Here is a 57,671-nt window from a genome sequence, read left to right on the forward strand (position 1 = left end):
TACTTGGAACTACACCCGCTATCAGAGTCTTTGGACGTGAGCCGAAAAGTGCTGCAAATAAAGAACCGACTAGTGGTGAAAACAGTGCAGTATATAAAAATAATTCCATTAGTTTATCCTTTCATTCTTGTCATAAAATCAAGGTCAATGTTGTTGTAGCGTTTATGCCAAACAATCAATAAACCAAGTCCAACAGCAACTTCACTAGCTGCAATAGCAATTACGAAAAATGCAAACATTTGACCCGTAAGGTCACCGTAATAATGTGATATTGCCGCAAAAGAGATATTTACAGAATTTAGTAAAATCTCAGTAGCGAAAAACAGCATTAAAAGATTCTTTCTCTTCATTACGCCAACAAGTCCTATAGCAAAAAGGATTGTCGATAATACAAGATAGTGATTTAATCCAATTTCTATCATTTAAGGTCCTTTGGTTTCATTTTCTCGGCACGCATATCTTTGATCTCTTCTTCAGTCATAAGAGTTAATGATTCGTCCATTTTCTTACCTGCTAATACAATACCTGCAATCATAGCTACTAAAAGCATTACGGCAGCTACTTCAAAAGGTACTAGATATTTTGTAAATAAAACCATACCGACTTCTTGTGTATTACCTTCTGTCCCTGCCGGATAAAGTGCCGTAATATTATCACTGATAATTGGAGCTGCAAATATTAAAACGGCTAAAACAGCACTGATAGTAGCTAAACCTACTACAAGATACTGATTACCCTTTTTCTCTTTAACTTCTCTTGTCGTATCAAAAAACATCATCCCAAAAGCATATAGAGCCATAACAGCACCAGAGTAAACTACTATCTGAACTGCACCTAAAAAGTCAGCACCTAATATAAAGAAAAATGCCGAAATAAAAATCATCCCTGCCGCTAACGCCGTTAGAGCGTATAACGCTTGTGATGTCGTTACAGTAATGTAGAACATCGCAATAGTTAAAAAAGCAAACAGATAAAAAGCAATAGCTTCAAACATACCCATACTCCTTAATATGCTAGAGGTGTTTTTTTAACACGCTCATCTTCATGTGGTGTAATAGCACCAAAACCTTCAAACTCTTCTTGAGTTCCAGCCTTCATCTTATCAAGCGGTGTTAACATATCTTCATATAAAACAAAATGTTCACGTTGTTCAGATGCATTTTCATATTCACCACCGTGTGTAATCGCAAGTTCCGGACAAACTTCGGCACAATATCCACAGAAAATACAACGACCAAGGTTAATGCTGTATTCAGTTACCTCTTTACGAGAGTTTTCATCAATTTTAGTTTCCATTCTAATACAATTAGAGATACAGATTTTTTCACAAAGACCACAACCTATACATCTCTCAGTATCACTCTCCCATAATCTTTTCATCTTATGAACGGCACGGTATCTAGGACCTATCGGCATCTTCTCTTCAGGATACTGTACGGTGTGAATGTTAAATCTTAACATCTCACGCATAACTACCCAGAGACCTACAAAAAGCTCACCTCTAAATGTTCTTTGCATAACACGCTTAAACTTACCCCAAGGTGTAGTAGGGTAATCAGCGATATCTACCATAAAGTAGCCGTTATCGCTTACGTTTCTATTATTAAATTGTTCTTCAATTTTCATCAATTACCCCTTTACATCATTACTAAACCGGTGATAACTATGTTTACCACCGCTATAGGCATTAAGACTTTCCAACACAACCACATAAGTTGGTCTGGTCTGATATCCGGCCAAGCTGCTCTTGTCCATAGGAAAAAGAAGAAGAAAAATGCCATTTTTCCAAGTAATGCCAGTGCACCCATAACGCTTCCGTCTCCAAAACCACCTAAGAAAATAAGCGGGATAACAAAAGAGATAAAGAACATATTTGCATACTCACCGATAAAGAACAGACCCCATCTCATACCTGAATACTCAGTACCAAAACCATCAATAATTTCGTGATCGTTTGCAATTAAGTGAAATGGTGTACGACCTGTTTCAGCAAATGCCGCTATCCAGAAAAGAATAAACGCAACAGGTTGTGACCAAATTATCCAACCGTGTTCAGCTTGATAGTTATTAAAGTCAATTAAAGATAAAGAACCAACCATCATAATAGGAGCTAAGATAGAAAGACCCGTAACAACCTCATATGAGATAAATACCGCAGCACCGCGGGCAGCCGAGATAAGTGAGAATTTATTTGCCGATGCCATACCACCAAGAAGCGGACCATATAAACCTACACCCATTACACCTAAGATATAAAGAATACCGATATTTATATCAGATACTATTGGATTTACTTTATATCCAAAAAGCTCAAATGAAGGTAAAAACGGAATCGCAGCCGAAGCCATAAAAGCAGTAGCAGCCGTAATAACAGGTGCTAATTTAAAAATACGTCCAACTACGTTTGTAGGGATAATATCTTCTTTTGTAAATAATTTCACACCATCCGCAGCAACCTGCAACAATCCAAACGGACCGACATACATTGGTCCTAAACGACGTTGCATAAATGCAAGTACTTTTCTTTCAAAGTATGTACCTAAACCTGCTAAAGCAGAAAATACAAGTAAAATCACAACTATTTTAATAATAGTTTCTATTAAATATGCTGTTTCCATATACTACACCTTTTCTATCGAAGCTAAACTAAAGCGGTAACCGCTAAATAAAGCCTCTGAATTTAGATTTGAATCAAAAGTCGGTAACAACACTATGTCACCACTTATTTTATTATCACTTACAACGTTTGCAATTAGCTCACCATTGTCAGTTTTAACTCTAACACTATCACCCTCATTAAAGTCAGACGAGTTTAGATAATCTTCACTCATGTATATTCCGCTTACTTCGTCAACGTTTGTACATTTATAAGTAAAGTCCGTAAATTGTCTAACAGGATTAGCTAGATAAATTAAACTACCTTCCAACTTATCATTAGAGAACTCTGAAACTTTTTGGTTTGTACTTTTCTTAACTTTTACATTTTCAAGCAGATATCCGCGATGCTCCGTTCCGTCATTATCATAATGATTTGGCAATTCATCAAAGTGTACAGCTTTAAATCCTGCTTCAACAGGAAGCATCTGTGTATAGTCGATTGTTAAATCCGCTTTTAAACCTAATTCGTTAGCTATATCGTTTAATACATATCCGTTATACGGTAGTGCGGCATTTGTCGGATTAACCCTTTTGTTAATTGAAGTTAAAGTACCCTCTTGCTGATTAATAGCCGGCATATCCAAGTCACCGTTACCAAGAGCAGATAAAGTAAAGTCTGCTTTTACGTTATATCCAACAGTGTAGCCCGTAGCTTCATCATCAAGCTCACAAATTAAACTTACACCTAAAGTATTTGTCAGACTAGGAATCATAGTAATTTTAAAATCTGTACATTTTTCTATTAATGCAAGTAAACGCGCACAATTTTTAGAATTTGGATGGTTGTATAAATCAGGTCCAGCAATTAAAGCAAAAGTATCTTTTTTATTAAGGTTTTTATTTAAGTCATCCATAAAGCCATCAGCTAGACCTAAAATATCTAAAAGAGCGTTATCATCGACAACCACCTCTTTCTCAATTTTTTTAGGTACCATTTTTGATTTTTCTACTTCAACTTCTTCCTCTTCGCCCGTCTCTTCATTAACTTTTGTTTCCGTAACCATCTCAACTATTTTTTCTTTAATAACTTCAGATACCGTTACCGTTTTTTCAGAGTGAAAAGAACTTAAATATTCAACGATATCAGATGGTAATTTTTCTTTATCTGCAAACAAGTCAAGTATTAAATATAGTGCAACCTCTTCTTGAAGCGGAGCATGTTCTACAGTCATTATAGATTTTCCAAGTCCTTCAATTACAGGGTCTTTTACAGGATGAAAATAAAGTCCTGCACCTTTATTTACAGTCATAGAGTTGTTAAGTGCATATCTGGCATTTGGGTTATCACTCTTAATTGCAGTACCTATTGATACTACAAAGTTAGAATTATGAGTAGCTTTTAAATCATTTGAATAAAGCCTAGTTCCACTTACTTCACTATAATTGTTCAAGAATGTTTGGAAAGACTTTGCTTCTTTATTAACAAGCTTAGCTCCCGTTTTTTCTTTGATTTTTTGTAATATCAATGCTTCTTCGTTTGTAATAGTCGAAGTAAACTCTATAGATTCAGCCTTGTTGAAAGCTTCAACAGCAGCTTTAAATGCAGCTTCATCTTTACCTTCAACTCTGTTTTCGTAGTCAAATGCATATCTACCTGCACCACAAAGTGATACATAGTTCCATTCATTCATAACACGATATATTTTTTTAGTATTATCAGCTATATTTGTGTGTTTAACATCGTAAGATATTTGACAACCGGCAGAACAGTGACCACAAGTTGCCGGGATTTGCTCTAATTCCCATGCGTTTGATTTGTATATAAAGTGGGTATCTACAAGTGCTCCAACAGGACATACAGCGGCACACTCACCACAGCTAGTACAATCAAGCATCTCTTCACCGCTTGTTAAACCGATAAGAGATTTATTAAGCTTGTTCCACATAGCATATGCATCTTTTGGCATACTCTCTTTGTACTCAGCTTCAAGAGCATCACCACCACGAGGTACAGTCTTAAGCGAGTTGTCACCAATCATATCTTTACATACGGTCGTACATCTCTCACATACTATACATAAACCCGGGTTATAGTGTATATGTCCCCAGTCAATATCGCTTCTATCTACATCTTTAACTGCATAGCTCTGAGAATCAACTCCCATCTCTAAAGTATAATTTTGAAGTTCACACTCACCGGATTGATCACACACACCACATTGAAGCGGATGATTTACATCATACACCTCCATAATAGCACGGCGTTCTTTTTCTATGTTTTCAGTTGATGTCGTGATATTCATACCGTCTTTACTTTTGGCATTACAAGCATACACTTGCTTACCGTCAGCCTCAACTAAACATATCCTACATGCAAGAGTCGGACTACATCTTGTTAAATAACAAATTGCAGGTATAAATATATCATTTGCGCGCGCTGCATTTAATATAAATTCACCCTCTGTAGTCTGTACCTCTTGGTTATTTATCGTTATTGTAATATTGCTACTCATTTATAACCTCTAATTTGACTTGTGTGTATCTGTAAGATGCTGATTTTGCATCGACATCAAAAGTTGGATTGTATGCTACTGTACCTTTCATACGTCTGTCCACCTTAAAATGACGAGTAAACTCAACGCCATCTACACTAAACCTTACATTATCTCCCGATTTGATTTTAGCCGCAATCGCAAACTGCTCCGAACCTATTAAATCCGGCTTGTCTTTTAACTGTTTACAGTCTTTTGTGAACACGTTAAAATGACTAAGCGGATTTCTAGAATAAACCACGCTTCCGTTATACTCCGCAAGGTCATCAACCTCTTGAAGTTTTGGTCTTTTTCTATTTTTAACAGGTTCAATTCTATAACCGCGGTGAGCATTACCGACATTGTCATAGTAGTTGTCTAAATCATCAAAGTCAATCTCTTTAAATCCAAGTTTAGATGTATATTCAATAACATTCTCAGCTTTTAGACCTAAAGCATTTGCTATGTCGTTTAACTCGTAACCTTCATAATCAGCTGCTGCATTTAGTACAACCAAGTCTTTGTCTATATTTACAAAAGTACCCTCTTGTTGATTAAGTGCAGGCATATCTAAATCGCCTTCACTCTTAGCACTTAGAGTATAATCGGCTTTTACGTTGTAACCGATGCTAAGCCCTTCTTGTGCTTTATCTAAATCACAAATCATACTTACGCCAAGAGTATTTGTAAGGGTCGGGATAATTAAAACTTTAAATATCTCATTTTTTTGTAAGTATCCTGCAATTGCCGCTATATTAGCCGAACGAGGATGATTTATAACATCTTCTCCTAATACAAGTACCGGTTTTTTTACTCTTGCATATTTTAGTTTTAGTACATCTAATTCTTCTTCAGATATGTTACTTTCACCGCTTAAATAACCTAAATCAAGTGAATCAAAAAATTCTTCTTGGCTAGACTTATCTTCTACTAACATATCTGCAAGCATAGCTAAAGCCGCTTCTTCACTACCGACTTCATTTTTAATGTACTGACTTATTACATTTGCAATCGGCGTCTCTTCAATCGGGTGAATCGTACTTACATATGCTTTATTGTATTTTACGGCTTGACTCATAGCAAACTTAACCATAGGGTTGTCGCTTTGAATAGAACAACCTACACTTACAATAAAGTCACTACCGCTTACATCTTTTAGAGTTGCATTATATTGGGATATATTTGCAGTCGATGAAAAACTTTCCATAAACTCCTGGAATTTTTTTGCTTCGTCGTTAACAAGATTAAATCCAAATTTTTTCTTTAACTCGTTTAACAAATATGCTTCTTCATTTGTAATATTAGAAGTAAATATTACGTTTTTGGCAATTTTAAAATTTTCAACTGCATCTGCAAAAGAATCTTCATCTTTATTTAAAACTCTATTTTCAAAATCAAATCCAAATCTACCGCCACCGCAAAGACTTGAAAATTCAAACTCGTTTGTAACTCTTCTAACCGTACCTTCTTTTACTTCATAGTTAAGTGAACATGCACTTGAACAATGTGAACATGAAGACGGAACTTGTTTTAACTCCCATGCATTTGATGAATACTTAAACTCCGTAGATGCCATCGCTCCAACAGGACATACGGATATACACTCACCACACTGAATACAGTTAGCAAGATTAATATCTATATGAGATTTGTAACCGCCCGGCTTAATAAACAATGCTTCATTTCCAACAGTTTCGTTACATACGACCGTACACTTTTCGCAAAGAATACAAAGAGCAGGGTCATAAGTATGAACACCCCACTTTTTCTTTTTACGAGATTGATCGCGAACGGCAAAGTTTTGTTCTGCTACACCAAACTCTAAAGTTTTATTTTGTAGTTCACATTCACCTGACTTGTCACAAACACCGCACTGAAGAGGATGATTTACATTATACATCTTCATAATGTTTTGACGCTCTTTATAGAGTGCATCCGAGTCGGTTCTTACTTCAATACCTTCTACGGGAGGAGTATTACAAGATAGTACAAAACCCTCTTGACCTTCCACTTCAACGCTACACATACGACAAGATGCACTAGGTGTAGCTTTTGGAAGATAACACATAGTCGGTATATATATACCGTTTGCACGTGCAACTTCTAAAATAGTCTCACCCTTGTTAGCGCTAAATTCAGTTCCATTAATTTTAAACTTAATCATAACGCCTCCTTACTTTGCCACCATAGCGATATAGTAACAACGCATACAACGCTCACTTTCGCTAATAGCCTGTTCTTGTGTAAAACCAAAATTAACTTCTTGGTTATTGTATTTACGGATATTTACATCTAGTACTTCAGATTTTTGACGAGGAACTCCTGCTAACCAGCCGGTAATTTTCTCTTTTTTATCATAAACCTTCATTTTTCTTAGATGATCTTCCATAATCTCTTCATCAGTTAATGTGACTTCACCACCGTTTTGAACGTAACGACTTATTACAGATGCTGCACGTTTTGCCTGACCTACCGCATTAACAATAGTCATAGGACCGTACTCACAGTCACCTGCCGCAAAAATACCTTTGCGAGAAGTCATATAATCTTTACCGTTTGTTTTTAGAGTAGCCCAAGATGTCATCTCTAAATCCCACTCTTCAGGTAAGTGAGAAAATTCTGCACTTTGTGATACCGCAGGAATTAGATAATCAACCTCTATAGTCTCCGTAGCACCCTCAATTTTAACAAGTTGAGGACGTCCACCGTCTGGATCTGGTACTAATTCAAACTTATCTACATCAAGTGATTTTAGAACATCGTTTTCATCATTCATTCTTGCAACTGCAGAGTGGAAGATAAACTCAACACCCTCTTCAACTGCTTCGTGGTACTCTTCGTAGGTAGTGTTACGGATAATTGTTTTTTCATCACGACGATAAAGCATGATAACACGCTTAGCACCCGCACGGATAGAACAACGAACAACGTCCATAGATGTAAATCCACCACCGACACAAGCGACCACTTTGCCGGTTAAATCAACATGATCGCTCGGAAGCATCTGCTGTTCTTGTATCTCTTTTGGAGTAGTGATATCAAATTTTTCATACAGATTTATCCAATCAAGAAAATCTATCGCACCCCAGTAACCTTTTATCTCCGTACGTTCATTATCACAACGAACTTTTTTAGAAAGTCTTGTTCCTGAAGCAATCATAGTAGCATCGTAATCGCTCTCAAACTGACGCATCTCATCAGCCGTAACTTTGTGGTTTAATATAAAATTAACACCTAAGTCTTTTACGGCTTCGATATCTTTTTCATATTTAGCCCACGGCATACGATATTCAGGTACACCTACGGTAACTTCACCGCCAAGAACAGGTAATGCTTCATAAACATCTACATCTATACCGTCAAGTGCAAGATAATATGCAGCTGCCAGACCTGCAGGACCTGCGCCGATAATTGCTACTTTTTTACCAACAGGTGCTTTTTTCTTACCCTTACCAGGATGATAAAAACCTAAACCGTGATCAGTCTCATAGTCGGCACCGAGACGTTTTAGCTCCATAATAGAGATAGGAGAATCCAAGTTGGTTCTTCTACACTCATCTTCACACGGGTGTGGACATACACGACCACAAGTATGTGCAAGAGGCATAGTTTGTCTTGTTGCACGTAGTGAATCGTCTAGTCTTAAATCTCTAACACCTTCTATATATGCAGGTATATCAACGTGTGCCGGACACGCGTCCATACAAGGTGCCGTAATTTTAGCTATATAATCCACATCCTCATTATAATGTTTTGATGGCTTTTGCTCATTTATGCACTCTAAGAAAGTATCTTCAAATTGTGTCATCAAATCAAGTAACGGATTTGGCACTGTTTTACCAATCTCACACTTAGATGTAAGTTGCATAGATTTACAAACCTCTTTTAGGTGATTCATATCATCTATGCTACCCTCACCGCGAGCAATTTTATCTAATAAGTCGTATAAAATACGTCCACCCCAACGTCCGGGTGCACATCTTCCACACGCTTCAGAATACTCTTGATATTGGTGAGCGTATTCAGTTGCAAGTTTTACAACATCTACATCTTTGTCAAATAGAGCTACACCATCCCAACCTATAAACGCTTTAGAAGAAGAATGCTCATCATATTGTGCCGGTAAGTCATAAGCTGATTCTTTCCAATCCGCTTCATCTTTACCGACATTGTTGATTTGCTCTTCGCGCCATGTTGAGAAATAAACTTTACTCAAAACTAACCCTTAACCTTTTTTAGCAACGATAGTCCAGTCAACTTCGTTGAATTTTAGTGAATTAAGAAGTTCATATCCACACTCTTTTACTAAGTCTGCTGAATTTTGGATAGGTGTAAAATCACCTATCTCAAATAAAAATATAGCGACTTCACCTTGCTTATGCTCATCAAGAATTTCTCTCATACGAGGTTCATAATTATCTTTTAAATGTCTAAGGTCATATCTTTTCATTATCTATCTACCTCACCAAATACGATATTTGTAGTACCGATAATCGATACAACATCCGGAATATAGTGACCAGGTAACAGGTCAGTTAAAATTCCTGTATGCCAGAATGACGGCGCACGAAGTTTAAGTCTGTACGGATATGCTCCACCTTGAGAGTTGATAAAGAAACCAAGCTCACCTTTAGGTGATTCAGTCGGAACATAAACTTCACCTACAGGCGGGCGCATACCTTGAGTAACAAGTACAAAGTGTTGCATTAACGAGTAGTTTTGAGTCATAATGTCTAACTTTGGAGCCGATACATACTGAGGTGCATGAGCCATTAACTCAGTTTGATTGTTTTTCACACACTCTTGATACATATCTATTGTTTGGTAAAGTATCTTCGCAGATTGTCTCATCTCTTCCATATAGATGCGGTAACGTGCGAAGTTATCACCTTTATCAGAATAAGGAACTTCAAACTCTACTTCATCATAAAGCTCATACGGCTCTTCTTTACGAATATCCCAAGCTACACCGCTAGCTCTTAGCATCGGACCTGTACAACCCCATGATAAAGCCATATCGGTAGGTATCGTTCCAACTTCTTCCATTCTCATCAACCAGATACGGTTAGTATCAAGTAAATCTTCATAATCTTTAATATTCTCAGGCAATTTATCTAAGAAAGTTTTTAGCTGAGCAATAAAAGTGTCTTGAATATCTAAAGGCACACCACCGATACGGATAGCTGCATGAGTTAAACGTGCACCACAGTAGCCTTCCATAATATCCATTAAGTATTCACGCTCACGGAAAGCAAATAAGAATACAGTCATAGCACCGATATCAAGCGCAGTCGTAGCTAACCAGAAAAGGTGGCTCATTAAACGGTTTATCTCTAAGATCATCATACGGATAACTTTAGCACGGCGAGGTACTTCAAGTCCTACTAATTTTTCAACCGCTAATGCAAAACCGTAGTTGTTTGATGAAGAAGCGATATAGTCCATACGGTCCGTTGTCGGCATAAATTCATTATAAATCATGTTTTCAGCCATCTTCTCCATACCACGGTGAAGATATCCGACATCAGGATGCGCTTTTACGATTTGCTCTTGTTGAAGATGAAGCATTAAACGTAACTGTCCGTGAGCAGAAGGGTGTTGAGGACCGAAGTTTAATATAAGTTCATTATCTTCTCTGTCAAAAGTAATATTTTCAAAAAACGGCGTTAATCTATTTGTTTGTTGTGCCATATTTTACCACCTATCTTTGCGGGTCATCAATAACTTTTGATGACTCTTTATCTAATTTTTTAATCATAAACACACCGCCTTCTTCTTGGTAGGATTGTGCTTTATCTTTATTTTCTTCTTTATCAGGGTCCATACCTTTTGGCACTTCATGACCAAGACGAGCAAAACGCTCTGAATCGTATCTGTCAACTTGAGCAGTATCACGAAGTTCAGGTCCGATAATGTCGCGTGCTTCTTTTCCGTAGATTTTATCAACTTCATACCAAGCTGCAAACTCATCACCTTGAAGCGGATAAGTTTTTAGAAGTGGATGTCCTTGCCAGTCGTACGGCATTAAGATACGTTTCATAAACTCATGTCCATTTGCTTCGATACCGAACATATCATACATTTCACGTTCACTCCAATCGGCACAGCGGAAAAGTTTTGATATTGAATCAACTGCCTGACCTTTTTTAATGGAGTATTTTATACGGATGCGTTTACGCTTAGACATACTTAGCATCTGATAAAAGATCTCAAATTCATTACGCTGTGCTAAAAAGTCTATAGCACTCATTTCTGAAAGCTGAGTATATTCCAATTCATCTCTCATAAATTCCAATAGGGCATAAATATCAGATGGATTAATCCACACAGTCATCTGCTCGACTTGAATAAACGCTTCTAAAACTTCAAATTTTGATTTGATTGCACTTAAATCTTTTGCAAAAACTGCATCGCTCTCTACATCAAACTTTGCTACTTGAGGAGCTTTCCAGTATCTGTCTGTGTAGTACGGTTTTTTCTGTACGTTATCTTTTGGTTTATATGCTCTCATTACATTAACCTTTTAGCTTTTTGTGCGCGACCCGCTTTATTTGCACGAATTTTCTTTTGAAGTAACATTACACCGTATTGAAGTGTCTCCGGACGTGGAGCACAACCAGGAAGGTATAAATCAACAGGGATAATTCTATCCGCACCCTGAACCGTTGCATATGTGTTGAACATACCGCCCGTATTTGCACATGAACCCATAGATATTACCCATCTTGGCTCAGTCATTTGGTCATAAAGTCTTTTAATAAATTCAGCGTGTTTTTTTGTAAGAGTTCCTGCGACTATCATAACATCAGCCTGACGTGGAGATGCTCTAAAAATAGTACCGAAACGGTCAAAGTCGTATCTTGAAGCACCGGATGCCATCATCTCGATACCACAACAAGCTAGACCATATGTAAGTGCCCACAATGAGTTTGAACGTCCCCAGTTTACGATCTTATCTATAGACGTAAGTGCTACGGGTAAACCGCCGTCTTGTGTATAATTTATTTTATGTTGTGCCATTCAAGCGCTCCTTTTTTCCATGCATAAACGAAACCGATTGCCAATAGTCCGATAAACATTAACATCTCGGCTAAACCAAACCAACCTAAAGCCTTATAGTCAACTGCCCACGGAAACATGAAGATAATCTCCACATCAAAAAGTAAAAACAGTAGTGCAAAAAGGTAAAACTGAGGTGATACTCTGTTTGGTTGCTTTGTTACTTCCGGTCCACATTCGTAAACTGAAAGTTTAATTTTTTCACTATCTTTTGCCGCCAACGCACGAGATGCGAGTCTTGCAATTATCGTAGTCCCTATAAATGCACCAAATGTGATTACAAATAGTACAAATACACCAAAATACGGATTTGCAGTAGTAATATGCTCCATCTAAGCTATCCTTATATTTGTCTTATGATTTTCTAATTTTTGCCCTTAAAATTCAAAAAGTACAACCATAGAAAAAACAGTTACTTGCACTATATCAAAAAGAGTATTAAATAAACTTGTGAAAATAAATAAGAATGAAGTTGTGTCACGATTTGCAACACTGAAAAAAATCGTTATTTACCAATATGTGTAGAAAAGTAATAGTTTCTTATCATAAATATAACAAATATGGAATTTTTGTAACTATTCTAAAAATCCCATTACTTTTTCCGAATCAAAATTTCCGGCTTTCTCTTTTTGAATTTCATCTATAAAATCTTGCATTTTAAATATAGGTTCTTCTTCAACCGCAACTTTATAAGCCGTATTTTTAACTATTAAGTTAATTTGACCGCCTGATAGTGGAAATTTTGCCAGTTTATCAATTGAAAAACCTTTCTCATATGGTGCTTTTTTAGGAAGCATCTTTTCCCAAAGTTCTTTTCTTTGGGCTTCATTTGGTTTTTTAAACTCTATCTTGTAGTTAAAACGTCTTGAAAATGCTTTGTCTATGTTTTCCAAAAGGTTAGTCGTAGCTATAAGCATCCCTCTAAAGTTTTCAATCTGTTCTAAAAATATATTTTGCATCTGATTATGCATCTGGTCTGAGCCTGTTATATTTCCGCTTGAGCGTGAACCTAAAAACTGGTCAGCCTCGTTTAAAAGCAGTATAGGTTCGGTTTTTGTTTTTTCTGTTAAATCGTAAAAGGTATCGAATATTTTACGTACATTTTTTTCACTCTCGCCGACATACATAGAAAGAATTTTTGAACAGTCAAACGCAAGTACCTGACGTTTTAGCGATTTTGCAAGTGAATATGCAGTCATAGTCTTACCTGTTCCCGCTGAACCGTAAAAAATAATACGCGCATCAATTCCGCGTTTTTTATCTTTTACACCCCATTCTATAAGACGAGAAACCACCTCTTTATCGACTTGGCGCATCAGATTATCAAGTGTAGATCTTGTATCTGTGCTAAGTACAACATCATCAAGTGTCGTTGTAGGCTCAACCAGTTCAAAAATATCCTGTTCATCTATAAGCGCATTTAGTTTTAAACGTGTAACTTTTTTGTTTTTATTTGGATGTATTATGCTTTGAAGCACCTCATCGGCTATATAAAAAGCACGGCTGATACCGCCAAAAGGGTTTAGCATCTCTTCATAGTCGATTATACCTTCACTTAAAAGGTGTGAACCTTCTTCTAAAAGTGAACGGTTTTTTATACGATCATACTCATCGATAGAGATTAAATCAATTAAAGTATTCATCTCTCTTAAAGATGCATCCGTAGCAGAGTACTCTTCACGTAAAAGGGCTATGAATATAACCTGTTCAAGCCCTTCCATCTTCTTTTGTTTAAAAAATTTATCTAGGACAAGTTTCTCTTCGGTTTGTTCAACCCTTTGCTCAATTCTTGCTTCTAAAAGTTTTAGTTTGTTTTGAACACGTTCTATTCCAAGTGAATGCTCATGCACGTTTTGGCGAATAGAACTTATTTTTTGGTACAACTCTATTCTAAAAAATTGGTCTTGAAGATATTCAAGATGGTCTATATACGGTTTGGCTTCAGGCAAATCCATCTCTGCCGTTACGTCTTGCATCAGTCTCAAAAACGAAGCAGCCAAGCCGACTGCCGTATTTAAAAGTTCAAGCGGAGTAACTTCGGCTATCTTTATGGGCGTAAAACTCTGCTGATTTAACCAACCGAGTTCAAGCAAATTTTTAATCTCTGCTAAATGAGCAAGATATTCATACTTCTCTGAACCAAAAAGTTCTTGTAAAATATCTAAAACTAAAATATCATCATTACCCTGCACATATTTTTTAGCCAAATATTGTAATATTTTTGCTTCATTCTCACTACATTTTAACTGTGCATATATTTGTGATTTTACTACATTTTTTTCATTTAAAAAATCAACTAACGTGTTCAAAAAAATCCTTAAAATTTATATCCTATACCCATAGAAACAAGAAGTACGTTGGAGTCTGCAAACTTACCGCTTAAAGTTGCATTGTTAACTGTTCTGTCTTCACGCATCGAGTATAATCCCGAAAGTCCTATATCAAGTTTATTATTCACTTCATATCTTCCACCTAAAGAGACTGATATACTATCAGAATCAGGTAACTCAAAACCAATAGTTGCATCAGGTACAGGCGTCTCATCGATAACAATACCTGCCATCAAAGTAGTTTTATCCATTTTATGTGTAACACCTAAGCGATATGCTATAGTATCTTTCCAGTTTTTACTTATTGGAGAACCAAAAATAGCACCTAAAGCGACACCTTCCGTGCCGTCATAATCAAAATCTAAACTTTTATATGCAGACCAATAGTTTTTCTCATAAACAAATTCGACCGTTGTATTTGGAGTGAAGTTATAAGCGGCCGCTAAAGATAAAGCAGCCGGTAAAGGAATAGATACACTAGCCTTTGAGTTATAAACCGAACCTCCAAGATAACTCGTTGTCAAGTTTGCATTTCCTTCAACACTCAAGTTTACTTTTGAACGGTATGTTAGACCAAGCTCCAAGTCTGTTCCCTGATAAGCCAATGCCAAGTTGTATCCTGTATCTACCGTATCACCGGTCATATCACGAGAAGCAGTACCAAGTCCACCTAAAGTAGGTATGTTCATCACACCATTACTCTTTACAACACCTTCGGCATCTACTATTCTAAAACCTGCTGCAAAACCTAAGTTTTCACTTAACTGAATTGCTATGGTTGGATTTATTTCTACAACTTCAAGGGTAAACTCTTCTGCGAAAGTTTTAGCAGGTGCTGTTTTCCATCTTTTAGAAAGTCCTCCCGGAACTGTAACACTGATACCTACTCTTGCATTATGTTCGCCGACTTTCGATGATACGTAATTAAGTGAAGGAACAAAAAAGTCTTCTTTTTCAGACTTTAAACTATAAGGTCCTGTTGAAGCTACCGTACCCGTATATTTGATTTTATCCAAGCCGATATACATTGCATCTACTTCAAGATAGTTTTGATCTTTCATAAATACCATTTTTGCAGGATTATAATATGCTGCATCTGCATTTTCATGATTATGTGCAATATTTGCAGCCCCTAGTGCCACGGCATTTGTAGATGTTTCAGGTATTTTGTAACCACCCGCCATTAACACTGAACTAGCTATTAAAGATACTAAAGCAATTTTTTTCATTTTTATTCTCCCTTTTAACTGCAAGCCCCCATAATACAAAATAATACCTTAACTTATTCCACGAAAGAATATAATAACTCAATCTCCTGTTTCCATATGTCACTATTTATTGTCTCAAGTACAAGAGGAATATCATCCATACGCTCATCATTCATTATAAACTTAAATGCATCTAGCCCTATTTCACCCTCACCTATAGAGTGGTGTCTGTCTTTTTTACTTCCAAGAGGCGGTTTAGAGTCGTTTATATGCATCCCCATTAACTTATCACTACCTACGATCCTATCAAAATCGCCCCATGTTTTATCGTATGCCGCGCGGGTTCTTATGTCGTAACCTGCAACGAACATATGACAGGTATCGATACATACACCCACACGGCTTTTATCTTCGACCTTATCTATAATGTAAGCCAGATGCTCAAATGTATAACCGAGGTTCGTACCCTGACCTGCCGTATTTTCAATAACTGCTTTTACATTTGAAGTTTTATCTAAAGCTATATTTATTGATTCTGCTATTACATCTAAACATCTGTTTTCCACATCAGCTAAAAACACCTCGTCTTTTTTCTCTTTAGCCGATAACTTTACAAGATGGCTTCCCGGATGAAAGTTAAGTCTATCAAGTCCTAAAACCTCACAACGCTGAAGCTCATCTATAAAAGCATCACGGCTTTTTTGAAGTTTTTCCTCTTCTGGATGTCCTAAGTTTATAAGATAACTGTCGTGCGGAAGTATATGCTTTGGCTGGATGCCGGATTTTTCAAGTGCTTCAAACCACATATCAAGAGTTTTTGCATCAAAAGGTTTAGCATCCCACCTTTTTTGATTTTTTGTAAAAAGTGCAAATGCCTTTGCCCCGATATCTACCGCATTATTAACCGCATTAAAAACTCCGCCGCTTGCACTTGTGTGTGCACCCACAAACTTATTATTACCCATTTAGTTCCTTTATTCTATCTCTTTAAGTTTTAGAATGATATTATTTTTTTTATCTTTAAAAAATATAGTTTTTGAACTAACTTTATATTTTATATCTACCTCTTCATTTTTTATTTTTTGAACAAATTCCGAATCTGTTTTTTCTAAGTTTTTTGAATTGTATATAGGTTTTGCCAAAAGTATATTTTGAAGCAGTTCAGAGGGGTATGACGGATGCAAATATGCTTGGTTAAATCCGCTTTTACTCATACAACCTTCATCTACGCATATAAGATGGTTAATAGCAATCTTCTTTATACTTTTGCCTGCCATAAAAAGTTCTAATTCTATTGCATTGTCCAAATTACGTACGTAACCGACATCGGCAAACTTTATCTTTGGTGATTTTATGATAATAATCTTACTTTGCGTATGTTTATACTCTTTTATACTGCAAGCCGAAAAAAATAAAATTAGTGCTAGTAAAAAATATTTCATAATTTAAATTTTTATTTTTGTAAAAACTTACCGCATTTTTTTGTCGGTGTTCCGCCAAATGTTTTTATTTCGCGAGCTGTTTTATCTTTATATATTTCATTTCTTTTACATTCGTCTTTTGCTATACATTCTTGATTGTCACAACCAATATCGTTAGGTACTTGTGCCATACTTATCTCCATATTTTTTGAAATTATAGTAAATTTTTGTCAATTTGACATATTTTTAAATCAAGAAAAAAAATTATACTACTATTATTATATGAAAATTCATATAGATATAGACTGCTTTTTTGTAAGTGCCATTCGTACTATAGATGTAAGCTTGGAACACAAAGCCGTAGCCATAGGCGGTAGAAGCGATACAAAGATCTTTGATACAGATGCCAAAAACCAGAGTGTAAATTTACAAAATTCCGGAAGTTTCGTACCGACCTTTTTTAAAGCATATGAGACAAAAGATGATGATTTGGATGCTTTTAGAGACAGTGACGGAAAAATACGCGGTATTTTAACTACATCAAGCTACGAGGCACGTGCATTTGGAGTGAAAACCGCTATGCGAATAGAAGATGCACTAAGACTTTGTCCGCATCTGATAATAAAAGCACCGAATATGTCTCTGTATCAAAAGCTCTCACACGAATTGCATGAGTTTTTGCAAGAGCGCATACCTTTAATAGAACAAGCAAGTATAGATGAGTTTTACGGAGATTTAAAAGGTTGGATAGAAGATGAAGATGTAGAAGCTTTTATAGACAACTTAAGGCATGAGATAAAAAAAGAGTTAAAGCTACCTGTTTCAATAGGAGCTGCAAAAACAAGATATATTGCAAAAATGGCAACCAGTTATGCAAAACCTTTTGGATGCAAACTTATAAACGAATATAATTTTGATGAGTTTATTAACCCAATAAAGGTGCAAGATTTTGCAGGAATAGGAAGGAGTATGTCAAAACGCCTTGCATCTGCACAAATTTTTACACTCGGCGAGCTTCGCAAACGCCGTGGAACTTTGGAGAGTTGGGGTCCATATGCCAAAGAGCTTTACAAACGCGTAGATGGCATAAGTGATGCACAGATACAAACAAAACATGAGAGAAAAAGTATAGGCATATCACGTACAATTGAGCCTATTTACGATAGAGCCGAACTCAGACGCCGCATCCATATTTTGGCAAGGCATCTTAATTTTGCAATTGGAAAACTTGGTGTAATTCCTACTGTTTATCATCTTGGCATCCGCTATGAGATGAATCAAAAATCGCATAAAAACATCTCTTTGTGTGAGCGTTTTACGGAAAAAAAGTTTGATTCACTTTGCATCTCTTTATTTAACGAGGCGGATATACATAAACGACTTTGTGTAATACGTCTGAGTATAAACTGTTCGGGTTTTACACATCATTCAAAAAGAGAACTATCTCTTATAAACTTTGCAGAAGATGAAAAAATGGAGAGTCTTACAAAACATAATCAAAAACTAAGAGAAAAATACGGTTTGGATATGTTAAAATGGGGTAGTGAATTATAAGGATAAATAACTATTAAATGCTTTTAGACCAATTTAGAGATTTTTACTTTAAAAACTATCCTGATGATATGGAAGAGCTTATAGAATACTTTGCAGTCTTTGGAGGTCTCGATATAGAGATTGACTCATCGATGCATATAACTGAACTTATACGTATTCATATATTTGACAACTTTGATGAGATTTCAAGAAGTATTGAAAGACATACACACAGTAACCCTATAAACATCAGACTTCTAAATGCTTTAGCAGTCGGTGACAGGCGTATATTTTCTGCTTTTAAAAGAGCCGGTTTAAACAACTCTAACGGCGGTGCTGCACTTAAATACCTGCAAGAAAGAGGTGTAGTAGAGGTGGAGTACTCCCGTGAGGTACATCCTAAAGAGTTGCAAGAAACAAAAGTGAAAAGAGAACTTGCACGGCATCGAATATCGGATAAGGTCTTATTTACATACCCGTATTTGCGTTTTTGGTTTTATTTTATAATCCCGCATATTAATGAAATAAAAGCCGGAGATTATGCAAACTTCTTTGAAAATTTTAATAAAAAACAAAATCAATATACATCTTTGGTTTTTGAAGAGTTATCTGAGCTTTTATTAAACTACAATCTAAGGGATTCTCAAATTCTCAGCAGCGGAAGTTACTGGGATATGAACTTGGAAATAGATATATTAACCCTCACGGATAACGGAAGCGTATATGTAGCCGAGTGCAAATGGACAAATCACAAAGTTAACAAAAAAGAGTTAAATAAACTCGAAGACAAATGTGAGAAACTGGGTATTGCCCCGACACAAATCTTACTCTTTAGTAAACGTGGTTTTTCAAAGGAGCTTGAATCTATGGCAGGAAAAGATATAGCACTCTATACCGCAAAAGATTTTAAAGCACTGCTAAAGAGCAGATAATTTTTTTACGAAACTATCCTTAAGGCTTCATATGCTTCTTGAAGAAGTTGAAATTTCTGAGTATAGTGTGTAATCATATGTGGCGATTCATGTATGATTTTATCCGGATGATAAACTTTAGCCAGTTTTTTATAACTTTTCTTTAGTGCATCCTGAGAAGCACCTATAGGACATTCGAGTACCATGTAGAATTTTTTGTTTTCTTCTTCTTCTACATCTTTACATAAATCACCAAAACTATAGTTTGCAAAATCACTGTAGAGTTTACTCATAAATTTATTGTCGTATATATACTGAATTTGATAGTGTAAAATATGTCTTTTGTTTAAAGTACGCTCTAGCCTCGCTTTTGCTTTGTAATCACTCACGTCAACTACCAAAGACATATCTGTTCCACGTTCTACATATACTTCTAGTTGTGAGCGCATATAACTCAACACCCATGAGTTTGGATAATCTAAAGATATTAAAACAGTATGTTTGTCATATGCATAAAGATTAACTTTTACGACTTCAGGATCTTCGAGTTTATCCAACTCGATCTTTATCGGTTGAGTACCGTATTTAAGCATCGAACGCAAAAAGAACTCATGTTCGTAGTCATGAACTTCTGCATGATGGCGTGAAAGTTTTTTTATAAACTCTTCTCTAATCTCACTTAACGTCTCATTTCTAAATACTAAAACCGCTTTTTCCAAAAAAAGCATACCTCTTGAATGGTGGTTCAAAAATTCTTTCATCCAATGCGTATTTAGAGTGTCAAATTCTGTTCTAATAAGTATAAGGTTGTTGCGTAAAACTATATCCATATTTCTACCTTTTACAAATTACTTTCTTAATTATTAAAGATTTTAAAGCATTTTTTATTCCATGTCAAAAATATCATATTAAAAAAATAATATTAAAATTTAAACTTCTCTTGGAGTAAATTTAGTATAATTCGATTAATTCTATTTGAGGACTTTATATTGCTTGAAAATGTAAACGAAAAGTGTGCTGTTGTAGGTGTTTTTGGACATAAGGAAGCTTCTAAACTTGCCTACTTCTCACTTCATTCACTTCAACATCGTGGTCAGGAAGCTGCCGGAATATCTTCAGCCGATGATAAAAAACTTCATACGATTAAAAAAAGGGGTTTGGTTACCCGTGTTTTTGATGAGCAAAAATTAAAGACACTAAGCGGGTCTTCTGCAATCGGTCATACGCGTTATTCAACTGCAGGTGACGATTCTATCTTGGATGCTCAACCCGTATTTGCAAGATACGACTTGGGAGAGATGGCTATTGTTCACAACGGTAATCTGACAAATGCAAAAGAGGTACGTGATGATTTAATCAAAAAAGGTGCTATTTTTCAATCTTATATGGATACTGAAAATCTTATCCACCTTATTGCAAAAAGTGAAAAAGAAAAACTTATTGACCGTATTATAGATGCCGTTCAAAGAATCGAAGGTGCTTTTTCGTTAGTCTTTTTAAGCCGTACTAAAATGTTTGCTATGCGTGACCGTTTTGGATTTCGTCCTCTAAGCCTTGGTCGTTTGCAAAACGGCGGTTATATAGTTGCAAGTGAAACTTGTGCTTTTGATTTGGTCGGAGCCGAATTTATCCGTGACGTAGAGCCCGGTGAGCTACTTGTGTTTTCTGAAGGCAGGGAACCAAAAAGTATCAAAATCTATGAACCGACTCCAAAGCACTGTATATTCGAGTATGTGTATTTTGCTCGTCCCGATTCGCACGTTTTTGGTCAGAGTGTTTATAAAGCCAGAAAAGAGATGGGTAAAGAGTTAGCCCGAGTTAAACCCGTAGAGGCTGATTTGGTTATACCGGTACCCGATGGTGGTGTCCCTGCTGCTATCGGATACTCTCAAGAGAGTGGAATTCCATATGAGATGGGTATTATGCGTAACCACTATATAGGTCGTACTTTTATCGAACCTACTCAAGAGATGCGTGATTTGAAAGTTAAAATGAAACTCTCACCTATGGTTGATTTAATCAAAGGAAAACGTGTAATCGTTATAGATGACTCGATTGTTCGCGGAACTACATCACTAAGAATTATTAAGATGCTAAAAGAAGCAGGTGCAAGCGAAGTTCATATGCGTATATCTTCACCACCGACTACGGATCCATGTTTTTACGGAGTTGACACACCTGATAAAGAAAACCTTATAGCTGCAAATATGAGCGAAGACGCGATTTGCGAATTTATTCAAGCAGACTCACTTGCATATATAGACGAAGCTGCACTTTTAAGAAGCGTAGGTGCAAAAGACGGTGATGAGAAATACTGTACAGCTTGTTTTACGGGTAAATATATAGTATAAATAAGTATGGAACAAATTTTTACCTACGGTAGATACCTAAAAGACAAGTTTGGTTGCAAAGTTTATAAGGTCGGCATCAATATATCAGGATTTACCTGCCCAAATATTGACGGCACCGTAGCAAAAGGCGGATGTACCTTTTGTGAAAACGATTCTTTTAGTGCTTCTACGGGTGAAACAAAAGAACTAAAGGGTTTTCACTTAAATTTAGACTCCAAAGAAAACCCGTTTTTAGATAAACAATTAGCACAACTCGAATCTCAGTTTAACGCAATAAGCAAACGTCAATATGAAGATTACGGTGCTAAAAAATTTATTGTATATTTTCAATCTTTTACAAATACTTACGCACCGTTTCCTACCCTAAAAGCACTTTACGACAAAGCTTTGACCTTTGAGAATGTCGTAGGTCTTAGCATCGGAACAAGAAGTGATTCTATAACAGATGAAACACTTGAATATTTAGCTAAGCTAAGTAAAGATAAAGAGATCTGGATTGAGTTTGGAATTCAATCAGTTTATGATGAAACTCTTAAACGAATAAATCGAGGACACGATAGTGCAAACGTAAAAGAGTGGATTCTAAAGTCTAAAAAAGCAGGATTAAACGTTTGCGGACATCTAATCTTCGGACTTCCCGGCGAAGATAAAAAGATGATGATTGAAACTGCTAAAGAGGCATATGAGTGGGGAATTGATTCTGTAAAATATCATCCTCTTTACGTAGTGAAAAAAACTGCCCTTGCAAACGAATATAACCGTGGGGAATTTACACCGATTGGGGAAATGGACTATCTTGATGTACTTATACAATCCCTTATATTAAAACCTCCTCACGTAAATGTTCAAAGAATAACCGCAGGACTTGACGATGTTTCACTTTTAGCACCGGAGTGGTGCAGAGACAGAAACCAACAAGTAAGAAATATAAATAAAGCACTAAAAATGGTAGGTTTAAAATATTAACTAAGGTTTAGATATGGCTAAAATTTTACTCTTAGAAGATGATAAAATTCTTGCAGATACTCTCAAAGAACTGCTTGAGGGTGAAGAGTATGAAGTTTTTTTAGCCCAAAACTCACAAACTGCTTTGGATTTAAGTTATAACAATAGTTTTGATATATTTTTGTTTGACGTAAATCTGGCTGACTTTAGCGGTTTTGAATTACTAAAGTTGCTAAGAGAAAACAGTTGTCACACCCCTGCTATCTTTTTAACCTCCTTAGATGACGTAGCATCACTCTCAAAAGGTTTTGAAGTCGGAGCGGACGACTATATAAAAAAACCATTTGATTTTGATGAACTGCTTATCCGCATCCAAGCTCAACTTAGAAAAGTTTTTAAAACATACGAAGATACCCTTAGCTACAAAAACTTGACATATAAAATATCTGCAAATGAACTTTACGATGAGAACAATAAACTTGTAAGCTTAACTCCGCAAGAGAAAAAGTTATGTACCATTCTGTTTCAAAATATAGACAAGACACTTCAAAAAGAAGATATTTTATATGAACTTGATATTGAAGGTGAATCAAGTGAAGGTGCACTTAGGGTATATATATCAAAGCTCAGAAAAGTCGGTCTTGAGATTCAAACTCTAAAAGGTATAGGGTACAGACTTGTTAAGGCATGATAAAAAAGCGTTTATAAAATTTTTCAGCATCTACTTCGGAAGTGTGGCATTACTTATTTTAATATCGGGACATTTTTACTATTTAGAGCAAAAAAAAGAGTTTTTAAAAGATGAAAACTTTGAGATGCTGGACTATGCAAGAATGTTTAAAACAAAAACACCAAAACAAAATACGGATATCACGCATAAAATAAAAAAGATGGATTTTTCTAATTTTAATATAGGTAATTTTGAAATAAAAAAAGATTATTTTGTAAAATATATTCCGCATAACTGGAAAGATGAATATATGATTATAAAAAAGCCTAAAAAGTTGTTTGATGAAAAAATATTTAACTTAAAGTCTAAGATAATCATATCCCAAATTCTTCTGCTTGGTATATTTGCATCTATAAGTTACTTTTTATCAAAAATGGCTTTAAGACCAATGCATGAAGCTGTTGTTAGGTTAGATAATTTTTCAAAAGATTTAATACACGATATAAACACGCCTATAACATCGATACTATTAAATATGAAACTTTTAAAAAAAGACAAAAATTTTGCTTCAAACAAGTACTTAGATAGAATCTCCCAAAACGTCAAAGACATACACTCGCTTAACTCAAACCTTACAATACTTCTAAAAGAAAACTCTCTAAATATGCAAAATGTAGATATATTCAAAGTTATAAACGACACTATAGAACTTTACAAAAAAGAGTATCCTAAAATTAGATTTGAGATATTAGAAGTTGAATATTTTGCCAACGTAAACGAGGATGCTTTTAGACAGATTATCTCTAATCTAATCTCAAATGCATCTAAATACTCTTCAAGGGATAAAGAAGCTTTTGTAAAAATATATATGAACAAAGATATTTTATATATAGAGGACAACGGCATCGGTATAAAAAATCCATCCTCCGTATTTTTGAGAGATTACAAAGAACATGAATCGGGTCACGGCATCGGTCTTGATATAACAAAAAGACTTTGCGATGCCATGAATATAAAAATAGACGTAGTTTCAAAAGAGAATGAAGGAAGTTGTTTTAAAATCACTTTCAACTAAATCGTAAATAGCTTTATGCCGATATCTAAGTATGATACTAAAGGATTAGATATGAAGGTTATAAACACGGATGTTGACCTTTATAGTTCACATTCCAAACATCATGAGTTTAGTCAAAAAGAGGAACTAAAGGTATGGAATAGAGCAGAAGATGCCCCTCAAAGACTACTACAGATGGACGAGATGGTACTATCAAAGGATTTTTTACAACTGCAACAAAACGAAACTAAGTTAAAAGAGTTAAACGATAAGCTTGATGAGATTATAACAGACCCGAAACTTCTGCAAATAATTCTTGCCATTGAAGCATTGACGGGTGAGAAAATAGACATATCGTTTTTAAAAAGATTTTCTTACAATAACACGGATAAAACCTCGATAAACACACATAAGCAAAAGGAAGAAAATAATCTTCTTGGTTGGGGAATTGATTATCGTTATGAGAGACATGAACTATTTAAAGAATCTACAAATTTTTCCGCACAAGGCAAAGTAGAGCTACAAAACGGAGAATCTTTAGAGTTTTCATTTGCCCTAAGTATTAATAAAGAGATACATATAGATGAAAATATCAGCTTTAAAGCCGGTGATGCTTTGATTGATCCTCTTGTAATCAACTTCGGAAAAAGCCCGCTAGAACTGAGTAATATTACGCATAGTTTTGATTTGGATTTAGATGATAAAAGCGATACTTTTTCGTTTGTAGCGAACGGTAGCGGTTTTTTGGCACTAGATAAAAATAACGACGGACAAATAAATGACGGCTCGGAACTTTTTGGACCAAAAAGCGGTAACGGTTTTAAAGAATTGTCTGCTTATGATACTGACAACAATCACTGGATAGATGAAAATGACGAGATTTACGATAAGCTTCTAATTTGGACAAAAGATGAAAACGGCAAGGAAAACTTGTACACGCTCAGAGATAAAAATATAGGAGCTATATATCTTAAAAGCGTTATGACACCTTTTGAGTATATGGACAACAACGCCAATACTCTTGCCAAAATGAAACAAAGTTCCATATATCTCAAAGAAAACGGCGAAGTTAATTCAGTCCATGAAATTGACTTAGCCATTTAATAATTTAGGTGTATAATTGTATGCTAATAGTTAAAGTTGATTTATAAAAATCTTTCCATTCTATATAGTAAAGGAACTATTATGAAAACTTTAATCAAAAAAGTCTTTTCTCTTGCACTTCTAAGTTCTATGTTAAGTATCCCTGTTTTAGCTGTTGAAGCTATGAACCCTTCGATGCGTGGACCTGTTCCTTTTTCATCGTATGATACAAACGGTGATGGACTTGTTACAAAAAAAGAGTTCAATGAACTACGTGAAAAACGTATGAAGATGCGTGAAGAATCGGGTCGCCCTATGCGTAATGCGGCAAATGCACCGGACTTTAGTTTTTTTGATGCAAACGGTGACGGAAAGCTTACGCAAAAAGAGCTTACAGATGGTCAAAATGCGAGGATGCAAGAGAGACGAAGCAATAAAATGGGCGGCGGAATGATGGGTAAAGGTCCGCGTTAAAAACTGTATTTTAACTCGGCAAATATCCTATCGTTGTCTTTATTTGAATCCATAAGCGGTTTATCTCCGCTTATGTAATCCACATAACCAAACTCTGCACCCACTGCATCCACGATATCATACTCAAACCAAACTCTTCCAAACCCACCGTTTTGAAACGATGAGCCAAATATGTTTAAAAGAAAAGATATATCTAGTGTATCGTTTAAATAACTCTTCGTATAACGAAACGCACTTTGTAACTCATTTTTTTCTACAAAGTCTGAAAGGTACTGCATCTGAGCTTCATAATCATATATATGCCTGTTTACAACTTCAAATGTAATCGTCGTATCTCTAAAGCCCATATAATCAAAACCGACCAATATATCTAAACGATTTTTTGCATCTGTAGTCGTATTGTATTTTACGCCCTTAAGATATGCAAGTTCTGTTTTTAAAAGCCAGCTCCCATATGCAACATTTAAAGCAGAGCCTGCCATTTTTACCTTTGAGACTATCCGTTTGTTATTTTTTATATGCCATTTTTGATCAAACACGTCAGCTGCATAAAACGATAAATCCCAGCCCGTAAAGATTCCGTTTGCGGCAAATGCATACTGCATATTATCCACCGAAGTGCTTGGCTCATCCAAATCCAAAAACGGTCTCGGTGCACTTGGAAAAACTGCATCCACATTAAAAAACTCACTTCTTGCAGGTGCTTCTATCATTACCCTGCTCTCGGCTATAGCCATAGCGGAGAGTTCCCAGTCACCCACGTAATAATCAAGCTTTAGCATAGTAGTCGGAAGTCTTAAATCCTCTATATCCGTAAGTCCGGGTTCACGATTATCAAGAGGGTTGATAACATCCGTTACACGCAATGAATCACTTTTTCCCCAGATAACAATTTGACGACCGAATTTTATATCCAGATTATCCAATAGTGAGCCTTGAATATATACATCATCAAACCTAATCTGGGTTTTGTATGCATCGAGTATATCGTCACTGTAGTTTGTATTTGGATGCAGGTCATATATGGCATCGTAGAAAGCATCCCCGCTAATGCGAAGTTTAAAATTATCGTTTAGCTTTGCATCAAGTTGAAGATATAAAGCAGTTTGTACCTTGTTAAAACCTCTATATTGCAGTGAATCTACTTTATGATTTTTAACACCGTAAGCAGTTTTAAACGCTATGTCTCCACTTAATTTTACTAAACTTTGTTTCCCCTGATTCTTTTTTTCTTTACTTGTTATCACATCATCGCTAAAAGCATCATCACTAAACCCGTCTAAGGCATCAAACTCCTCGCTTATCTCAGCAGATACATCCCCATCGCTAAATCCTGCCAAGTCATCTTCTATGTTTGTATCTGCATATATAAAAGATGCAGATAATAAAAAAACTATAAAAACATTTAGGAGTTTGTTTTGCATCTTTTAGAGACCTTTTTTAAGTGTGCGTGTTTCAAAAAACGATTCCTCTAAGTCTTGGTTGTACTTAATATCACGGAATTCAAAAAGTGTCTTATGCAAAGTTTTTCTCCCTTTTTTTGTTACCATCTGCATCTTTGTGACAGTCCAAACACCTTCAATTTTTTCAAGTTCCAATACCTTCATATACTTTAATTTTTTCCCGATTTTTACATAATGAAGTGCCTGAACAATCACAAAATTATCTTGACGCACAAAGATAATACTCTTAGTATAACCTGTCTCATCTATGGTCTTTTTAGTTTTTGGAACAACTAGCATCTGCCAAACTTTATGTCCATCGACTTGTGTTTCTTTCATAATCTTATATGTATAATCTTCGACGTTTCTGCTTGTCATATCCGAGTATGTAAAATCACTCCCCATAAAAGAGGAACTTTTATCGCTTGAAGCTATTCTTTTTACTTTTTTTAACTCAGGCAGATATAGCCACTGATCGTCATCTTTATCCGAATCATCATAATCATAAGTCAAAAACGCAGTATTTTCAACATCTGCCGGTGAGAGAAAAAACATTAGTTTTAATTCATCATCTCCTTTATCTTTGGTAAAAGTTTTTAACTCCCTTACTCTTTTTTGTCCGCTTTTATCAATAAGCGTCATAGTCATATTTGAAGTGGAGTTATCACCATCTTCACGGTCATGAACTTTTTGTGCCACTTCAAGACCCGTAATGGCAAAAGCCGAACTTAGCAGCAAACTTGTACTTAAAAGTATTTTTAATATCATTTTTTATCCTTTGTGAAATATTATATCATTGGCGTATTAGCGATTTGTTAAGAACATCTTAATAAGAGAACCGCTTAAAACCAAGTTGGTAAACATAGCTACTAAAACCGTAATACCGGTTATTAGACCAAAATTAAACAGGTTGTTCATACTTGCAAACATAAAAACCAAAAAGCCTGAACTTAGAACAACAGAAGTGATTAATATTGCCCTTCCCGTTGAATGAAGCGTAAGTCTAATAGCCTCGTCTATATTTTTGTGCACTATATAATAACGCTTAAAATTATGCATATAATGGATTGTATCATCAACAACCATACCTATGGCTATAGCTCCTATTAAAATCGTAAACATATCCAAAGGAAGATTATAAAAAACCATAAAAGCAAGTGCAAACATTATGGGAGTCAGATTTGGAATCATACTTAAAAAACCAAGTTTAAAACTACCGATTAATACTACTAAAAGCAAAGCTATTACGCCAAAAGCGATTATGTAACTCTCGATTGAACTCTCTATAGATTTTGTAATCGTGGTTGAGAGTATAGGCAGAGTTCCGGTAATCGATATTTCAGCCAAATCTTTAAACTCAGTATTTAAAAGAGTCTCCAACTTCTTTATTAGTTCCACATATTCCACGGAATCTACCCACGGTGCTTTGATGGAAATTCTTGTTTTTGAAAATCTGTTATCTACTATATCTTCTAAATCATCGCTTCCGCTATTTTCAAAAAGTAAAAACTCCTGTGCAATCAACTTTTGATTTTGTGGAATTTTGTAAAACTCTTGCTTGTTTTCATTAAGAGCCATATTTATCTCTTTTAAAACATCGTTAATTGTTACAATCTTACCTATAAAATAATTCTCTCCTTTATAGGTATATATCTCTTTTGTAACTTTTTGAATTTTATTTAAAAATTCAGGGTTGTAAACACCGTTTTCTTTTTTTGTATCGAGTACCACCTCTATACTTATAGAACCCCTGAGTTCTTTATCTATAGTTTGGGTATTTACCCTGACGTTATTATCTTTTTTAAACCAATGCAAAGGGTTGTGTGAAAAATGCATCTGAGAAGCCAAAACAAGGGAGACGACTATAACAATCAAAGATGATGCAACTATACTTTTATAATAGTTTATTGAAAAGTTTGCAACTTTTATCATAAAAGCGTCAAGAAAACTATCCTCGTCTTTTACTCTATGTTTAATAGGAAACAATGAAAGCATAATAGGTATAAATACTATGGTAAAAATCAGAGCTATCGTTACACCTATTGCAGAAAATATACCAAGAGCGGCAACGGGTGCAATATCCGATATGGCAAAAGATGCAAGTGACGCCGCAGTAGTGACAGAGGTCATAAATACCGCCAGTCCCGAATGGGATATAGCATAGCTAATAGCAAGATTTTTATCACCGCTTTCATCATATTTATGGTAAAAAATTGAGAGAATATGGATACTGTCGCCTATTGATACGGCTAAAAGAAGAGAGGGTAAAATTTGTGTCATTGAAGTTATTGGATAACCAAACAAAGCCATAAGCCCAATCGTACTTAGCAGAGTTAAAATAACGACAAACAGCGGTATAATAATTCCGCTTATTTTTTTAAAAGTTAAAAAAAGCAATATTGCTATAGTTAAAACAACATATAAAATAAAAGTGGACATATCCTTCATTAAACTGGTCTGCAAATTTTTTGTAACTATAGGTGAGCCTGCATCGTATATTTTAAAGTTATCGGCTTCATATTTTTTTAGCATATGTTCTAACTTGCTAATTAGCTCGTTTGTCTCCTCAACCGTAATAAAGTCTAACTTTTTATTTGAACTTTGCTCATCAAAACCTTCAAGTAAAGGATCAAAGTTATTTGAGCCCAAAGATGTATAAGTATTTGTACTAATCATTATTGTAGTAAAGGTGGCATCTTTATTTATATACAAATCTTGATAAATTTGATTGTTTTTTACAAACTTTTTAATTTTTTCCAACTCTTTTGCATCTTCGGGTATAGAGTTTTGAAATAAATCTTCAACTATAAGTTCATTTTTGTTTCCAATAGTTTTTCTGGCATTTTTTAGTGAAGTAACCTCTTTAATGTAGGGCAGATTTTCTTCTATATCTTTATGCAAAGTAAAAAGCTTTTTTAAAAACTCTTTGTTAAATACATCTTTAGTTTTTATGGCTATTACTATTTTTTCATCCCGTCCAAACTGGTTACGAAACGCATCATACATAACAATTTGCGGATCATCCTTGTACAAAAAACCTTCCGTGGACGTATCAAAAGTTATTTTTGGAAGATTGGATGCTATATATACAACTATCAGCAATAAAAAAACAAGTGTTTTAAGCCTGTGTTTAATCACAAGCTTAGAAAAATTTTCAAACTTTTCTTCTACCGATAATCGCCAATTTTTTTTCATAATATACTACTTCAAATTTTTATCTTTGGTTATCAAAGTAAGCAATGCAGGTCCAAGCAATATGTTTGAAAAAAGAGCTATCGTTATAGCTCCGCCTGCTAAGATACCGAAATTTATCAAATTATTAAGAGTTGCAAACATATATACGTAAAAACCGAGTGAAAGCACTATTGTAGTTGCTACAAGTGCACGTCCCGTTCCTACCATCGTATATTCTACGGATTCTTTGACGTTATGTCCCATATGATGATATCTTGCAAAGTTATGAAAGAAATGCACCGTATCATCTACACTAAGCCCTATCACAATCGCACCCACAAGCATAGTAAACATATCAAGAGGCATATTTACCATACTCATAAATCCTAATGACATAATCACAGGAAGTATATTTGGAATCATAGACGTTAGACCTATTTTTACGCTTCCTAAAAGTATAGTCATCATAATAGCAATTAATATAAAAGCTATTATGTAACTAACAGCCATTGAATCCATAGCTGCACTAAGTGTTCTTTGAAAGAGCGGAACCATACCGGTTACACTAACTTCGACACTACTCCCAAGCTCATCTTCAACCATGGAGGTTATTTCATCGCTAAGTTTTGTGTACTGACCCGCTTCCATCCAAGGTAATTTAAATGTGATTCTTGCTTTGGAAAACATACTATCAACTACATCTTCCAAATCATCACTTCCGCTGTTTTCAAAGAGTAAAAATTCTTGAGGAATCAAAGCATCGTTGTCTGTAATAGCATAATATTTGTCATCATTATTATGAAGTGCTTTATGTATCTCTTTTAAAACTTCGGCTACACTCCAAGCTTTTCCTACAAAGTATTCGTCGTTTTGTATCTCTTGTGCTTTTTGAGCTAGAGCATCTATCTTATGTAAAAGTTCCGAGTTGTAAAGACCGTTTTCTTTTTTTGTATCTATTATAACTTCCATGGTCACGGAACCTCTTAGCTCATGATCAACCATGTCAGTCGAGAGTTTTATAGGAGAATTGTCGGGTTGCCAAGAAAGTGGATCATGTTTAAATTCTACAAAAGTAGCTGCATATATAAAACCTATAAATATAAAAATACTCACAATAACTATTTTTTTTGCATGTGCAAATGAAAAAACGGCAATTGAATCTAAAAAAGCATCTATTTTTTTAGACTTTGCTTTTTCGGCTTTTTTTGGAGCTTTAATCGGAAGCAGTGCTAATATGGCAGGTAAAAATACTATGGTGTTTAAAAGGGCTATCATAACTCCAAGTGCAGCAAAAACTCCCAAGTCCGCAATAGGTGCTATCTCTGCACTTGAAAAAGACAAAAGTCCCGCCGCCGTTGTAAGAGAGGTCATAATAATAGCAAGCCCTGAGTGCCCAAGCGAATAAGATATAGCTTCTAGTCTGTTATCGTTTTCATTAAGATGTTTATAAAACATAGCAAGCAGATGCACGACTGCTCCGATGCCCACTGCAAGTAAAAAAGATGGAAGTATTTGAGTAGGAATCGTAATAGGCGTACCCACGTAAGCCATAACGCCTATTGTACTAAGTAGGGATATAGCTACAATAAAAATCGGTAAAAATATTGCCGATACTCTGCGAAAGACTATAAATAAAAATATCATCATCATAAGTAAAACAAGTTTTACAAACTTTTGCATATCTTTTTGAACTGACTTTTTATTGTAGTCATTTACTGCTAGTGAGCCCGCTATTACTACTTCAAAGTTTTCACTTGAGTATTTATCTTTGATTTTATTTACGGCATCTACCATCTCGCTTTTTGAAGTATCACTCAAAAACTCTAATTTTTCTTCATTCCCCTTATCCGTAAATCCTGCAAGTGCATCTATATTATTGTTTCCCTCATAAGCACTAGGTTCAAGTATAATCGTAGTTAGAGTATTCTCCGGATTTAAAAGAAGGTTTCTATACATAATATTGTTGTTTGCCAATGAACGGATTTTTTCTACATCATCTTTTGTATCGGGAATAACTTCTATTAAATCTTCTACTATAAGTGTTTCATTTTCCCCTCTTGTATTTCTGGCATTTAAAAGTGAAGTTATATCATTGAGATGCGGTACACTGTTTTCTAATTCATTATGTATCTTTCGTAGTTTTTTTAAAAAACTTATATCAAAAATATCTTTTGTTTTTATAACCACCATAATTTTTTCATCTTGACCAAATTGTTCTTTAAACTCTTCGTAAAGTATAAGTGCGGGGTCTTGTTTATGTAAAAAGCCTTCAGTTGAAGTATCAATAGTTATTTTTGGCAGATTTGAGATTAAAAGGATGCTAAAGCTTAGCATTATAAAGATGATTTTTTTAGGGTTTTGACCTATAAAATCACCCATTTTTTTAAGTTTGTTTTCACTTTTGGTTCGCCAGTTCATAAATTCTCCGATTAATTTATGAAACTTTACAAGAGCGGCATTAAAGCATCGTTAATGCCCGTAAACCTTTGCAAACTGAGATACATTTTTAAAATATGGAGGATAATCAAAATAAATTCTAAAGGACTTTGCCTCTCCCGGTTTAAGATTTTTTGCAACAACAAAAGTTTTAACGATATTTTGAGGCCTGTATAATATGTTAGCACCTCCGCTAAAAAAATCAGCAAAACCGCTAGGTGTAAAGAAACTTGCTCTTTTTCCCATCTCTCTGGCTTTATTTACTATTTTTATCTCAAGTGTTACTTCACCTATTTCATAATTGCCTTCATTTTTTACAATACCGGTATAGACAATTTTTTCTATACTAAGCAATCTTTTGTTATCAAATTTATAAAGTTCGACTTTTTTTGTATATTTATCTACCGTTACCAATGCAAAACCTGCAACAAGAAGCATGATTAAACTAAAAGAAATAATCATAGGTACTCTTAATTTTTTAACTGGTTGTTTTAAAGCACCGATTACACCGCCTGCATATAAAAGCGTTACGACTAAAATTACAATATAGTGCCACATATTAAACAAGGTAATCATTTACAACTCGCTTCTAAGCCGATATCATACTCTTTGTTATACACAAAAGGTTCTACAAACATTTTAAATTCTTTACTTTGATCTTTTTTAATATCTTCTTCAACTATCGACGATTTTTGTATAGGTTTTAATCTTAAAATATAATTTTTGTATTCGTTTGAAGTTTTTATGTAGGCTGTAGCCGTAATTTTACATGCACTAAAGTCTCTGTCTGAAAGGTTTTTCAAACTACCTTTAATCACTATTGCTTTTGTGAACTCAAGTTTTTTCTCACTGATAAGCTTTACTTCGTTTTTAAATAAAAACTTGTGCATCTGCATATAACCGAGTGTCGGACCGAGAAAAAATATAAGCAAAGCAGATGTGACAAGAAAAAAAGATATTTTTTTTCTTTTTCTAAATACTATGGCAAGTATCATAAAAAGTAAAAAGAGAACAAATACGGAGCCAAACAATATATAGTCTTGAACAATCAAGTTATCTATAACCGTATTTATTCTCCTTTGAATATTCACTTTTAATCTTTCCTGGAGTTTTTCTCTGCAATTCCGCTCATGTCAAACCTTCGGGAGAGTTCTTGTTTGATTCTATCGGGCGATATATTTTTAGCTGCGAGTGCCACTAACATATGATACGTCAAATCAGCCGCTTCGTAAATCATCTCATGCTCGTCGTTATCTTTGTAAGCAAAAGAGAACTCACCTGCTTCTTCAACTACTTTTTTAAGTATAGTGTTATCGCCCTTACTTAAAAGTTTAGCTGTCCAAGACTCGCTCGGATCTGCATTTTTACGTTCTTGTATCGTGTGATACAGAGTATCAATCACTCCGTAAAGTTCCTCACTTTGAACTTCAACTTCTGAGTTTATATTACCTGATTCAAGTTCTGTGAAAAAGCACGAAGGTCTGCCCGTATGACAAGCTACGCCTTTTTGCGTAATTTTTATAAGAAGGGTATCGTTATCGCAGTCTATATTAAATGAGTGTATTGTTTGAGTATGTCCGCTACTCTCGCCTTTTTTCCATATACGCTGTTTTGAGCGTGAAAAATAGTGTGCTGTTTTTGTTTTTAGGGATAGCTCCAGTGCCTCTTTATTCATATAGCCAAGCATCAAAACTTCATTTGAATCGACATCTTGAACAATAACGGGAAGAAGCTCCTGCTTCTCCCAATCTACTCTGTTTAATATCTCTTGCATTATTTTTGCCATTATTTAGCAGTTGTTCTTTGTTGCTTATCTTTCATATCAACCCAGATGTTTGGAGTTGAACCGCCAGGAGTTAAAAAGATTTTTGCGTCTTTGTTTGTTTGAAGCGCTTCGTTGAATTTACCTTGAACTTGAATCTGCTCTAATTGTAAAAGTTTAGGTGTTAAAGATTGTGCAATTATTTTATTTGCCTGAGCTTGTGCTTTAGCTTCAATAGTTACGGCATCCGCTTTACCTTGAGCTTCAATACGTTTTTTCTGAGCAATACCCTCAGCTTCAGCTGCACGTTTTAATGCCTCTTGTTTAGCACGTTGTACTTCTTGTTCGGCACGTTGAACCTCTTGTTTTGCAACTTGTACGCGTTCTATTTGTTCTTTTACTTTAGGTGGTAAGATAATTTCACGAAGTTGAATTGACTGTAAATCTGCAGGTGAATTTTTTAAACTCTCAATATTATCACGAATACCTTTATCAATCTCGGCAGCTATTTGATTACGAAGTTGTGGAAGAGATTCCGCGTCATATTTACCTACAACGGTTCTAACGATATCACGAACAACAGGGTTGATTATTTTATCTTCCCAGCTAAATCCCCAATTTGAAATAGTCTGAGCAGCAAACTGTGAATTAAGTCTGTACTGAACAGTAAGTTCAATTGATACGGGAAGACCACGTTTATCAAGTACAGTTACGGCAGGTTTAGAATTAATACCTGAATTACTACCGCCGCTAGCTTCAATACGTGATGCATAGTTAATAATACGCACACGTGTATCTACTATATATACTTTTTGAATCACGGGAATAACAAAATGTAGCCCCGGAAGTAGTGCATTGTCCGAATACTTACCGTTGGTGCTTAAAATTCCGCGTTCACCCTCTTCGATGATTGCAAAAGGTTTCGCTAAAACTAAAAGTAGAACTACGGCAATTAAAAAATAAATCATACCCGCTTTTCCGCCGCCGAAGTTAAAATCCAGTTTTGGCATCTCGGGACCTTTTCCGCCGCCGTTTCCGCCGCCTGAGTTTCCTCCACCGCCAAAGCCGCCGCCTTGCGATTTCTTTTTATTAAAATAGTCGTTCATATCCGAAGCCATTGTTATATTCTCTTTCATAATATTTTTTCCTTTAATTTATTTCATAAATTTAAGGGAACCTTCCCTATCTATGTTGAACGAAAATGGAAGTAATTCCATTTCCTACGTTAACACTAGGTTTTCTCACAGAGAGTCTTGCGACAGCTTCGGCAGAAAGCCCAATGCACTAGTGCAATTTATACTTAGTCGATATAAGTCAGATAGTGCTCATACTTTGAATTGCGACCAAATACTATATCAAAATAAGTACTTTGGATTTTTTCTGTTATCTCACCACGGCTTCCAATACCTACTTTTCTTGCATCTACGGATGCTACAGGTGTAATCTCCGCAGCAGTCCCGGTTAAAAATGCTTCATCAGCTACATATATCTCTTCGCGAGAGATTCTTCTACGAGTTACTTTATAACCCATATCTTGTGCAACTTCTATAACTGTTTTTTGAGTAATAGATGCTAGTGAGTTATCATTTGGAGGTGAAATAATTTCGCCGTCTTTAACCATAAAAAAACAAGCTCCGCTTGCTTCTGCAACATAACCTTGATCGTCTAATAAAAGTGCCTCGTCATATCCGCAGTCAATAGCTTCGTATTTTGCCATCTGAGAATTTAAATAGTTTGCCACAGCTTTTGCTTTACCCATGTTTGAAGTATTTGCAGGTCTGGTCATAGATGCGATTTTGAGTTTAATACCTTTTTGAAGACCCTCTTCACCAAGGTATGCTCCCCATTCCCAAGCGGCAATAGCGGTCTCAACAGGTGCATCTTTATGGTAAACACCCATAACGCCGTAACCCAAAAATGCAAAAGGACGGATATATACATTATCCCCTTCAAATTCATTTTTCTTAATCAAATCAATCTGTGCCTGATTCATCTCTTCTACAGAATAAGGTATATCCATCAAAGTCATTTTAGCAGATTCTTTAAGTCTTTTTGTGTGTTCATTCAAACGAAAAATTGCATAACCTTTTTTAGTTTTATATGCCTTTGTTCCTTCAATAACACCGTTGCCGTAATGTAAAGTATGCGAGAGAACGTGAGTTTTTGCATCATCCCATGCTATAAATTTACCGTTCATCCAAATATATTTGGCTGCGTCCATTTAGTCTCCATAATTGTTATTCCCAAACCTATCGGGAATATAAAAAAATAATAAACGATATTTTATCTAAATTACTATTTATTAAGTATTAGAGTGTTTTTATTTTGTATCCATATTGTTTCCAAAGTGAGATTTTGATGTAATAAAACAGTTTTAGAATTCGACAATTCAAATATGGAGAGTTCAAAATGAATATCAAAAAGAAAATTCTACTTAGTTCGGTTGCCGCTTTAGCTGCATTGTCTTTTACGGCTTGTGGAGGTAGCGATAGTTCCACACCTATAATAGCTACACCTTCTACACCTGTTGTAACATCTACATTATCAGGTGATATCACTAGCGATATGACACTTACAAGTGATAAAGTATGGGTATTGGACGGGCTTGTTGTAGTTAAAAACGGCGCTACTTTAACAGTTGAACCGGGAACAACCGTAGCAGGACTTGACGGTACCGGTAGTGCAACTTCTTATTTAGTAATCGATAAAGGTTCTAAAATTATGGCTGAGGGTACTCAGGCTGAACCTATTATTTTCACTTCTACTAAAGTAGCAGTTGATGGTGAAGCCGCTGCAGTAGGTCAATGGGGTGGTGTTACAATTATCGGTAATGCAGGTAATGCTCAAGTTGAACCTTATGAAGTTGACCCTACTTTTGTTGCAGGCGATACTGACTTAGCCGATAACTCAGGTGTTTTAAAATATGTTGAGATTCTTAATTCGGGTATTACAATGGCTCAGGATAAAGAGATTAACGGTCTTTCATTAGTAGGTGTCGGTAGCGGTACTACAATTGAAAATATCACGGTTGATAATTCAGATGATGACGGTATAGAGTTATGGGGTGGTACTGTTAATTTGACAAATATCACTATTACAAGATGTACAGACGATCACTTCGATATCGATGACGGTTATGCAGGTACTGTAACTAACTTAAATATTACACAAACATCTGGTAATGCAGCTATCGAGATGTCTGGTACTACTCATGCAACATTTGACGGATTTACTATTGTTCAAAATACATCTGCTAAAGAGGGTGGAATCTACTTCAAAAAAGACGGTATCGGAGGACACTTTAAAAACGGTGTTATTATAGATAACGTGGCTGATAGTTTTGGTGCTATCCATTCATTAAGTGCAGATGAAGCTTCAGATACTGCCGATATCGCAAATACTTCATTTGAGAACGTAACAGTCGGCGGTACTTCAACCGGTGCTAGATTTACAGGTACTTCAGATGCAGCGTTGGAGACAAAGTTTAAAGCAGGAAATACAAATACTATTGCTCAAGCTCCAACGGTAAGTTCTACTTTATCAGGGGATATAACAAGTAACAAGACTTTAACTGCAGATACTTTATGGATAATCGACGGTTTAGTAACTGTTAACAATAATGCTACTTTAACTATTGAGCCGGGAACTACAATAGCAGGACTTGACGGTAACGGTGCAGCTACATCTTATCTTGTTATAGATAAAGGTTCTAAAATTGAAGCTCCGGGTACTGCGGCAAACCCAATTACTTTTACGTCAACTAAAGTAGCTGTTGAAGGTGAAGCACCTGCAGTCGGTCAATGGGGTGGTGTTACAATTATCGGTAATGCAGGTAATGCTCAAGTTGAACCTTATGAGGTAAATCCTATTTTTGTTGCAGGCGATACTGACTTAACTGATAACTCAGGTACATTAACATACATAAGAATCCTAAACTCGGGTATTACAATGGAGCAAGATAAAGAGATTAACGGTCTTTCTTTTGTTGGTGTCGGTTCAGGAACTACGGTTGACAACATCACTATCGATAATTCCGATGATGACGGTATTGAACTATGGGGTGGTACTGTTGATTTATCAAATATCTACATCACAAGATGTACAGACGATCACTTCGATATCGATGACGGTTATGCAGGTACTGTAACTAACTTAAATATTACACAAACATCAGGTAATGCAGCTATCGAGATGTCAGGTACGACTCACGCAACATTTGATGGATTTACTATTGTTCAAAATGCATCTGCTAAAGAGGGTGGAATCTACTTCAAAAAAGACAATATCGGTGGATTCTTCTCTAACGGTACAATTACCGATAACGTTGACGATGCTTACGGTGCTATCCACTCATTAAGTGCTGATGAAGCTTCAGATACTGTTGATGGCGGAAACATAACATTTACGAATGTAACAATTAACGGTACATCTACGGATGACGGTATCACAGGTACTTCCGATGCAACTCTTTCAGGTATATTTGACGGTGGTGCAGGTAACGCTAGATAGTTATAAAAACTAACTACCTCTTCCATATCTGTTCTCTAGCTTTTGGCTAGGGAATAACTTCTCTCTATTATTAAGTGACATTGTAATCAAAATGTCACTTATTAGTATCATAACTGTAATCCAACAAATATAAAATTCGCTAAATTATAACTATGGAGCGAATATGTTTACAAAACATACAAAGGGTTTAATCTCTTTAACACTAGCTACCTTTTTATCTACATCTTTATATGCTACTAATGATGAAGATATGGTAAAGTCAATCATGAAACTTCGCGGTGATGTTGAATCATTATATACTCAAATAGATGAGAATAAAGAGTCTTACAAAGCTCAAATGAAATCATTGGCACTTCAAAATGCAGATACGGATGCACAGATAAATCGTAAATCTACATCTATAAAGCTTGCTGAATTGGAATTACAAAAAGTAAAACTAAAAATTGCCAATACCTCAACCCAAAGTTTTGAATTAAAACCACTTATAAACGAAGTTTACAACAAACTTGAACATTCTATTAAAACGGGTATCCCTTTTAAGATAGAACAACGCCTAAGTGCTATTAAAAAAATTCAAAACGATTTAGATGAAAACACTATCACTCAGGAGCGTGCACTTGCACTTTTATGGGCAAGTTACGATGATAATATTCGCTTAACCAAAGAGATCGGTCTTTTTAAACAACATATAAAAATAAACGACAAAAAAATACTTGCAAAAATAGCAAAACTAGGTTCTATGATGCTTTATTTTCAAGCACCTGAGAAGAGTGTAGGTTATGCAATAAAAGACGGTGATTCTTACTCTTATAAAGTCGTAACAAACGAAGATGACGTAAAACAGATAAATAACCTTTTCGATGCTCTTAATAAACAGATTCGTACAGGTTATTTTTCAGTACCAAATGCACTAGTTCTTAAAGGAGATAAATAATGAAGTTATTACTATTAACGCTATTTACACTAACATCATTAGTAGCAAATGAACTCTCAGATGCATATAAAAAAGAATATACATTCTTAAAAGCTCAAAAAACAGAACTTGAAAAACGTTTAAAATCAGAACGTAAATCACAAGCAGATGAATTATACAAAGCAAAACAAGAGGTTAAAAACAAGCAAAACGACTATGTTAAGCTCTCAAAAACCCTAAAAAATAAAGAGCGTGAAATTGAAAAGGCAAATGAGCGTCTTCGCGATAAAACAAGCAATAAAGAGATAATTAACAGTGTACTTATACAAGCTAAAGTATCGCTTGGAGATTATGGTGTAAAGGTCGATGAAAATGCTCTCTCAAAAGTTGATGAACTTAAAAAAGCTTTTAAAGGTTCTGCAAATCTTTACAACACATTATCGAGTGTACGTACGGAGTACGGAAAGTTTTATCTGCTTGACGGTACTACTGCTCAAGGTGAAATCGTAAAAATCGGAAATATTGCAGCTTACGGTATTTCAACAAAAGCAAACGGTGCTTTAGCACCTGCAGGTAACGGTGAGTACAAGCTATGGAATAAACCTGCCGAACTTAGTGCAAAAGCACTTTATAGCAAACAAACTCCTTCAAATATTGATATATTTGTTTATGAAAACTTAGATAAAGACGTAGAGTACAGACAAGAAAAAACTCTCAAAGACACTATAAAAGGCGGTGGAGTTATTGGGTATATAATCCTAACACTTGGTGCTTTTGGCGTGCTTCTTCTTCTTTTGAGAGTTTTATTTTTAAGCAGTGCCGGAACAAACGTTAAAAAAGTTACGGACATAGTTTCAAACAAGCTTGAAACTTCAAATGCCGAAGATGCATATGAAGCTATCAAAAATTTTAAAGGCTCTACTGCAAGGGTAATCCGTGCAACACTTAGAAACATTAAACGTGATCGCGAGCATATCGAAGATATCATAATGGAAAATATCCTAAATGAAAGTTCTGCACTTGACAGATTCGGTAACTTTATCTTAGTTTTAGCAGCCGTAGCACCGCTTCTTGGTCTTCTTGGAACAGTAACGGGAATGATATCTACATTTGACATCATTACGGTTCACGGAACGGGTGATCCAAAACTCTTAAGCGGCGGAATAAGTGAAGCACTTGTTACAACTATGCTTGGTCTTGTAGTAGCTATTCCATTATTACTACTTGGTAATTTATTAAGCGGTTGGGCAAACAGCATTAAAGACTCTATGGAGCAAAGTGCTCTTCGTGTAGTTAACTTATATGAGAAACTGGGCGTGTAATGTTTGATATAGCCCAAAATATAGAACTATTTGCCCTTTTTATGAATAAAGGCGGCTTGGTTATGTGGGTTTTATTTGTACTAAACCTCTTACTATGGTATGGGCTTGGATACAGATACTTAACCCTTCAACGCGGGACTATGGGAAATGTTAGAAGACTGGTTGAAAAGCATGAACAACGTGGAGCGAGCAAAGAGTTTAAAGGACTTTTAGATTATGCCGTTTCAGATGCACTTCAAGCCGCAAACGAGGCAAAAGCAATAAATAAAGTTTGCAGAAACTATATAACAGATGCACTCTTTAAATACAACATAGTTATAAAACGCTATTCGACTTTAGTAAAAACGATAGTTGTTTTAGCTCCGCTTATCGGGCTTTTAGGAACTGTAATGGGGATGATTGAGACTTTTGATGCACTCCAAAGCAGTTCTATGTTCTCTCAAGGTGCGAGTATATCAGGCGGTATATCAAAAGCGCTTTTTACGACTGAGCTTGGTCTTGTCGTAGCAGTACCGGGGCTTATTATAGGTCGTATATTAGACAAAAAACAAAACAGATTTGCTCTTGAATTTGAGCAAATCACGGACATAATATGTACAAAGGATAATAAATGAGATTTAGACCAAAAGAGCAGAATGTAGATAATGTAGATGTATCTCCACTTATAGATATGGTTTTTATTCTTCTAATATTTTTTATGGTTACTACAACATTTGTTAAAGATATGAAACTCGATATCAACCGTCCTTCGGCTGCATCTGCATCACTCTCAAACGAGAAAGTTATTCGCGTATATATTGACAATAACCGTGAGATATATATAGATAACCAGTCGGTAAAAATCTGGGCACTTCAAAGCAAACTTAGAGATATGCTTAGAAGCTCTATAGACAAAGCGGTACTTGTTATAACAGATACTGAAATTCCTGTTGATTCTCTTATTGACGTAATTGATGAGTGTAAACAAAGCGGTGCAATAGATGTAGCCGTCTCAACTACAAAAGAGATAGGATAAAACAATAATGTCAAAAAAGATATACAACACCAAGCTAAGACCTTTTTATGCATTTGTAAGCATGATACTCGGTGGTTTGCTTATGGTAATACTTGTTATCTCATTTAATAAAAACGTAGATGAAAAAGAGGATAAAGAAAAAGCAAAAAGCAGAATTGTCCAAGTAAAAAAACAAAAAAAACAAGTTACTCAAAAACCAAAACCTGAGCCTAAACCTAAACCTAAAAAACAAACACCAAAAGCACCGCCCCCAAATCTCTCAAATATACTCGGCGGAGTTAGTATGAATATACCGGAGTTTGCAAGCCAAGGGATTACCGGAGATTCAACGGATTTGCTTGAATCAATCGTTGAAGATACCGTTATGAGTGAAAGTAGTGTTGATTCTAAACCTAAAGTAACGTCACGCTCAGCCATGGAGTATCCTGAATCTGCAGCGAAAGACGGGATAAAAGGTTTTGTAATCGTTAACCTGCTAATTTCTAAAGACGGCTCGGTTGAACTTGCAAAAATCATAGAGTCACAACCAGAGGGCGTGTTTGACAATACTGTTTTAAATGGCGTTAGAGGCTGGAGATTTACACCTGCACGTTACAAAGGCAAAAGTGTAAAAGTATGGGCGAAACAAAAAGTATCATTTAACTAAGGAAAAAAGAGATGAAAAAGTTTTTACAAATATTATTATTAATTTCACTAAGTGCATCTCTTGTAGCAAAAGAGAAAGATACTTTAGTAGATCACTTGGCAATAGCTTCACTTTTAATATATGACGGAAAATACGATAAAGCTAAAGATGAACTCTTGCTTGTAGATAAAAAAGCAGATAACTTCGATGCAGCAAAGTACTATACTATTTTGGGTGTGCTTGCATCTAAGACGGATGATTATAAAAATGCCGTAAGTAACTACACTAAAGCTATAGATGCAACAAAAACAAAAGTTTTTAAAGCTCCAAAAATCGTACATAAAGAGAAGTATCTTTTCTCTATCGGTTCAAGCGAGAAAAAAGATACCGCACCTGAATTTGATGCCGCAAAAGTTAAAAAAGAGAAACTTGAAAAACTTTATATGTATCTATCACAAAGCTATTTTAAAATAAAAGAGTACGAAAAAACTGCAAAGTCTCTTGATTTAGCAGGAGACAAAGGGCGTGAACGTGCATCTCTTTTTGCACTTCGTGCAGAGTGTTACTGGAAAATAAAGCAATATTCAAATGCTATAGATGCACTCAATATTGGCTCGAATCTTTTTCCTAAAAATACAAACTTGTTAAAACAAAAGTTTTATTATTTTGCAGATTTGGGTCTTTATCAGGCTGCAATTAAAAATGCAAAACTTTATATGGACAAGACTAATGCAGATGCAAACGAATATATAATCCTGGCTCAACTTTTATTTGAAGCAAAACAGGTAGATGAAGCTATAAAAATTTTAGAGATTGCAAAAGCTAAATTCCCTAGTAGCGCAAAAAGCAAAATACTTTTAGGTCACGTATATCTTAAAAAAGATATGCCTCGCACCACTGCATATATGTTTAAGCACGCTGCATATAATGATACAAGTTACCTAAAAGATGCAGTCGAGATGCACAGACGGATTAAAGACTATCCACACGCTATATTTTTAAACTCACAAATACCGGACAAAGTTGAAAAACTAAAACAAAAATTGGCACTTCATATAGACAGAGGTGAGTTTGCAAAAGTTATAGGTTTAAAAGATGCACTTAACAGATACAACCTATTAAAAGATGACAATATAAGATATGCACTTGCATATTCATACTATATGTCAAAAGACTACAACAGTGCAGAAAAAAATCTTAAAAAGATACAAGATACAGATCTTTTTAAAAAATCAACAATTATAAGAGCTAATATTGAAAAATGCCGCAATAATAGTATGGAGTGTATATAGATGCAAAAAATAACTAAAATATTTTTAATCAGTTTTATATTTTTAACGACTGTTTTAAATGCAAGTGAAAATGCAGGTAGCTTAAGCATATCTATCTTTAAAGACGGGAAACCTCTTCAAAACACTCAGGTAATACTGGATGCTAAAGATAATTACGTTACCGATGCAGACGGTTCTTTACATATATTTTTAAGTGTAGGTAAACATAAAGTAGAAATATTCGGTAAAGAAGGGGATAAAAATCTCGGTTATTTTAAAAGAAGTGTTGAGATAAAAAGAGATAAAGATACACAAATCACGGCAGAATTTACTGAAGATGAAAATGATGAGATAGATATCGATACACCTTTTGATACCGATATCTCAATTAACAAATCAACAGGTTTAGCTATTTTTAGCGGAGTGCTAATATCTTCCGATACAAAAAAAGCTATATCAAACGCAAGAATATTCGTAATGGGAACAGATGTAGATGCAAGAAGTGATGCAGAGGGTAAATTTGAATTTGAAGTACCTTCGGGAATCAAACTAAATATATCATTCATACACTCTGAACATACATCCAAAACATTAAAAGATATAGTTTTAGACAAAGATGCAAAGCTAAACAAAACCGTATCTCTCTCTCCTGCTTCTATGGAACTTGAAGAGTTTGTGATACTCGCTCCAAAAGTTACAGGTAGCATAGCTATGGTTATGGCTGAGGAGAAACAAGTAAATGCCATAGTGAATATCTTAGGCTCTGAGCAGATAAGTAAAAAGGGTGATTCATCTGCTGCATCTGCACTAAAGCGTGTAACGGGAGTAACATTGATAGGCGGTAAAAACATATATGTTCGCGGTCTTGGTGACAGATACTCAAACATAGAGATGAACTCTATGCCTCTTCCATCACCTGACCCTACAAAAAGAGTAGTACCTCTTGATATATTCCCCGCAGGTGTAATAAGTTCTATGAAAGTTCAAAAAAGTTCTACACCCGATATTCCTGCGAGTTTTGGCGGTGGATATGTAGATATACGTACAAAAGATAAGTCAAAAGATGATTATATGAAAATATCTTTTGGTATAAAGGCAAACTCAAATACAGGAAAAGATGCACCGACATATGAGGGTAGCGATACCGATATATATGGTTTTGACGACGGATATAGAGAGATAGGCGGCGGTATTTTAGAAAACTCTACTATAGTCGTTGGAGAGAGACAAAAATCTTTTACGACAGCTTATTTTACAAAAGAAGAAATATCCGCTTTTACCCAAAGTTACGTAAACGGAAGAAATTTTAACGTAACAAATGAAGCTTTGCCTTTTGGAGGAAGTATTTCAGTTGAGGGTGCCGTAAATTATGATATTAACGATAAAAATAAAATAACTATCTTCGGTAACTACGGATATGTTCAAGAAAATCAATACAGACTAGAAAATTGGTATAAATATGAGATGGATAAAACTACGAATTCACTCTATAAAATGCCAAACCAATACGGTACGACCAAGAAATCATACTCTGATTATTCACATGCGGGTATATTTAATATCGGGTATAACTTTATGGATGTATTTAGAATTAAATATACTAAACTATATACGCATACAGGTACTAAAAGTACAAGAATTACCGATGGAAAACTCGGTTCAAACCAAAATGATTATTATACGAAATATTATTTAGACTGGGAGGAGCGTACTTTAAATACCGACCAAATTAGCGGAAACTTTGATTATGCAATATTTGATATAGAAAACAACTTTAGATTTGGCTTTGAAAATGCCATAGCAGAGTTGTATCAGCCAAATAATTTTGTATATTCGTATTTGGATGACGGAAGTACTGAGAATCCGTTCTTAACAAAACAAATTTCTAATCACGTAGGGACTAATCTGGAGTCTGATGATGAACTTAGTGCATTTTATTTAAAAAATAAATTCAACATTGAATTTTTTAGCGAAGATGATTATATAGACATAGGTTTCTCAAGTAGCTTTAAAGAAAGAACTTCAAAACAAAACAAATACTTCCTAGCCTATAGGTCCGGTGCAGGATTAACGCCCGATACAGATATGACAGCAGATATTGAAACCGTATATAATGAAGAAGTTCGTACAGATATAGACTATGATGATAGAGCTTTAATTATAGGAACTTTATCTCAACCAAAAGATTACTTTGATGCAGAGGTAGATGAGACCAACTTTTATCTATCGACACTATTAAAACCGACAAAGTCTATAGAGTTTTTATTTGGCGGCAGACAGGTAGATTTAACTCAAACAATATACCAATATGTAGAGGACAGAGATAATCCGGACTTTTCTCTTAGACGTCTTGTGCAAAAAGTTCCGACCGTATTAAGCATTAACGACTTTTATCCGAGTGCATCGCTTAAGTACAAGTTTAATAAAAACAATCATCTTGACTTTGCATATACCAAGACATATATTATGCCGGACTTACGCGAGGCATCCGATGGGATATATACGCACCCGTATGACGTAGCAGATATTATGGGTAATCCTAATCTTGTTAATACCGATATTGAAAATTTTGACTTAAAATACTCTCACTATTTTTCCGATACGGAAAATATAAAAACAGGATTATTTTATAAAGACCTCGACAAACCTATAGAAGATGTTATGAAACCGTCTTCTTCACTGCCTATTTACTCTTTTGACAATGCAGACAATGCTGTTTTATACGGTATAGAGTTTGACGGAAGAAAAAAACTTAGCTTTATATATCATAAACTGATAAACTATTTTATTTCAGGAAATCTCTCATATACAAAATCAGACGTTACGCTTAGAAAAGAGCAAGAATCTACTTATACAAACAACCATAGGGAGCTTCAAGGTTTATCAAAAATCGTAATCAACATCTCTTTATCGTATGAGCGTAAAGATCGCTCCGCTACGCTTTCTTACAATAAAATGGGTGAGAGAATAAGAAAAGTAGGTATGATTGATTATGACGGAGGTGAGGGAGAATTACCGAGTATGTATCCAGACTATATGGAAGACCCGGCAGCCGTAGTTGATTTTGTATGGATTGAAAAGCTAGATTTCGGTATGGGTCTAAAAGTAAAATTCGGAAATATTTTGGACAAAGAGACAGTGTGGTTTCAAGGCTCAAAAGATAATGTAACCAACAGATTTAAAAAAGGCAGAACATTCAGTGTATCCGCTTCATATAGATACTAGGTCTGTAACCTTACTGAAATAATGAAGCTATAAAATATGATAATTAATAAGGAATACTAGGTGCAGGAACATATTTTAATTGTTGATGACGACAACGATATTTTAGAGCTTTTAGAATATAATCTTAGTAATGCAGGTTATGACGTACTTGGTTTTTTAAATACCAAACATGTAAGACGTGTATTGCAAGAAGAAGAGATTGATTTGATTATTATGGATAGAAACCTACCCGATATAGAAGGTTCAACCTATGTAGAGATGCTAAGGAGTAAAAATATAAACACACCCGTTATATTTTTAAGTGCCAAAGATACACAAGAGGATATAAATGACGGTTTGTTAAAGGGCGGTGACGACTATATTACAAAACCTTTTGATATTGAGGAGCTTCAACTTCGCATAAAAGCCGTTTTAAATCGCTACAACATAAACTCCAAAGAGACTCAAAAAGATTTAGAATACAAAGATATAAAACTTGATTTGAATTTGCACAAAGCCTTTATTGACAATTATGAAGTTGATTTGACAAAGTTGGAGACTTCTCTTCTTCATATACTAATTGTAAACAAGGGTAAGGTACTAGATAGAGAGTTTTTACTCAAACAAATTTGGAAAGATTCCGATAATATACATCAAAAAACCGTAAACGTAGCGATAAAACGTTTAAAAGAAAAAATAGACCCTTTTAAAAATAAAGACTATATAAAAACTATACGTGGAGTCGGATATCTTTTAAACTGATGCAACTCCGCATATTGCGGAGAAAGCAAACAAGTGATAATTAAACCAAACCTTGTTCTATCATAGCATCTGCAACTTTTTTAAAGCCTGCAATATTTGCACCTAGAACAAGATTTGTAGGTTCACCGAACTCTGCAGCAGTTTGGCTTGCAGTATCAAAAATATCTTTCATAATTTGTGCAAGTTTTGCATCAACTTCTTCAAATGTCCAGTTTACCATAGAAGCATTTTGAGCCATTTCTAACTGGCTTGTAGCAACACCTCCTGCATTTGCGGCTTTACCAGGTCCGTAACATATCTTCTTCTCTACAAAAAGATCGACTGCTTCAGGAGTTGAAGGCATATTCGCCCCCTCGCTTACACAAACACAACCGTTGTTTAAAAGGTTTTGTGCATCTTTTAGATTTAATTCATTTTGAGTAGCACTTGGGAAAGCTGCATAACATTCTACGGCATATACGCCGTTAGTTCCGCTTTCATAATCTTCTACAGGAATATATTTAGCGTTTGGTCTATGTTTTACATACTCTGTCAGTCTTTCTCTTTTAACCTCTTTTAACTCTTTTAATAACTCTAAATCTATTCCCTCATCATCAATAATCATACCTCTTGAATCACTACAAGTAACAGGGAGAGCTCCTAAATGATAAAGCTTTTCAATAGTGTATATAGCAACATTTCCGCTTCCTGAAACTACACATTTTTTACCTTCAAGTGTTTCACCTCTATCTTCTAACATATACTTAGCAAAATATACGGCACCATAACCTGTAGCTTCTGTTCTAACTAAAGAACCGCCCCATTTAAGCGATTTACCCGTAAGAACACCTTCATATCTGTTAGCAAGTTTTTTATACATACCAAACATATATCCAATTTCTCTTCCGCCTACTCCTATATCTCCCGCAGGTACATCCGTGTTTGGACCTATATGCCTGTAAAGTTCACTCATAAATGCTTGACAAAATCTCATAATTTCATTATCTGATTTTCCTTTAGGATCAAAGTCGCTACCACCTTTACCGCCGCCGATTTGAAGACCAGTCAAAGCATTTTTAAATATCTGCTCAAATCCTAGAAACTTAATAACGCCTGCATTTACACTTGGATGAAACCTAAGACCACCTTTATAAGGTCCCAATGCAGAATTAAACTCTATTCTAAATCCTTTATTTACTTGAATTTCGCCTTTATCATCTACCCAGTTGATTCTAAATAAAATTTGTCTCTCCGGTTCAACTACTCTCTCTATTATTTTATGTTCTCTGTATTTTGGATATTTTGTCATTAGAGGTCTAAGTGATTCTAAAACCTCTTCTGCTGCTTGATAAAATTCCGTTTGAGACGGACTAGATCTTCTTAAATATTCAAATACATCCTTTACATATGGCATATACATTCCTTAATTTTAAATTTTTATAAGCAAGGATACTACTATAAATAAAATTAAATTATCTATAATATCTACTAAAAAAGTGAAAACTGATTAATATTTAATCATTTTTTTATTGACAAAGCCATTTTTTTTTGATAGAGCCTAAGATATTGTTAATTCCTTTTCGTAACCTTTTTGCAACATTTACGTAATAAATAAATCATACTATCTCAGCATGAAAAATGAACTGCCAAAAAGATGGGTTGAAAACTTAGAAGTTTTAGATATAGCATTTCAACCGATATTAAATATACATACAGGTGATATTTTCGGTGTAGAAGCCTTACTTAGAAACTATCAAGATATAGGATATAAAACTATATTTGACCTTTTTGACGATATATATTTAGAAAATATACTTTACAGTTTTGACATAGCCCTTAGGGAAAAAGCTATAAAAAAATTTACGAAAATAAAAAACTACAATGCAATAAAACTCTTTTATAACCTTGATAACCGTCTTTTTGAGATGCCAAATTTTGAATCTGGAAATACCGCCCAAATCATTAAGAATTACAATATTTTAAAAGAAAACATATGTTTTGAAATATCTGAAAGGCATGAACTAAAGGGTGAGAGCACAATCGACAAAACACTTCATCACTATAAAGATGAAAGTTTTTCAATCGCTATAGATGACTTCGGTATAGGCTATTCCGGATATAAACTACTCTACGATGTAGAACCGGATGTTATTAAAATAGACAGATTTTTTCTCACAAATATCGAAAAAGATGCCAAGAAAAAACTGATGGTAAGAAATATAATCCACCTTGCCGTTCAGCTTGGAATAAAACTTATCGCAGAAGGCGTTGAAACAAAAGAAGAGCTTTTAACCTGTAGGGACATCGGATGCCATCTTGTTCAAGGATATTTTGTACAACACCCCACAAAAGAAACTTCCGAAATTTTAGAGACTTATCCACATATTGCAAAACTTGTAAAAAGAAACTCCCGTTCAAACAATGTAAAAGAAAATATAAAATCAAATCTCGACAAGATAGATTCACTCAAAATAAATACAAATATGAGCGATGTATTTGATTATTTTAAAAAACATCAAAAAGTAACTATAGTCCCTGTAATCAACTCAAATAAAGAACCCGTAGGGATACTTCTCGAAGAGGAAGTAAAAGATTTGTTATATTCACCCTATGGACGTTCACTTTTACTTAATAACGGCTCAAAAAAATCAAAACTAAAAAATTTAATCAAACCATGCGGAAGTACCGATATAAACTCCGACACCTCAACTATAATAGAGCTATTTTCAAACGATACGGAATCAAAAGGGATAATTATTACCAAAAATTCCAAGTATTACGGTTTTTTATCTGCAAGATCTATCATCAATATTATGAACGCACAAAATATACTGCATGCAAGGGAGCAAAACCCTTTGACTAAACTTCCGGGTAATTCTTTAATAGAGAAGTATATCGATGAAGCTATTCACTCTAAAGAGACATATATAATGTGCTATTTTGATTTGGATAACTTTAAAGCATTTAACGATGTTTACGGGTTTAGAAACGGGGACAGGGTTATTCAACTGTTTTCCGATATTTTACGTAAAAACCTTAACAGCAGTTTTTTTAAAGCTCATATTGGCGGTGATGATTTTTTTGTAGGAGTTAAATGTTCAAACGAAACTACTTATTCTTACTCTTTTGAATCAAACTGTAGTTTAGATATAGAAAATTGTTCCGAGGAAAGTAGTTGCGCTAAGATATTGTCCATTGAGCATATTATTCATAAATTTATAAACGATGTAAAAGAATTTTATACGCCCGATGATAAACTAAACGGTTACATCGTCTCAAAAGACAGAGACGGTGAAGCAAAAAAATTTGATCTTTTAAGTGTAAGTGCCGCTATAGTAGAGGTTCATAAAAAATCAAAACAAAGAGATAAAAACCTTCTTGACAATGTATTTAGTGCACAAAAAAAAGTAGCAAAACATTCACCGAAACATTTTTCGATATCTACACTTTTATAGTTCCGTTTTGTAACCGTTTGGAAACACTTTCGTAATATTTCTCCTATAAGATTTTAAAATATTAAACTAGCAGGAGATTTTAATATGATAGATATTCAAAAAGAGATACACTCCAAATATCCGAATCTTAAAAATAACAAACTTATAAATGCATCTCTATCAAAGTTTGCAAAAACCGTTATTCATGAAAAAACAATAAACGATTTTTTAGAAGAACATGAGCATTTAAAAGGGTTTGAGTTCATAGATGCGGTATTGGAATATTTTAATTTTGATTTTTTAATATCTGATAATGAACTAGAGAACATCCCTACAAGCGGTAGAGTAGTTATTATAGCAAACCATCCGCTAGGCTCACTCGATGCATTTGTACTTTTAAAACTCATAGGTAGAGTTAGACCTGATGTAAAAATAGTAGCTAATGATTTTTTGGCTGAATTTAAATCGATAGAGTCTCTTTTGATTACTATAAATAACTTCAAAAATACTCAAACAAAAGAGTCTATTCACAAAATGTATTCTCATTTAGAAGATGAGGGTGCACTTATTATATTTCCTGCGGGAGAGGTCAGCCGCATGACGCCTGTAGGTGTACGCGACGGTAGATGGCAAAAAGGTTTTTTAAAAATAGCTACGCGTACAAACAGCCCTATTTTACCTATATATGTGGGTGCTAAAAACTCTAAAACATTTTACTCGGTAAGCACGTTAAATAAAAAAATATCCACACTTCTGCTTTCACACGAGATGTTTAAACAACGTAACAAAAGTATAAAAATAAATATAGGCGAGCTTATTCCAAGTACAAATATTCATCCGCCTTCGCTGCAAACTGCGGGTGTGATTGAACTTTACAGACAACATATATATCAACTAAAAAAAGGTCGTTCACTCTTTAAAACGCAAAAAGCCATAGCGCATCCCGAAGATACGAAACAGATAAAAAAAGAGTTAAAAAATGCCGAACTTTTGGGTAGTACAAAAGACGGTAAAAGTATATATCTTTACTCAAATACGGAAGAGTCTATCATTTTAAAAGAGATAGGCAGACTTCGTGAGGTGGCTTTTAGAAAAGTGGGTGAAGGGGCAAACGAGAGACGTGATTTAGACAAGTATGATAAGTACTACAAACACATAGTTTTATGGGATGACAACGACTTGGAGATTGTAGGGTCATACCGCATCGGAGAGTGTAAAGAGATTATTCAAAGTTTTGGTATCGACGGACTTTACAATTCTACTTTATTTGAATTCTCAGGGGAGTTTTTAGAGATGCTTCCTGATGCTATAGAGTTAGGGAGAAGTTTTGTACAACCAAAATATTGGGGCACGCGTGCACTTGATTATCTATGGTACGGGATAGGTGCCTATCTGCATAAAAACCCTCAAATAAAATATATGTTCGGACCCGTGAGTTTGAGTGCATCTTACTCGCCAATGAGTAAAGATATTATTTTTAACTTTTTTGATAATTACTTTGGAGATGATACGAATCTTGTTAAAGCAAAATCTCCGTATAACTTTAAAACCGATAAAACTTTATTAAGAGTTTTAAACAACGAACTTGTCAAAAACGACTATAAACAAGATTTTAAAGCCATCAAAAAGTTTCTTAAAAACTTTGACAGTTCAATACCTGTTTTATACAAACAATATGCCGAACTTTGTGAAGATGGCGGTATAAAATTTTGTGCTTATAATATTGATGAAGATTTTGCGTCTTGTGTTGATAGTTTTATTATTGTAGATATTTCAAAAATAAAAGATTCCCAAAGACAAAGATATATAAAGTGATGTAATATTGTCACTTTAATGTCATTTAATAATAATCTGATAATATTCGAGCAATTTTTTACCAAGGATTGCTTATGAAAAGAAGAGATTTTTTTAAATCATCTCTTGTAGCATCGGCTGCACTTATGGGAAGCTCTTTAAGTGCAGGTGTTACACATCAACCTATAGATTCCAGAAAAGTTTCAAAAATGGCTTTTCCTGAGAAGAAACCTCTTATAACTTATTCTGACAGACCACCTCTTTTAGAATCGCCAAGAAGTACTTTTACTCAGGCTTTAACTCCAAATGACGAGTTTTTTGTAAGATGGCATCTTCCGGAGATTCCGACATATATCGATCCTGATAAATATACTATCCATATCAACGGTTTAGTAGATAAAGAGTTACATATATCTCTAAACGATTTAAAAACTAATTTTGAACAAGTTGAAGTAGATGCAGTACTACAATGCGGCGGGAACTCAAGAAGTGCTTTTAATCCGATCGCCGGCGGTATTCAATGGGGAAGCGGTGCTATGGGCTGTGCTAGATGGAAAGGTGTTAGACTCTCAGACATCCTAGCTCGTGCAGGACTTAAAAAAGAAGCAAAATTTATTGGTTTTAACGGTGAAGATAAAGCAGCTTACTATGAAACACCGAACTTTGTACGTGAAATGGAACTTCACGAATTGGACGATCACGTTATTTTAGCATATGAGATGAACGGTGAAGACCTGCCTTACCTAAACGGATATCCTTTACGTTTAGTAATTCCGGGTTATTACTCAGACAGCTGGGTAAAAATGATTAGTAATATCACAGTTACAGATAAGTATAGATCTCTGTTTTTTATGGATGTAGCTTACCGTGTACCTGATAATGAAACTGAGAGTGAAACTCCTGAGAACAGATTTAAGCCAACTAAACCTATTACGACTATGAACGTAAAATCGGTTATAGGTTACCCTGAGAACGGTGACAAAGTTTATCATAACTCACACCTAGTTATACGCGGTGTTGCATGGGATGACGGTCACGGTATTAAAGCTGTTAAAATCTCAACCGATGAGGGTAAAACTTGGGAAGATGCGCTAATCAAAAAAGCAGGACGTTACGCATTTCAAGCGTTTAGATTTGCTTACAAGCCGACTAAATACGGCAAAGTAAAAATAATGGCTAAAACAATCGATAACTTAGGCAACGAGCAGCCATTGGCTAAAAACGTACTTTGGAACCACGGCGGATACAAATACAACGGTATCGACGAAGTTACGATAGAAGTGATATAGGGAGCAAAGATGAAAAATATTTTAACAAAAACTTTAATAACAGCAACACTTAGTGCAGCTCCACTTCTAGCTCAGGTAAAAGGCGACGTTGCAGTACCTTATATCCCGTATGAAATTAAAATGGGTAAGGGTTTTGATGCCGTTCAGGCAAACTGTCTAATGTGTCACTCTTTTGGTTACATCATAAACCAAGGTCCACAGTCTTATGAATTCTGGGTTAAAAAAACACAGAAGATGATTGTACACTTTAAAGCTCCAATTTCAAAAGAGGATGCTAAAGCTGTAAATGATTATCTATTTGAACACTACGGAAACGGTAAACTAAAATAATAAAACGTCCCCTTAAAAGGGGATATTTTTAATCTATAGGTATAGCAGGGCTTAAACCTGCCGTATTATGTAAAAAGTGACGGTGTTTTTCAAACTGGTCTATAATATCCGTAGCAATCACCTCTTCATCATATCCGTATATATCATAAGCTTTATTTCCGTCTTGTAAGTAAACTTCCGCTCTGGCATATTCATGTTGTTCTTGTGTCGGGTTTATAGATTCGGGAAAAGCATATTCGGGTGTATCGTATTTTTTGGCACGGACTTCATATATAAAGTCCATATCTCCCGAATGTTCCGCTTTGAAAAAAGATACTGAATTTTTGTTATCGTGAATAATTTCAACATCCCAGTAATGTGTATTTAGTTCATCTTTTACAAGCTTCATAGCATTCATTACATCTTCGGAAATAAATCTTTTTGTCTCTTGCATCGAGGGATAACTGACTATCCTGCTTAAACGTGACTTCCATGTCCCGCTAATCTTTCCGTGCCTACCTGCGTTCATATGGTGTTGCAAACTCTCATAACGTGTGCTCTCCAGATGCAGAGCTCGGTAAAGTCCCCATGAAGCTATAAGCATTATCACTGCAAAGGGTAAAGCTATGGTAATAGAAGCAGATTGTAAAGCTCCAAGACCGCCTGCCAGAAGTAAAGTTGCAGCTACTACACCCTCTAGCACAGCCCAAAATATACGTTGCCAGACAGGTGCTTCAAGTTTTGTTTTTGAAGCAATAGTATCAACTACCAATGAACCCGAATCTGAAGATGTAACAAAAAAAGTTATAACTAATATCATTGCAACAACGGAGACAAAACTTGACATTGGAAAATGTTCCAAGAATTTAAAAAGTGCAGTTGAAACATCGGCAGATACTGCTTCGCTAAGCGCTACAAAACCATTGTTCATAATAGCATCCAAAGCAGTATTCCCAAAAACAGTCATCCAAATAAATGTAAATCCTACAGGAACAAACATAACACCAAAGACAAATTCACGAATAGTCCTACCGCGAGATACTCTAGCTATAAACATTCCGACAAAAGGAGCCCATGCTATCCACCAAGCCCAGTAAAATAAAGTCCATGAACTCATCCATTTTGTATCATTATACGCATACTGATTAAAAGTCATATATACAATATCAGATAGATAATTACCAATATTTTGCAGCCATGCATCTAGTAAAAAGAATGTAGGTCCGGCTAAAAGTACAAAAAGCAACAAACTAGCTGCCAAATATAGATTCAAGTTTGAGAGTTTTTTTATACCGCCTTCCAAACCAAGCACTACAGATACAGTAGCCATAGCAGTGATTATAGCTATTAATACTACTTGTACGCTCGTACTGATAGTTATATCAAAAAGATAATTTAGTCCTGCATTTACCTGCATTACTCCAAGACCAAGAGATGTAGCTACCCCTAAGATGGTCCCAAGTACTGCTACCGTATCTACAGTGTGCCCTATAGAGCCGTAAATTTTTTTACCGACTAAAGGATAAAGTGCTGAACGCACAGAAAGCGGCAATCCATGACGAAAAGAAAAATAAGCTAAAACCAATCCCACAACTGCATAAATAGCCCAAGCATGAAATCCCCAATGAAAAAAAGTAATCTTCATAGCATCTTTAGCCGCTTGCATAGTTCCACCATCACCAATAGGCGGTGATGTATAATGCATAACAGGTTCGGCTACACTCCAAAACATCAAACCTATCCCCATCCCTGCACTAAAAAGCATTGCAAACCATGACGAATAAGAAAAATTTGGTTTTGACTGATCCGGTCCTAATTTAAAACGACCATATGGAGAGAGAGCTAAAAATAACACGAAAAAGGTAAAAACACCAACACTTAACATATATAACCAGCCGAACTTCTGGGCTATAAATTGTTTTATACTACTAAATATTTCACCTACATCCTGAGGGTCTATAACAGCAAAAACAACCATTATAAAAATAACTGCAACAGATGGATAAAATACCGGTTTTAATATAGTCGATTCTCTCGACTTACTGGCCTCTGATTCTTCCATTTTGTATCCCTTTTATCGTGAACTACCTATCAGAGTATCAGATTCGAGCTTAAATACAAATTGAAAGTTAACTTCAGTTTAAGTCAATATTAACTACGATAGGAGGAAAAGGATTCCAAATGAAACGCCCCAATAAATTCTTAAGTTTAAGCCTCAGTTTTCTTGCAACAAGTTGTTTTTTAGAAGCTTCTTCTAGTTATA

At 35.1% G+C, this 57,671-nt stretch carries 52 protein-coding genes (2 of these 52 running past the window's edge); 22 read left to right on the forward strand and 30 right to left on the reverse strand.

Annotated features, from left to right (window positions below; genetic code table 11):
* The 18 genes from nuoL to FJR48_RS12205 all read right to left on the reverse strand — a co-directional run.
* On the reverse strand, nt 1-109 hold the 5' end (the start) of the coding sequence (gene nuoL, locus FJR48_RS10380) for an NADH-quinone oxidoreductase subunit L (RefSeq protein ID WP_152308058.1). 1,817 nt of this gene lie to the left of the window's left edge; the window shows 109 of its 1,926 coding nt (coding positions 1-109); its start codon is at nt 107-109; its stop codon lies off the left edge, out of view.
* Between the two features lie 4 nt (nt 110-113).
* Nucleotides 114-422, reverse strand: coding sequence for an NADH-quinone oxidoreductase subunit NuoK (gene nuoK, locus FJR48_RS10385; protein ID WP_152308059.1), 309 nt, complete (start codon nt 420-422; stop codon nt 114-116).
* Complete coding sequence (locus FJR48_RS10390) at nt 419-994, reverse strand: NADH-quinone oxidoreductase subunit J (RefSeq protein WP_152308060.1); 576 nt, start codon at nt 992-994, stop codon at nt 419-421. The genes nuoK and FJR48_RS10390 overlap by 4 nt, the downstream gene beginning before the upstream one ends.
* Nucleotides 995-1,005: 11 nt before the next feature.
* Nucleotides 1,006-1,626 (reverse strand): NADH-quinone oxidoreductase subunit NuoI, encoded by a 621-nt coding sequence (gene nuoI / locus FJR48_RS10395; protein ID WP_152308061.1) that lies wholly within the window; start codon nt 1,624-1,626, stop codon nt 1,006-1,008.
* Between the two features lie 11 nt (nt 1,627-1,637).
* Nucleotides 1,638-2,618, reverse strand: coding sequence for an NADH-quinone oxidoreductase subunit NuoH (gene nuoH / locus FJR48_RS10400; RefSeq protein ID WP_152308062.1), 981 nt, complete (start codon nt 2,616-2,618; stop codon nt 1,638-1,640).
* 3 nt (nt 2,619-2,621) lie between these two features.
* Complete coding sequence (locus FJR48_RS10405; RefSeq protein ID WP_152308063.1) at nt 2,622-5,111, reverse strand: NADH-quinone oxidoreductase subunit G; 2,490 nt, start codon at nt 5,109-5,111, stop codon at nt 2,622-2,624.
* Nucleotides 5,104-7,293, reverse strand: a complete 2,190-nt coding sequence (locus FJR48_RS10410; protein WP_152308064.1) for a 2Fe-2S iron-sulfur cluster-binding protein — start codon at nt 7,291-7,293, stop codon at nt 5,104-5,106. The genes FJR48_RS10405 and FJR48_RS10410 overlap by 8 nt, the downstream gene beginning before the upstream one ends.
* A 9-nt stretch (nt 7,294-7,302) precedes the next feature.
* Nucleotides 7,303-9,345: an FAD-dependent oxidoreductase gene (locus FJR48_RS10415; RefSeq protein ID WP_152308065.1), complete on the reverse strand. Its 2,043-nt coding sequence runs from the start codon at nt 9,343-9,345 to the stop codon at nt 7,303-7,305.
* 9 nt (nt 9,346-9,354) lie between these two features.
* The gene (locus tag FJR48_RS10420) at nt 9,355-9,579 is read right to left on the reverse strand and encodes an NADH-ubiquinone oxidoreductase subunit E family protein (protein ID WP_152308066.1); all 225 of its coding nucleotides are present in this window, start codon (nt 9,577-9,579) and stop codon (nt 9,355-9,357) included.
* The gene (nuoD, locus tag FJR48_RS10425) at nt 9,579-10,820 is read right to left on the reverse strand and encodes an NADH dehydrogenase (quinone) subunit D (protein ID WP_152308067.1); all 1,242 of its coding nucleotides are present in this window, start codon (nt 10,818-10,820) and stop codon (nt 9,579-9,581) included. Before nuoD ends, FJR48_RS10420 begins: the two co-directional genes overlap by 1 nt.
* A gap of 10 nt (nt 10,821-10,830) precedes the next feature.
* Nucleotides 10,831-11,640, reverse strand: coding sequence for an NADH-quinone oxidoreductase subunit C (locus tag FJR48_RS10430; protein WP_152308068.1), 810 nt, complete (start codon nt 11,638-11,640; stop codon nt 10,831-10,833).
* Nucleotides 11,640-12,149 carry a NuoB/complex I 20 kDa subunit family protein gene (locus FJR48_RS10435; RefSeq protein WP_152308069.1) on the reverse strand — a complete coding sequence of 170 codons (510 nt, stop codon included), beginning with the start codon at nt 12,147-12,149 and terminating at the stop codon, nt 11,640-11,642. The genes FJR48_RS10430 and FJR48_RS10435 overlap by 1 nt, the downstream gene beginning before the upstream one ends.
* Nucleotides 12,131-12,520: an NAD(P)H-quinone oxidoreductase subunit 3 gene (locus tag FJR48_RS10440; RefSeq protein WP_152308070.1), complete on the reverse strand. Its 390-nt coding sequence runs from the start codon at nt 12,518-12,520 to the stop codon at nt 12,131-12,133. The genes FJR48_RS10435 and FJR48_RS10440 overlap by 19 nt, the downstream gene beginning before the upstream one ends.
* Before the next feature lie 243 nt (nt 12,521-12,763).
* Nucleotides 12,764-14,497, reverse strand: a complete 1,734-nt coding sequence (locus FJR48_RS10445) for an ATP-binding protein (protein ID WP_152308071.1) — start codon at nt 14,495-14,497, stop codon at nt 12,764-12,766.
* A gap of 8 nt (nt 14,498-14,505) precedes the next feature.
* Entirely contained in the window at nt 14,506-15,747 is a 1,242-nt protein-coding gene (locus tag FJR48_RS10450; RefSeq protein WP_152308072.1) for an OmpP1/FadL family transporter, read from the reverse strand.
* Nucleotides 15,748-15,800: 53 nt separating this feature from the next.
* The gene (gene nfo / locus FJR48_RS10455; RefSeq protein WP_152308073.1) at nt 15,801-16,691 is read right to left on the reverse strand and encodes a deoxyribonuclease IV; all 891 of its coding nucleotides are present in this window, start codon (nt 16,689-16,691) and stop codon (nt 15,801-15,803) included.
* Nucleotides 16,692-16,700: 9 nt separating this feature from the next.
* Nucleotides 16,701-17,168, reverse strand: a complete 468-nt coding sequence (locus FJR48_RS10460) for a hypothetical protein (RefSeq protein ID WP_152308074.1) — start codon at nt 17,166-17,168, stop codon at nt 16,701-16,703.
* An 11-nt stretch (nt 17,169-17,179) separates the two neighbouring features.
* Nucleotides 17,180-17,338: a hypothetical protein gene (locus FJR48_RS12205; RefSeq protein ID WP_188108579.1), complete on the reverse strand. Its 159-nt coding sequence runs from the start codon at nt 17,336-17,338 to the stop codon at nt 17,180-17,182.
* A gap of 91 nt (nt 17,339-17,429) precedes the next feature.
* Here FJR48_RS12205 and FJR48_RS10465 point away from each other — a divergent pair, with 91 nt between their 5' ends.
* On the forward strand, nt 17,430-18,701 hold the full coding sequence (locus FJR48_RS10465) for a Y-family DNA polymerase (protein WP_152308075.1): 1,272 nt from the start codon (nt 17,430-17,432) through the stop codon (nt 18,699-18,701).
* A 17-nt stretch (nt 18,702-18,718) separates the two neighbouring features.
* Complete coding sequence (locus tag FJR48_RS10470; RefSeq protein WP_152308076.1) at nt 18,719-19,612, forward strand: DUF234 domain-containing protein; 894 nt, start codon at nt 18,719-18,721, stop codon at nt 19,610-19,612.
* A gap of 5 nt (nt 19,613-19,617) precedes the next feature.
* On the opposite strand, the gene FJR48_RS10475 is transcribed toward FJR48_RS10470, so the two are convergent.
* Complete coding sequence (locus tag FJR48_RS10475; protein WP_152308077.1) at nt 19,618-20,421, reverse strand: J domain-containing protein; 804 nt, start codon at nt 20,419-20,421, stop codon at nt 19,618-19,620.
* 159 nt (nt 20,422-20,580) lie between these two features.
* Here FJR48_RS10475 and purF point away from each other — a divergent pair, with 159 nt between their 5' ends.
* The 6 genes from purF to FJR48_RS10505 all read left to right on the forward strand — a co-directional run bounded on the left by purF (nt 20,581) and on the right by FJR48_RS10505 (nt 26,168).
* Nucleotides 20,581-21,942, forward strand: coding sequence for an amidophosphoribosyltransferase (purF, locus tag FJR48_RS10480; RefSeq protein WP_152308078.1), 1,362 nt, complete (start codon nt 20,581-20,583; stop codon nt 21,940-21,942).
* Nucleotides 21,943-21,948: 6 nt separating this feature from the next.
* Nucleotides 21,949-22,908 carry a tRNA modification radical SAM protein MnmL/YtqA gene (mnmL, locus tag FJR48_RS10485; protein WP_152308079.1) on the forward strand — a complete coding sequence of 320 codons (960 nt, stop codon included), beginning with the start codon at nt 21,949-21,951 and terminating at the stop codon, nt 22,906-22,908.
* Between the two features lie 13 nt (nt 22,909-22,921).
* Entirely contained in the window at nt 22,922-23,578 is a 657-nt protein-coding gene (locus tag FJR48_RS10490) for a response regulator transcription factor (protein WP_152308080.1), read from the forward strand.
* Complete coding sequence (locus FJR48_RS10495; protein WP_152308081.1) at nt 23,565-24,632, forward strand: sensor histidine kinase; 1,068 nt, start codon at nt 23,565-23,567, stop codon at nt 24,630-24,632. The genes FJR48_RS10490 and FJR48_RS10495 overlap by 14 nt, the downstream gene beginning before the upstream one ends.
* 51 nt (nt 24,633-24,683) lie before the next feature.
* Nucleotides 24,684-25,715, forward strand: a complete 1,032-nt coding sequence (locus FJR48_RS10500; RefSeq protein WP_152308082.1) for a hypothetical protein — start codon at nt 24,684-24,686, stop codon at nt 25,713-25,715.
* An 81-nt stretch (nt 25,716-25,796) separates the two neighbouring features.
* The gene (locus tag FJR48_RS10505) at nt 25,797-26,168 is read left to right on the forward strand and encodes an EF-hand domain-containing protein (protein WP_241856062.1); all 372 of its coding nucleotides are present in this window, start codon (nt 25,797-25,799) and stop codon (nt 26,166-26,168) included.
* On the opposite strand, the gene FJR48_RS10510 is transcribed toward FJR48_RS10505, so the two are convergent.
* The 9 genes from FJR48_RS10510 to FJR48_RS10550 all read right to left on the reverse strand — a co-directional run bounded on the left by FJR48_RS10510 (nt 26,165) and on the right by FJR48_RS10550 (nt 37,203).
* Nucleotides 26,165-27,592 (reverse strand): DUF1302 family protein, encoded by a 1,428-nt coding sequence (locus tag FJR48_RS10510; protein ID WP_152308083.1) that lies wholly within the window; start codon nt 27,590-27,592, stop codon nt 26,165-26,167. The genes FJR48_RS10505 and FJR48_RS10510 overlap by 4 nt on opposite strands.
* A 3-nt stretch (nt 27,593-27,595) precedes the next feature.
* Entirely contained in the window at nt 27,596-28,378 is a 783-nt protein-coding gene (locus FJR48_RS10515; RefSeq protein ID WP_152308084.1) for an outer membrane lipoprotein-sorting protein, read from the reverse strand.
* A 36-nt stretch (nt 28,379-28,414) separates the two neighbouring features.
* Nucleotides 28,415-30,805 carry an efflux RND transporter permease subunit gene (locus FJR48_RS10520; RefSeq protein ID WP_152308085.1) on the reverse strand — a complete coding sequence of 797 codons (2,391 nt, stop codon included), beginning with the start codon at nt 30,803-30,805 and terminating at the stop codon, nt 28,415-28,417.
* Between the two features lie 6 nt (nt 30,806-30,811).
* Nucleotides 30,812-33,202: an efflux RND transporter permease subunit gene (locus FJR48_RS10525; RefSeq protein ID WP_152308086.1), complete on the reverse strand. Its 2,391-nt coding sequence runs from the start codon at nt 33,200-33,202 to the stop codon at nt 30,812-30,814.
* A gap of 51 nt (nt 33,203-33,253) precedes the next feature.
* Nucleotides 33,254-33,796: a DUF2393 family protein gene (locus FJR48_RS10530; protein ID WP_152308087.1), complete on the reverse strand. Its 543-nt coding sequence runs from the start codon at nt 33,794-33,796 to the stop codon at nt 33,254-33,256.
* Nucleotides 33,793-34,311, reverse strand: coding sequence for a DUF2393 family protein (locus FJR48_RS10535; protein WP_241856063.1), 519 nt, complete (start codon nt 34,309-34,311; stop codon nt 33,793-33,795). The genes FJR48_RS10530 and FJR48_RS10535 overlap by 4 nt, the downstream gene beginning before the upstream one ends.
* 2 nt (nt 34,312-34,313) lie before the next feature.
* The gene (gene hisIE, locus FJR48_RS10540; protein WP_152308088.1) at nt 34,314-34,994 is read right to left on the reverse strand and encodes a bifunctional phosphoribosyl-AMP cyclohydrolase/phosphoribosyl-ATP diphosphatase HisIE; all 681 of its coding nucleotides are present in this window, start codon (nt 34,992-34,994) and stop codon (nt 34,314-34,316) included.
* Between the two features lie 11 nt (nt 34,995-35,005).
* Nucleotides 35,006-36,100 (reverse strand): SPFH domain-containing protein, encoded by a 1,095-nt coding sequence (locus FJR48_RS10545; RefSeq protein WP_152308439.1) that lies wholly within the window; start codon nt 36,098-36,100, stop codon nt 35,006-35,008.
* 182 nt (nt 36,101-36,282) lie between these two features.
* On the reverse strand, nt 36,283-37,203 hold the full coding sequence (locus FJR48_RS10550) for a branched-chain amino acid transaminase (RefSeq protein WP_152308089.1): 921 nt from the start codon (nt 37,201-37,203) through the stop codon (nt 36,283-36,285).
* Between the two features lie 188 nt (nt 37,204-37,391).
* Between FJR48_RS10550 and FJR48_RS10555 the strand changes: the two genes are divergently transcribed.
* From FJR48_RS10555 to FJR48_RS10595, 9 genes are all read left to right on the forward strand, one after another.
* Nucleotides 37,392-39,491, forward strand: coding sequence for a hypothetical protein (locus FJR48_RS10555; RefSeq protein ID WP_152308090.1), 2,100 nt, complete (start codon nt 37,392-37,394; stop codon nt 39,489-39,491).
* Nucleotides 39,492-39,654: 163 nt separating this feature from the next.
* Nucleotides 39,655-40,425 (forward strand): DUF3450 family protein, encoded by a 771-nt coding sequence (locus FJR48_RS10560; RefSeq protein WP_152308091.1) that lies wholly within the window; start codon nt 39,655-39,657, stop codon nt 40,423-40,425.
* A complete protein-coding gene (locus FJR48_RS10565) occupies nt 40,425-41,726 on the forward strand; it encodes a MotA/TolQ/ExbB proton channel family protein (RefSeq protein ID WP_152308092.1) in 1,302 nt (433 codons plus the stop codon). The genes FJR48_RS10560 and FJR48_RS10565 overlap by 1 nt, the downstream gene beginning before the upstream one ends.
* Nucleotides 41,726-42,340 (forward strand): MotA/TolQ/ExbB proton channel family protein, encoded by a 615-nt coding sequence (locus FJR48_RS10570; RefSeq protein ID WP_152308093.1) that lies wholly within the window; start codon nt 41,726-41,728, stop codon nt 42,338-42,340. Before FJR48_RS10565 ends, FJR48_RS10570 begins: the two co-directional genes overlap by 1 nt.
* Nucleotides 42,337-42,741 carry an ExbD/TolR family protein gene (locus FJR48_RS10575; protein WP_152308094.1) on the forward strand — a complete coding sequence of 135 codons (405 nt, stop codon included), beginning with the start codon at nt 42,337-42,339 and terminating at the stop codon, nt 42,739-42,741. Before FJR48_RS10570 ends, FJR48_RS10575 begins: the two co-directional genes overlap by 4 nt.
* Nucleotides 42,742-42,748: 7 nt before the next feature.
* Complete coding sequence (locus FJR48_RS10580; protein WP_152308095.1) at nt 42,749-43,387, forward strand: energy transducer TonB; 639 nt, start codon at nt 42,749-42,751, stop codon at nt 43,385-43,387.
* An 11-nt stretch (nt 43,388-43,398) separates the two neighbouring features.
* The gene (locus tag FJR48_RS10585) at nt 43,399-44,658 is read left to right on the forward strand and encodes a tetratricopeptide repeat protein (protein ID WP_152308096.1); all 1,260 of its coding nucleotides are present in this window, start codon (nt 43,399-43,401) and stop codon (nt 44,656-44,658) included.
* Nucleotides 44,659-47,862 (forward strand): TonB-dependent receptor domain-containing protein, encoded by a 3,204-nt coding sequence (locus FJR48_RS10590; RefSeq protein WP_152308097.1) that lies wholly within the window; start codon nt 44,659-44,661, stop codon nt 47,860-47,862.
* 60 nt (nt 47,863-47,922) lie between these two features.
* Nucleotides 47,923-48,603 (forward strand): response regulator transcription factor, encoded by a 681-nt coding sequence (locus FJR48_RS10595; RefSeq protein ID WP_152308098.1) that lies wholly within the window; start codon nt 47,923-47,925, stop codon nt 48,601-48,603.
* A gap of 40 nt (nt 48,604-48,643) precedes the next feature.
* Here the strand turns inward: FJR48_RS10595 and gdhA are convergent, their stop codons facing one another.
* Nucleotides 48,644-49,996: an NADP-specific glutamate dehydrogenase gene (gene gdhA / locus FJR48_RS10600; protein ID WP_152308099.1), complete on the reverse strand. Its 1,353-nt coding sequence runs from the start codon at nt 49,994-49,996 to the stop codon at nt 48,644-48,646.
* 217 nt (nt 49,997-50,213) lie between these two features.
* Between gdhA and FJR48_RS10605 the strand changes: the two genes are divergently transcribed.
* From FJR48_RS10605 to FJR48_RS10620, 4 genes are all read left to right on the forward strand, one after another.
* Nucleotides 50,214-52,037, forward strand: coding sequence for a GGDEF domain-containing protein (locus FJR48_RS10605; protein WP_152308100.1), 1,824 nt, complete (start codon nt 50,214-50,216; stop codon nt 52,035-52,037).
* Between the two features lie 84 nt (nt 52,038-52,121).
* Complete coding sequence (gene olsF / locus FJR48_RS10610) at nt 52,122-53,831, forward strand: bifunctional ornithine lipid synthase OlsF (protein ID WP_152308101.1); 1,710 nt, start codon at nt 52,122-52,124, stop codon at nt 53,829-53,831.
* Between the two features lie 74 nt (nt 53,832-53,905).
* Nucleotides 53,906-55,099, forward strand: a complete 1,194-nt coding sequence (locus FJR48_RS10615) for a molybdopterin-dependent oxidoreductase (RefSeq protein WP_152308102.1) — start codon at nt 53,906-53,908, stop codon at nt 55,097-55,099.
* A 9-nt stretch (nt 55,100-55,108) separates the two neighbouring features.
* Complete coding sequence (locus FJR48_RS10620) at nt 55,109-55,429, forward strand: sulfite:cytochrome C oxidoreductase subunit B (RefSeq protein WP_152308103.1); 321 nt, start codon at nt 55,109-55,111, stop codon at nt 55,427-55,429.
* 28 nt (nt 55,430-55,457) lie between these two features.
* On the opposite strand, the gene FJR48_RS10625 is transcribed toward FJR48_RS10620, so the two are convergent.
* The gene (locus tag FJR48_RS10625; protein ID WP_152308104.1) at nt 55,458-57,470 is read right to left on the reverse strand and encodes a BCCT family transporter; all 2,013 of its coding nucleotides are present in this window, start codon (nt 57,468-57,470) and stop codon (nt 55,458-55,460) included.
* A 119-nt stretch (nt 57,471-57,589) separates the two neighbouring features.
* Between FJR48_RS10625 and FJR48_RS10630 the strand changes: the two genes are divergently transcribed.
* A protein-coding gene (locus FJR48_RS10630) for a hypothetical protein (RefSeq protein WP_152308105.1) crosses the window boundary here: on the forward strand, nt 57,590-57,671 show its start. Its footprint extends 1,121 nt past the window's final position; only the first 82 of its 1,203 coding nucleotides appear in the window; it begins with the start codon at nt 57,590-57,592; its stop codon lies off the right edge, out of view.

Origin of the sequence: Sulfurimonas lithotrophica, from assembly GCF_009258225.1 — a bacterium.
Taxonomy (GTDB): domain Bacteria; phylum Campylobacterota; class Campylobacteria; order Campylobacterales; family Sulfurimonadaceae; genus Sulfurimonas; species Sulfurimonas lithotrophica.

What these genes read in the sequence shown, in the direction of transcription:
- FJR48_RS10605 (WP_152308100.1), top strand. Translation starts at nt 50,214, where the DNA reads ATGAAAAATGAACTGCCAAAAAGATGGGTTGAAAACTTAGAAGTTTTA.
- mnmL (WP_152308079.1), top strand. Translation starts at nt 21,949, where the DNA reads ATGGAACAAATTTTTACCTACGGTAGATACCTAAAAGACAAGTTTGGT.
- hisIE (WP_152308088.1), bottom strand. Translation starts at nt 34,994, where the DNA reads ATGCAAGAGATATTAAACAGAGTAGATTGGGAGAAGCAGGAGCTTCTT.
- FJR48_RS10465 (WP_152308075.1), top strand. Translation starts at nt 17,430, where the DNA reads ATGAAAATTCATATAGATATAGACTGCTTTTTTGTAAGTGCCATTCGT.
- FJR48_RS10565 (WP_152308092.1), top strand. Translation starts at nt 40,425, where the DNA reads ATGAAGTTATTACTATTAACGCTATTTACACTAACATCATTAGTAGCA.
- FJR48_RS10420 (WP_152308066.1), bottom strand. Translation starts at nt 9,579, where the DNA reads ATGAAAAGATATGACCTTAGACATTTAAAAGATAATTATGAACCTCGT.
- FJR48_RS10590 (WP_152308097.1), top strand. Translation starts at nt 44,659, where the DNA reads ATGCAAAAAATAACTAAAATATTTTTAATCAGTTTTATATTTTTAACG.
- FJR48_RS10520 (WP_152308085.1), bottom strand. Translation starts at nt 30,805, where the DNA reads ATGAAAAAAAATTGGCGATTATCGGTAGAAGAAAAGTTTGAAAATTTT.
- FJR48_RS10475 (WP_152308077.1), bottom strand. Translation starts at nt 20,421, where the DNA reads ATGGATATAGTTTTACGCAACAACCTTATACTTATTAGAACAGAATTT.
- FJR48_RS10410 (WP_152308064.1), bottom strand. Translation starts at nt 7,293, where the DNA reads ATGATTAAGTTTAAAATTAATGGAACTGAATTTAGCGCTAACAAGGGT.
- gdhA (WP_152308099.1), bottom strand. Translation starts at nt 49,996, where the DNA reads ATGCCATATGTAAAGGATGTATTTGAATATTTAAGAAGATCTAGTCCG.
- olsF (WP_152308101.1), top strand. Translation starts at nt 52,122, where the DNA reads ATGATAGATATTCAAAAAGAGATACACTCCAAATATCCGAATCTTAAA.
- FJR48_RS10615 (WP_152308102.1), top strand. Translation starts at nt 53,906, where the DNA reads ATGAAAAGAAGAGATTTTTTTAAATCATCTCTTGTAGCATCGGCTGCA.
- nuoD (WP_152308067.1), bottom strand. Translation starts at nt 10,820, where the DNA reads ATGGCACAACAAACAAATAGATTAACGCCGTTTTTTGAAAATATTACT.
- FJR48_RS10525 (WP_152308086.1), bottom strand. Translation starts at nt 33,202, where the DNA reads ATGAACTGGCGAACCAAAAGTGAAAACAAACTTAAAAAAATGGGTGAT.
- FJR48_RS10505 (WP_241856062.1), top strand. Translation starts at nt 25,797, where the DNA reads ATGAAAACTTTAATCAAAAAAGTCTTTTCTCTTGCACTTCTAAGTTCT.
- FJR48_RS10405 (WP_152308063.1), bottom strand. Translation starts at nt 5,111, where the DNA reads ATGAGTAGCAATATTACAATAACGATAAATAACCAAGAGGTACAGACT.
- FJR48_RS10430 (WP_152308068.1), bottom strand. Translation starts at nt 11,640, where the DNA reads ATGAGAGCATATAAACCAAAAGATAACGTACAGAAAAAACCGTACTAC.
- FJR48_RS10625 (WP_152308104.1), bottom strand. Translation starts at nt 57,470, where the DNA reads ATGGAAGAATCAGAGGCCAGTAAGTCGAGAGAATCGACTATATTAAAA.
- FJR48_RS10545 (WP_152308439.1), bottom strand. Translation starts at nt 36,100, where the DNA reads ATGGCTTCGGATATGAACGACTATTTTAATAAAAAGAAATCGCAAGGC.
- FJR48_RS10470 (WP_152308076.1), top strand. Translation starts at nt 18,719, where the DNA reads ATGCTTTTAGACCAATTTAGAGATTTTTACTTTAAAAACTATCCTGAT.
- FJR48_RS10560 (WP_152308091.1), top strand. Translation starts at nt 39,655, where the DNA reads ATGTTTACAAAACATACAAAGGGTTTAATCTCTTTAACACTAGCTACC.
- FJR48_RS10575 (WP_152308094.1), top strand. Translation starts at nt 42,337, where the DNA reads ATGAGATTTAGACCAAAAGAGCAGAATGTAGATAATGTAGATGTATCT.
- FJR48_RS10490 (WP_152308080.1), top strand. Translation starts at nt 22,922, where the DNA reads ATGGCTAAAATTTTACTCTTAGAAGATGATAAAATTCTTGCAGATACT.
- FJR48_RS10570 (WP_152308093.1), top strand. Translation starts at nt 41,726, where the DNA reads ATGTTTGATATAGCCCAAAATATAGAACTATTTGCCCTTTTTATGAAT.
- FJR48_RS10555 (WP_152308090.1), top strand. Translation starts at nt 37,392, where the DNA reads ATGAATATCAAAAAGAAAATTCTACTTAGTTCGGTTGCCGCTTTAGCT.
- FJR48_RS10580 (WP_152308095.1), top strand. Translation starts at nt 42,749, where the DNA reads ATGTCAAAAAAGATATACAACACCAAGCTAAGACCTTTTTATGCATTT.
- nuoI (WP_152308061.1), bottom strand. Translation starts at nt 1,626, where the DNA reads ATGAAAATTGAAGAACAATTTAATAATAGAAACGTAAGCGATAACGGC.
- FJR48_RS10530 (WP_152308087.1), bottom strand. Translation starts at nt 33,796, where the DNA reads ATGATTACCTTGTTTAATATGTGGCACTATATTGTAATTTTAGTCGTA.
- FJR48_RS10435 (WP_152308069.1), bottom strand. Translation starts at nt 12,149, where the DNA reads ATGGCACAACATAAAATAAATTATACACAAGACGGCGGTTTACCCGTA.
- FJR48_RS10460 (WP_152308074.1), bottom strand. Translation starts at nt 17,168, where the DNA reads ATGAAATATTTTTTACTAGCACTAATTTTATTTTTTTCGGCTTGCAGT.
- FJR48_RS10585 (WP_152308096.1), top strand. Translation starts at nt 43,399, where the DNA reads ATGAAAAAGTTTTTACAAATATTATTATTAATTTCACTAAGTGCATCT.
- FJR48_RS10510 (WP_152308083.1), bottom strand. Translation starts at nt 27,592, where the DNA reads ATGCAAAACAAACTCCTAAATGTTTTTATAGTTTTTTTATTATCTGCA.
- nuoK (WP_152308059.1), bottom strand. Translation starts at nt 422, where the DNA reads ATGATAGAAATTGGATTAAATCACTATCTTGTATTATCGACAATCCTT.
- FJR48_RS10450 (WP_152308072.1), bottom strand. Translation starts at nt 15,747, where the DNA reads ATGAAAAAAATTGCTTTAGTATCTTTAATAGCTAGTTCAGTGTTAATG.
- FJR48_RS10515 (WP_152308084.1), bottom strand. Translation starts at nt 28,378, where the DNA reads ATGATATTAAAAATACTTTTAAGTACAAGTTTGCTGCTAAGTTCGGCT.
- FJR48_RS10440 (WP_152308070.1), bottom strand. Translation starts at nt 12,520, where the DNA reads ATGGAGCATATTACTACTGCAAATCCGTATTTTGGTGTATTTGTACTA.
- FJR48_RS10390 (WP_152308060.1), bottom strand. Translation starts at nt 994, where the DNA reads ATGTTTGAAGCTATTGCTTTTTATCTGTTTGCTTTTTTAACTATTGCG.
- nfo (WP_152308073.1), bottom strand. Translation starts at nt 16,691, where the DNA reads ATGGGTAATAATAAGTTTGTGGGTGCACACACAAGTGCAAGCGGCGGA.
- FJR48_RS10500 (WP_152308082.1), top strand. Translation starts at nt 24,684, where the DNA reads ATGAAGGTTATAAACACGGATGTTGACCTTTATAGTTCACATTCCAAA.
- nuoH (WP_152308062.1), bottom strand. Translation starts at nt 2,618, where the DNA reads ATGGAAACAGCATATTTAATAGAAACTATTATTAAAATAGTTGTGATT.
- FJR48_RS10620 (WP_152308103.1), top strand. Translation starts at nt 55,109, where the DNA reads ATGAAAAATATTTTAACAAAAACTTTAATAACAGCAACACTTAGTGCA.
- FJR48_RS12205 (WP_188108579.1), bottom strand. Translation starts at nt 17,338, where the DNA reads ATGGCACAAGTACCTAACGATATTGGTTGTGACAATCAAGAATGTATA.
- FJR48_RS10550 (WP_152308089.1), bottom strand. Translation starts at nt 37,203, where the DNA reads ATGGACGCAGCCAAATATATTTGGATGAACGGTAAATTTATAGCATGG.